The 55,542-nt window shown below is 73.0% G+C and carries 55 protein-coding genes and 2 pseudogenes (2 of these 57 running past the window's edge); 41 read left to right on the top strand and 16 right to left on the bottom strand.

The features are described from left to right. On the top strand, nt 1-126 hold the final stretch of the coding sequence (locus ACZ4D5_RS16115) for an FUSC family protein (protein WP_467772984.1). The gene continues 1,590 nt to the left of window position 1, outside the view; the window shows 126 of its 1,716 coding nt (coding positions 1,591-1,716); its start codon lies off the left edge, out of view; the stop codon is at nt 124-126. Continuing rightward, complete coding sequence (locus tag ACZ4D5_RS16110; protein WP_467772983.1) at nt 123-659, top strand: MarR family winged helix-turn-helix transcriptional regulator; 537 nt, start codon at nt 123-125, stop codon at nt 657-659. Before ACZ4D5_RS16115 ends, ACZ4D5_RS16110 begins: the two co-directional genes overlap by 4 nt. A gap of 45 nt (nt 660-704) precedes the next feature. On the opposite strand, the gene ACZ4D5_RS16105 is transcribed toward ACZ4D5_RS16110, so the two are convergent. Next, a complete protein-coding gene (locus ACZ4D5_RS16105) occupies nt 705-1,463 on the bottom strand; it encodes a FadR/GntR family transcriptional regulator (RefSeq protein ID WP_467772982.1) in 759 nt (252 codons plus the stop codon). Between the two features lie 185 nt (nt 1,464-1,648). Between ACZ4D5_RS16105 and ACZ4D5_RS16100 the strand changes: the two genes are divergently transcribed. From ACZ4D5_RS16100 to ACZ4D5_RS16085, 4 genes are all read left to right on the top strand, one after another. Beyond that, nucleotides 1,649-2,863, top strand: a complete 1,215-nt coding sequence (locus ACZ4D5_RS16100) for a M20 family metallopeptidase (RefSeq protein WP_467772981.1) — start codon at nt 1,649-1,651, stop codon at nt 2,861-2,863. Next, nucleotides 2,860-4,296, top strand: coding sequence for an aldehyde dehydrogenase family protein (locus tag ACZ4D5_RS16095; RefSeq protein ID WP_467772980.1), 1,437 nt, complete (start codon nt 2,860-2,862; stop codon nt 4,294-4,296). The genes ACZ4D5_RS16100 and ACZ4D5_RS16095 overlap by 4 nt, the downstream gene beginning before the upstream one ends. Nucleotides 4,297-4,363: 67 nt before the next feature. Further along, nucleotides 4,364-5,380, top strand: coding sequence for an SDR family NAD(P)-dependent oxidoreductase (locus ACZ4D5_RS16090; RefSeq protein WP_467772979.1), 1,017 nt, complete (start codon nt 4,364-4,366; stop codon nt 5,378-5,380). Nucleotides 5,381-5,459: 79 nt separating this feature from the next. Continuing rightward, nucleotides 5,460-7,781 (top strand): penicillin acylase family protein, encoded by a 2,322-nt coding sequence (locus tag ACZ4D5_RS16085; RefSeq protein WP_467772978.1) that lies wholly within the window; start codon nt 5,460-5,462, stop codon nt 7,779-7,781. On the opposite strand, the gene ACZ4D5_RS16080 is transcribed toward ACZ4D5_RS16085, so the two are convergent. Continuing rightward, nucleotides 7,756-9,102 carry an NAD(P)/FAD-dependent oxidoreductase gene (locus tag ACZ4D5_RS16080; protein ID WP_467772977.1) on the bottom strand — a complete coding sequence of 449 codons (1,347 nt, stop codon included), beginning with the start codon at nt 9,100-9,102 and terminating at the stop codon, nt 7,756-7,758. The two genes, ACZ4D5_RS16085 and ACZ4D5_RS16080, sit on opposite strands and share 26 nt — an antisense overlap. Nucleotides 9,103-9,295: 193 nt before the next feature. Here ACZ4D5_RS16080 and ACZ4D5_RS16075 point away from each other — a divergent pair, with 193 nt between their 5' ends. Further along, nucleotides 9,296-9,517 (top strand): hypothetical protein, encoded by a 222-nt coding sequence (locus tag ACZ4D5_RS16075; RefSeq protein ID WP_467772976.1) that lies wholly within the window; start codon nt 9,296-9,298, stop codon nt 9,515-9,517. Here ACZ4D5_RS16075 and ACZ4D5_RS16070 read toward each other — a convergent pair. Continuing rightward, entirely contained in the window at nt 9,501-9,881 is a 381-nt protein-coding gene (locus ACZ4D5_RS16070; protein WP_467772975.1) for a response regulator transcription factor, read from the bottom strand. The two genes, ACZ4D5_RS16075 and ACZ4D5_RS16070, sit on opposite strands and share 17 nt — an antisense overlap. 95 nt (nt 9,882-9,976) lie before the next feature. Beyond that, nucleotides 9,977-10,369, bottom strand: coding sequence for a VOC family protein (locus tag ACZ4D5_RS16065; protein ID WP_467772974.1), 393 nt, complete (start codon nt 10,367-10,369; stop codon nt 9,977-9,979). Nucleotides 10,370-10,450: 81 nt separating this feature from the next. On the opposite strand from ACZ4D5_RS16065, the gene ACZ4D5_RS16060 reads away from it, so the two are divergent. Beyond that, entirely contained in the window at nt 10,451-11,002 is a 552-nt protein-coding gene (locus tag ACZ4D5_RS16060) for a GNAT family N-acetyltransferase (RefSeq protein ID WP_467772973.1), read from the top strand. Between the two features lie 46 nt (nt 11,003-11,048). On the opposite strand, the gene ACZ4D5_RS16055 is transcribed toward ACZ4D5_RS16060, so the two are convergent. From ACZ4D5_RS16055 to ACZ4D5_RS16035, 5 genes and pseudogenes are all read right to left on the bottom strand, one after another. After that, nucleotides 11,049-11,732, bottom strand: coding sequence for a glycerophosphodiester phosphodiesterase (locus ACZ4D5_RS16055; protein WP_467772972.1), 684 nt, complete (start codon nt 11,730-11,732; stop codon nt 11,049-11,051). Between the two features lie 76 nt (nt 11,733-11,808). Then, complete coding sequence (locus tag ACZ4D5_RS16050) at nt 11,809-11,934, bottom strand: hypothetical protein (protein WP_467772971.1); 126 nt, start codon at nt 11,932-11,934, stop codon at nt 11,809-11,811. Between the two features lie 77 nt (nt 11,935-12,011). Further along, nucleotides 12,012-12,656 carry a helix-turn-helix transcriptional regulator gene (locus ACZ4D5_RS16045; RefSeq protein WP_467772970.1) on the bottom strand — a complete coding sequence of 215 codons (645 nt, stop codon included), beginning with the start codon at nt 12,654-12,656 and terminating at the stop codon, nt 12,012-12,014. Nucleotides 12,657-12,741: 85 nt separating this feature from the next. Then, nucleotides 12,742-14,006 (bottom strand): annotated as a pseudogene (locus ACZ4D5_RS16040) (hypothetical protein); the annotation flags it as partial. A gap of 32 nt (nt 14,007-14,038) precedes the next feature. Then, nucleotides 14,039-15,571 carry a phosphatase PAP2 family protein gene (locus tag ACZ4D5_RS16035; RefSeq protein ID WP_467772969.1) on the bottom strand — a complete coding sequence of 511 codons (1,533 nt, stop codon included), beginning with the start codon at nt 15,569-15,571 and terminating at the stop codon, nt 14,039-14,041. 105 nt (nt 15,572-15,676) lie between these two features. Between ACZ4D5_RS16035 and ACZ4D5_RS16030 the strand changes: the two genes are divergently transcribed. Continuing rightward, nucleotides 15,677-16,048 (top strand): DUF488 domain-containing protein, encoded by a 372-nt coding sequence (locus tag ACZ4D5_RS16030; RefSeq protein WP_467772968.1) that lies wholly within the window; start codon nt 15,677-15,679, stop codon nt 16,046-16,048. Nucleotides 16,049-16,157: 109 nt separating this feature from the next. Next, the gene (locus tag ACZ4D5_RS16025) at nt 16,158-17,171 is read left to right on the top strand and encodes an alpha/beta fold hydrolase (protein WP_467772967.1); all 1,014 of its coding nucleotides are present in this window, start codon (nt 16,158-16,160) and stop codon (nt 17,169-17,171) included. A 24-nt stretch (nt 17,172-17,195) separates the two neighbouring features. Here ACZ4D5_RS16025 and ACZ4D5_RS16020 read toward each other — a convergent pair whose 3' ends face one another. Beyond that, nucleotides 17,196-18,671: a DHA2 family efflux MFS transporter permease subunit gene (locus tag ACZ4D5_RS16020; RefSeq protein ID WP_467772966.1), complete on the bottom strand. Its 1,476-nt coding sequence runs from the start codon at nt 18,669-18,671 to the stop codon at nt 17,196-17,198. A gap of 139 nt (nt 18,672-18,810) precedes the next feature. Between ACZ4D5_RS16020 and ACZ4D5_RS16015 the strand changes: the two genes are divergently transcribed. Together ACZ4D5_RS16015 and ACZ4D5_RS16010 are read left to right on the top strand one after the other, a co-directional pair. Continuing rightward, nucleotides 18,811-19,482 carry a TetR/AcrR family transcriptional regulator gene (locus ACZ4D5_RS16015; RefSeq protein WP_467772965.1) on the top strand — a complete coding sequence of 224 codons (672 nt, stop codon included), beginning with the start codon at nt 18,811-18,813 and terminating at the stop codon, nt 19,480-19,482. Continuing rightward, a complete protein-coding gene (locus ACZ4D5_RS16010; protein ID WP_467772964.1) occupies nt 19,479-19,952 on the top strand; it encodes a hypothetical protein in 474 nt (157 codons plus the stop codon). Before ACZ4D5_RS16015 ends, ACZ4D5_RS16010 begins: the two co-directional genes overlap by 4 nt. Here the strand turns inward: ACZ4D5_RS16010 and ACZ4D5_RS16005 are convergent. Continuing rightward, nucleotides 19,939-20,739 carry a helix-turn-helix domain-containing protein gene (locus ACZ4D5_RS16005; RefSeq protein ID WP_467772963.1) on the bottom strand — a complete coding sequence of 267 codons (801 nt, stop codon included), beginning with the start codon at nt 20,737-20,739 and terminating at the stop codon, nt 19,939-19,941. The two genes, ACZ4D5_RS16010 and ACZ4D5_RS16005, sit on opposite strands and share 14 nt — an antisense overlap. Nucleotides 20,740-21,202: 463 nt before the next feature. Between ACZ4D5_RS16005 and ACZ4D5_RS16000 the strand changes: the two are divergent. From ACZ4D5_RS16000 to ACZ4D5_RS15935, 14 genes and pseudogenes are all read left to right on the top strand, one after another. After that, nucleotides 21,203-22,177: pseudogene (locus ACZ4D5_RS16000) on the top strand (dihydroxyacetone kinase subunit DhaK); the annotation flags it as partial. Nucleotides 22,178-22,180: 3 nt separating this feature from the next. Further along, on the top strand, nt 22,181-22,918 hold the full coding sequence (locus ACZ4D5_RS15995) for a DAK2 domain-containing protein (protein WP_467773039.1): 738 nt from the start codon (nt 22,181-22,183) through the stop codon (nt 22,916-22,918). A gap of 100 nt (nt 22,919-23,018) precedes the next feature. Next, complete coding sequence (locus tag ACZ4D5_RS15990) at nt 23,019-23,915, top strand: bifunctional helix-turn-helix transcriptional regulator/GNAT family N-acetyltransferase (RefSeq protein WP_467772962.1); 897 nt, start codon at nt 23,019-23,021, stop codon at nt 23,913-23,915. A gap of 146 nt (nt 23,916-24,061) precedes the next feature. Continuing rightward, entirely contained in the window at nt 24,062-26,566 is a 2,505-nt protein-coding gene (locus tag ACZ4D5_RS15985) for an ATP-dependent Clp protease ATP-binding subunit (RefSeq protein ID WP_467772961.1), read from the top strand. Between the two features lie 92 nt (nt 26,567-26,658). Next, a complete protein-coding gene (locus tag ACZ4D5_RS15980; RefSeq protein ID WP_467772960.1) occupies nt 26,659-27,225 on the top strand; it encodes a TetR/AcrR family transcriptional regulator in 567 nt (188 codons plus the stop codon). A gap of 109 nt (nt 27,226-27,334) precedes the next feature. Beyond that, on the top strand, nt 27,335-28,507 hold the full coding sequence (locus ACZ4D5_RS15975; RefSeq protein WP_467772959.1) for a GDSL-type esterase/lipase family protein: 1,173 nt from the start codon (nt 27,335-27,337) through the stop codon (nt 28,505-28,507). 53 nt (nt 28,508-28,560) lie between these two features. Continuing rightward, complete coding sequence (locus ACZ4D5_RS15970) at nt 28,561-29,721, top strand: NAD(P)/FAD-dependent oxidoreductase (protein WP_467772958.1); 1,161 nt, start codon at nt 28,561-28,563, stop codon at nt 29,719-29,721. A 148-nt stretch (nt 29,722-29,869) separates the two neighbouring features. Beyond that, complete coding sequence (locus ACZ4D5_RS15965) at nt 29,870-30,184, top strand: (2Fe-2S)-binding protein (RefSeq protein ID WP_467772957.1); 315 nt, start codon at nt 29,870-29,872, stop codon at nt 30,182-30,184. Further along, nucleotides 30,165-31,727 carry an FAD-dependent oxidoreductase gene (locus ACZ4D5_RS15960; RefSeq protein WP_467772956.1) on the top strand — a complete coding sequence of 521 codons (1,563 nt, stop codon included), beginning with the start codon at nt 30,165-30,167 and terminating at the stop codon, nt 31,725-31,727. The genes ACZ4D5_RS15965 and ACZ4D5_RS15960 overlap by 20 nt, the downstream gene beginning before the upstream one ends. Before the next feature lie 38 nt (nt 31,728-31,765). Then, nucleotides 31,766-32,701, top strand: coding sequence for a dihydrodipicolinate synthase family protein (locus ACZ4D5_RS15955; protein ID WP_467772955.1), 936 nt, complete (start codon nt 31,766-31,768; stop codon nt 32,699-32,701). A gap of 55 nt (nt 32,702-32,756) precedes the next feature. Next, the gene (locus tag ACZ4D5_RS15950; RefSeq protein WP_467772954.1) at nt 32,757-33,761 is read left to right on the top strand and encodes a proline racemase family protein; all 1,005 of its coding nucleotides are present in this window, start codon (nt 32,757-32,759) and stop codon (nt 33,759-33,761) included. Beyond that, complete coding sequence (locus ACZ4D5_RS15945; RefSeq protein WP_467772953.1) at nt 33,758-35,131, top strand: aldehyde dehydrogenase family protein; 1,374 nt, start codon at nt 33,758-33,760, stop codon at nt 35,129-35,131. Before ACZ4D5_RS15950 ends, ACZ4D5_RS15945 begins: the two co-directional genes overlap by 4 nt. A 62-nt stretch (nt 35,132-35,193) precedes the next feature. After that, nucleotides 35,194-35,871 carry a GntR family transcriptional regulator gene (locus ACZ4D5_RS15940; protein WP_467772952.1) on the top strand — a complete coding sequence of 226 codons (678 nt, stop codon included), beginning with the start codon at nt 35,194-35,196 and terminating at the stop codon, nt 35,869-35,871. Nucleotides 35,872-36,054: 183 nt separating this feature from the next. Next, on the top strand, nt 36,055-36,594 hold the full coding sequence (locus tag ACZ4D5_RS15935) for a putative immunity protein (RefSeq protein ID WP_467772951.1): 540 nt from the start codon (nt 36,055-36,057) through the stop codon (nt 36,592-36,594). Between the two features lie 12 nt (nt 36,595-36,606). Here ACZ4D5_RS15935 and ACZ4D5_RS15930 read toward each other — a convergent pair whose 3' ends face one another. After that, on the bottom strand, nt 36,607-36,996 hold the full coding sequence (locus tag ACZ4D5_RS15930) for a VOC family protein (protein WP_467772950.1): 390 nt from the start codon (nt 36,994-36,996) through the stop codon (nt 36,607-36,609). Nucleotides 36,997-37,148: 152 nt separating this feature from the next. Between ACZ4D5_RS15930 and ACZ4D5_RS15925 the strand changes: the two genes are divergently transcribed. Continuing rightward, nucleotides 37,149-38,042 (top strand): LysR substrate-binding domain-containing protein, encoded by an 894-nt coding sequence (locus ACZ4D5_RS15925; RefSeq protein ID WP_467772949.1) that lies wholly within the window; start codon nt 37,149-37,151, stop codon nt 38,040-38,042. A gap of 155 nt (nt 38,043-38,197) precedes the next feature. On the opposite strand, the gene ACZ4D5_RS15920 is transcribed toward ACZ4D5_RS15925, so the two are convergent. Continuing rightward, nucleotides 38,198-38,758 carry a tellurite resistance TerB family protein gene (locus tag ACZ4D5_RS15920; protein ID WP_467772948.1) on the bottom strand — a complete coding sequence of 187 codons (561 nt, stop codon included), beginning with the start codon at nt 38,756-38,758 and terminating at the stop codon, nt 38,198-38,200. 219 nt (nt 38,759-38,977) lie between these two features. Here ACZ4D5_RS15920 and ACZ4D5_RS15915 point away from each other — a divergent pair, with 219 nt between their 5' ends. From ACZ4D5_RS15915 to ACZ4D5_RS15885, 7 genes are all read left to right on the top strand, one after another. Then, nucleotides 38,978-40,114, top strand: coding sequence for an LLM class flavin-dependent oxidoreductase (locus ACZ4D5_RS15915; protein WP_467772947.1), 1,137 nt, complete (start codon nt 38,978-38,980; stop codon nt 40,112-40,114). A 116-nt stretch (nt 40,115-40,230) separates the two neighbouring features. After that, nucleotides 40,231-41,295 (top strand): alpha/beta hydrolase, encoded by a 1,065-nt coding sequence (locus ACZ4D5_RS15910; RefSeq protein ID WP_467772946.1) that lies wholly within the window; start codon nt 40,231-40,233, stop codon nt 41,293-41,295. An 81-nt stretch (nt 41,296-41,376) separates the two neighbouring features. Then, nucleotides 41,377-42,780, top strand: coding sequence for a DUF6421 family protein (locus ACZ4D5_RS15905; RefSeq protein ID WP_467772945.1), 1,404 nt, complete (start codon nt 41,377-41,379; stop codon nt 42,778-42,780). Nucleotides 42,781-42,806: 26 nt separating this feature from the next. Further along, nucleotides 42,807-43,547, top strand: coding sequence for an SDR family NAD(P)-dependent oxidoreductase (locus tag ACZ4D5_RS15900; protein ID WP_467772944.1), 741 nt, complete (start codon nt 42,807-42,809; stop codon nt 43,545-43,547). Next, nucleotides 43,544-44,614, top strand: coding sequence for a threonine aldolase family protein (locus ACZ4D5_RS15895; protein ID WP_467772943.1), 1,071 nt, complete (start codon nt 43,544-43,546; stop codon nt 44,612-44,614). Before ACZ4D5_RS15900 ends, ACZ4D5_RS15895 begins: the two co-directional genes overlap by 4 nt. 98 nt (nt 44,615-44,712) lie before the next feature. Then, nucleotides 44,713-45,306: a transglutaminase domain-containing protein gene (locus ACZ4D5_RS15890; protein WP_467772942.1), complete on the top strand. Its 594-nt coding sequence runs from the start codon at nt 44,713-44,715 to the stop codon at nt 45,304-45,306. Between the two features lie 46 nt (nt 45,307-45,352). Next, nucleotides 45,353-46,057, top strand: a complete 705-nt coding sequence (locus tag ACZ4D5_RS15885) for a B3/B4 domain-containing protein (RefSeq protein WP_467772941.1) — start codon at nt 45,353-45,355, stop codon at nt 46,055-46,057. Nucleotides 46,058-46,066: 9 nt separating this feature from the next. Here ACZ4D5_RS15885 and ACZ4D5_RS15880 read toward each other — a convergent pair whose 3' ends face one another. Continuing rightward, nucleotides 46,067-46,795 carry a lysophospholipid acyltransferase family protein gene (locus tag ACZ4D5_RS15880; protein WP_362336361.1) on the bottom strand — a complete coding sequence of 243 codons (729 nt, stop codon included), beginning with the start codon at nt 46,793-46,795 and terminating at the stop codon, nt 46,067-46,069. A 169-nt stretch (nt 46,796-46,964) separates the two neighbouring features. Between ACZ4D5_RS15880 and ACZ4D5_RS15875 the strand changes: the two genes are divergently transcribed. From ACZ4D5_RS15875 to ACZ4D5_RS15860, 4 genes are all read left to right on the top strand, one after another. Next, nucleotides 46,965-47,360 carry a TlpA family protein disulfide reductase gene (locus ACZ4D5_RS15875; protein WP_467772940.1) on the top strand — a complete coding sequence of 132 codons (396 nt, stop codon included), beginning with the start codon at nt 46,965-46,967 and terminating at the stop codon, nt 47,358-47,360. Nucleotides 47,361-47,594: 234 nt separating this feature from the next. Next, a complete protein-coding gene (locus ACZ4D5_RS15870; protein ID WP_467772939.1) occupies nt 47,595-48,104 on the top strand; it encodes a flavin reductase family protein in 510 nt (169 codons plus the stop codon). Between the two features lie 232 nt (nt 48,105-48,336). Continuing rightward, a complete protein-coding gene (locus tag ACZ4D5_RS15865) occupies nt 48,337-49,122 on the top strand; it encodes an electron transfer flavoprotein subunit beta/FixA family protein (RefSeq protein WP_467772938.1) in 786 nt (261 codons plus the stop codon). Nucleotides 49,123-49,213: 91 nt separating this feature from the next. Next, nucleotides 49,214-50,176, top strand: a complete 963-nt coding sequence (locus tag ACZ4D5_RS15860) for an electron transfer flavoprotein subunit alpha/FixB family protein (RefSeq protein WP_467772937.1) — start codon at nt 49,214-49,216, stop codon at nt 50,174-50,176. A gap of 60 nt (nt 50,177-50,236) precedes the next feature. On the opposite strand, the gene ACZ4D5_RS15855 is transcribed toward ACZ4D5_RS15860, so the two are convergent. Further along, nucleotides 50,237-51,136, bottom strand: coding sequence for an endonuclease/exonuclease/phosphatase family protein (locus ACZ4D5_RS15855; RefSeq protein ID WP_467772936.1), 900 nt, complete (start codon nt 51,134-51,136; stop codon nt 50,237-50,239). A 263-nt stretch (nt 51,137-51,399) separates the two neighbouring features. Between ACZ4D5_RS15855 and ACZ4D5_RS15850 the strand changes: the two genes are divergently transcribed. From ACZ4D5_RS15850 to ACZ4D5_RS15840, 3 genes are all read left to right on the top strand, one after another. Next, nucleotides 51,400-52,692, top strand: a complete 1,293-nt coding sequence (locus ACZ4D5_RS15850) for a DUF6986 family protein (RefSeq protein ID WP_467772935.1) — start codon at nt 51,400-51,402, stop codon at nt 52,690-52,692. Between the two features lie 75 nt (nt 52,693-52,767). Then, the gene (locus ACZ4D5_RS15845) at nt 52,768-54,573 is read left to right on the top strand and encodes a serine/threonine-protein kinase (RefSeq protein WP_467772934.1); all 1,806 of its coding nucleotides are present in this window, start codon (nt 52,768-52,770) and stop codon (nt 54,571-54,573) included. A gap of 29 nt (nt 54,574-54,602) precedes the next feature. Beyond that, complete coding sequence (locus ACZ4D5_RS15840) at nt 54,603-55,100, top strand: hypothetical protein (protein ID WP_467772933.1); 498 nt, start codon at nt 54,603-54,605, stop codon at nt 55,098-55,100. Nucleotides 55,101-55,140: 40 nt separating this feature from the next. Here ACZ4D5_RS15840 and ACZ4D5_RS15835 read toward each other — a convergent pair whose 3' ends face one another. Next, a protein-coding gene (locus tag ACZ4D5_RS15835) for a LacI family DNA-binding transcriptional regulator (RefSeq protein WP_467773038.1) crosses the window boundary here: on the bottom strand, nt 55,141-55,542 show its final stretch. The gene runs 639 nt beyond the window's last position; 402 of the gene's 1,041 nt are visible here — the last part of the coding sequence; its start codon lies beyond the right edge, outside the window; it ends in the stop codon at nt 55,141-55,143.

The following is a 55,542-nucleotide window of genomic DNA, read 5'->3' as shown; positions in this document are numbered from 1 at the left end:
GTCGACGCCGAGCGCGCCGGACACCGTACGCTCGCGGCGACGGTCCGACGACGGAGCGGTGAGAACGGACAGGGGACGCGGGCCCGCGCGGGAGCCGCCGACGCCTGGGAGGGCGCACGAGCATGACACGAGAGAACGGTCCGGTGGCGGGCCGCGGTGGGGACACCGTGGCCGCGGTGGTGCGGCAGTGGCAGACGGTGCGCCCCGACATCGACACCGGGCCGATGGAGGTGATCGGCCGCATCAACCGCTGCGCGGCCCTCCTCCAGCAGGCCGAGGACGCCCCGCTGCGCCGGGTGGGCCTGACCCGCGCGGAGTTCGACCTGCTCGGCGCGTTGCGCCGCACCGGGCACGAGCTGACGCCGGGGGAGCTGGCCCGCGAGACGTTCTCCTCCGGGGCCGCGGTCACCAAGCGGCTCAAACAGCTCCAGGAGCGGGAGCTGGTCGACCGCCGGGCCGACGCCCGGGACCGCCGCGTCGCGCACGTCCGGCTCACGGACGCCGGGCGCGACCTGGTCGACACGGTCCTGCCGGAGCAGCTCGCGTACGAGACGGTCGTCCTGTCCGTGCTCGACGGCGACGGACAGGGGCAACTGAGCGGCCTTCTGGGGGAGTTGCTGGCCCAGTTGGAGGGCCGGCTCGGGGTGCGCAGGGGCTGAGGGGGCCCAGCGGGGACGTCGGCGAGGGGTGGCCGGGGAGCGGTGTCAGTCGTCCGCCGCCGTCGCTGCCGGCAACTCCCGCGCCTCCGGCTCCACATGCTCCGCGTAGTACGCGTGCGGCGCCGTCCGGCCGAGGCGGGCCGCCTCCGTGGCGTCGCCCGCCTCGACGGCGGCGAGCAGCTCGCGGTGGTGGGCGATCGAACGCTTCATCCAGGGGGTCGGGTCCGTCGCCCCCGCGATCTTCTTCTCGATGACCTCGACGACCGCCTCGTGCACGGCGCGGGCGCACAGGCACAGGAGGGAGTTGCGGCTCGCCTCCGCCACGGCGCGGTGGAACAGCGCGTCGGCCTCGCCGAAGGCGTGCGACCCCGCGGGCGAGGCGGCGAGCTCCTCCATGCGGGCGATCCGCTCCCGCATCCGTGCCAGGTCCTCCCGCGTGCGCAGCCGCGCCGCCAGGCGGTTGCTCTCCGCGTCCAACACCATCCGGAACCGCACCAGTTCACCGAGCGAGGCGACATGGGAGCGGGTGAGGCGGCCCAGCGCCTGGCTGAGCTGGTCCGGTGAGACGCCGAGCACCTCGGCGCCGAGCGGGTCGCCGGGGCGCGACCTGATCAGGCCCGCCGACTGGAGCACGCGCAGCGCCTCGCGGACCGTGGAGCGTCCGACACCGAACCGCCCGACGAGGTCGCGCTCGGCGGGAAGCCGTGCCCCCGGCGGGAGTTCACCGCTGAGGATCCGCTCCTCGATCTGCTCCGCCACCCGCTGGTAGGCGCGCACGGGCCGGAAGAGGTCGTCGGTGGCCATCGCCCCTCCACGGTGCGCGGTCGACACGGGCCGACCAAGATCTGATGGTTGACCCGGGCTGAACGTGGCGGCAGAGTACGGGAATTCAACTGGTCTGACCAGCTGACCGGTCGACCTGCCCAGGGGGCGTCCCGGCGGCGTCGGCGGTCGACGCGCCGACCAGCCGGACGACTTGGAGGTTCTCCATGGCCACCGCACCCCCGACCGCCCCCGTCGTCGACACCGAAGCCGCCATCGCCCTCACCCGGGCCCTGGTGCGGCTGCGCACCGTCAATGCCGAGGGCGCCACCGAGGTCGAGCAGCCCGCGGCCCTCCTCGTCCAGCGCCTCTTCGACGACTTCGGCTGGGCGTACGAGGTCGTGGAGGTCGCCCCGGGGCGGCCCAACACCGTCGCCGTCGTCGAGGGCGGCGGAGGCGACGGACCCACCCTGATGTTCGAGGGGCACATCGACGTCGTCACCGAGGGCGATGCCGCCGACTGGAGCGTCGACCCGTACGGCGCCGAGATCCGCGACGGAAAGCTGTGGGGGCGCGGCGCCGCCGACATGAAGTCCGGTGTGGCGGCCATGATCTACGCGGTGCGGGCCCTGCAGCTCGCGGGCCCCTTCCCCGGCCGGATCGTCGTCGGCGTGCTGTGCGACGAGGAAGGGCTGATGCTCGGCGCGAAGGCGTTCGCCGCGTCGCCGCTCGCGCGCGCCGTGGACGGTGTCATCGTGTGCGAGCCCGAGGGGTACGAGGTGTGTGCCTGCGCCCGCGGCGGCATCCGGCTCCGGATCGACCTGCACGGCGTGATGGCGCACGGCGCGATGCCGCAGGAGGCCAGGAGCCCCATCGCGGCGGGCGCGCGCGTCGTCGAGGCGCTCGGCGGCGTCCAGGAGTGGGCCGAGGGGCACTACGGCACGCATCCGTACGCGGGCCACGTCACCGTCACGCCGACCGTGCTGCTCGGCGGCGACCCCGACCAGCTCAACGTCATCCCGGCGCACGCCGTCGTCGGCGTCGACGTCCGCACCGTCCCCGGTGTCGACCACGCCGAACTCATCGACCGCGTAAGGAAGTCGGCCGAGGGAGCCGCCGCCGCGTTCGGCGTGGACGTCGACCTGACCGTGGTCGACGACCGGCCCGCCGTCGAGCTCGCCGAGAACCACCCCGTGGTGACCGCCCTGGTCGAAGGGCACCGCCAAGTACACGGCGAAGCACCGGCGTTCGGTGCCGTGCCGGGCACCACGGACGGCACGATCCTCACCCGCGACGCGGGTCTCGCCACCGTCGTCTACGGCCCCGGCGGCAAGTGGATCGCCCATCAGAAGGACGAGTACGTCGAGGTGCGCGAGATCGGCGAGTACACCCGTGTGTACGCGGCCGCGGCCCGCGCGTTCCTCGCCGGGGGCGCCAAGTGACGTACCCCGAAGGGCTCCCGGTCGGCGACGCCTGGGTTCCGGCGCCCGCCCGACGGGCCGTCACCTTCCCCTACGACGGTAGCGAGATCGGCTCCGCCCCCGTCGGCGACGAGAGGCTCGCGCGGCGCGCCGTCGAGCACGCGGCGGGCGTCCGCAAGGAGGTGGGCGCGCTGCCCGCCCACGCGCGGCGGCGCGTGCTCGCCGAGGTCGCCCAGGCGCTCGCGGACGCGCTGCCCGGCCTGGTCGACCTCCTGGTCCTGGAGACCGGCAAGCCGCGCGTCGACTGCGAGGTCGAGATGCGGCGGGCCGTGGCCACCTGGCAGGCGGCCGCCGACGAAGTGGCCCATCTGCACGGCGAGACCGTGCCGTTGGACGTCCAGCCCGCCGGCGAGGGGCTGTTCGGGTTCTGGACCCGGCGGCCGGTCGGCGTCGTCGTCGGCATCGCGGGGTTCAACTACCCCGTCCTGCTGGCCTCCCACAAGATCGCGCCCGCACTCGCCGCGGGCTGCCCGGTGATCGTCAAGCCGGCGCCCGCGACACCGCTCGCCACGCTGCGCCTCGTCCACCTCGTCAGGGAACGTCTGGCCGCCGCGGGCGCACCGGTCGGGGCGGTCCAACTGGTCACCGGGGACGCGGAGGTGGGCCGCGCGCTCACCACGCACCCCGACGTCGCCGCGGTCTCCTTCACCGGCTCGGCGGCCGTCGGCCACCGCATCGCGCGCGACGCCGCGCCCCGCAAGGTCGTTCTGGAGCTCGGCTCCAACGCCGCGCTCGTGGTCGCGGCGGACGCGGACCTCGACGCGGCGGCGGACGCGGTGCTGCGGGGCGGGTACTACGCGTCCGGGCAGGCGTGCATCTCCGTGCAGCGGGTCGTCGCCGTCGAGGCGGTCGCCGATGCCCTGGAGAAGAAGATCGCCGAGCGGCTGCCGGAGGTGACGGTGGGCGACCCGAGGGACGCGGGCACACGGGTCTCCGCACTCATCGACGAGGCGGCCACCGAGCGGGTCGCCGACTGGGTGGAGCGGGCGTGCGCGGCGGGCGCCCGCGTGATCGCCGGGGGCACGCGCGAGGGGCGCTGCCTCGCCCCGACGCTCCTCGCGGACGTGCCGGACGGGGAACCCGCCTGGGACGAGGAGATCTTCGGCCCGGTCGTCTGCCTGCGGGCCGTGCCGGACCTGGACACGGCGTACGACGTCGTCAACGCGAGCCGCTACGGCCTGCACGCGGCGGTCTTCACCCGTGACCTGGGCGCCGCCTTCCGCGCGGTGCGGGAGCTGGAAGCGGGCGGCGTCGTGGTCAACGAGGTCCCCGGCTACCGCAGCGACATCGCCCCCTACGGCGGCGTCAAGGACTCGGGCATCGGCCGCGAGGGCCCGCGCTTCGCGATCGAGGAACTGACGGTGACGCGGATGACGGTCGTCCGCGCCGGCTGAGGCGGCGGCGCGGGCCCGTGGGACGAGGGAAAGGCAGAGGGCCGTGGAGGACGCCAGGGAGCACGCCATGAACTACGCCGACCTGTTCCGTCTGGACGGCCGCCGCGTCGCGGTGGTCGGCGGAGCGAGCGGCATCGGCCACGAAACCGTCCGGGCGCTGGTGGCCCAGGGCGCGGAGGTCGTCGTGGCGGACCGCGACGAGGAGGGCACGGCGGAGACGGTGCGGTTGGCCCGCGGCGGCGGGGCAGGGCCGACTGCCGCACGCGGACAGGGAGCCGAGGGCCCGGCACACAGCGCCCCGGACAACCCCGCGCGGCCCAGGCGGGTGTCGGGCGGCGGTGCGGTCGCGGCCCGATCCGGGGCCGGTGTTCGATCCGGGGCCGCCACCCGAGGCGAATCCGACGCGGAGGGCGGTGCCGAAGCCCTCCGTTCCTCCGAGGCCCTCTCTCCCTCCGGAGCCGCGGCGCCGGCCCGTCCCCACGGCACCGCCGTCCCCTACCTCCTCGACGTCCTCGACCCCGACGCCGTGCGGGAGGCGGCCCTTGCCTGGGGAGCGCTCGACGGGCTTGTCGTCACCGTGGGGGTCAACGTGCGCAAGCGCATCGTCGATTACGGCCTCGCCGACTTCGACCGCGTCGTCGCGCTCAATCTGCGCGCCCATCTCACGCTCCTGCAGGCCGTCGCCCCCGGCATGGCCGCGCGCGGCCGTGGCAGTGTCGTCGGGTTCGCGTCCATGCGGGCCTTCCAGGTCGAGCCGGGGCAGAGCGTGTACGCCGCGTCGAAGGCCGGGCTCATCCAGCTGCTGCGGACGGCCGCCGCCGAGTGGGGCCCGCACGGGGTGCGGTTCAACGCCGTCGCGCCCGGCGTCGTCCGCACCCCGCTGACCGACCAGATCGCCGCCGACCCGGCCTGGTACGAGGCGTACGCCCAGGCCTCCGCGCTGAAACGGTGGGCGCGGCCCGAGGAGATCGCCGGCGCCGTCGCCTACCTCGTCTCCGACGCGGCCACCTACGTCACCGGCAGTGTGCTCACCGTCGACGGCGGCTGGACCGCGGTCGACGGGCGGTACGACCCGACCGTGTGATGCCCCGCCCCGGCGCCATCGGCGACCGTCAACACGCGTATGTACAAGGCAAGTTCAACCCGTGAGCGAAGGAGACACGATGAGCGGGTCCTCTGAAGCGGTGGACTTCGACGTGCCCGGGCTCGCCGAGCCCGTGGAGATCCTGATCGACCGGTGGGGCGTCCCCCACCTGTACGCCGCCTCGCAGGACGACCTGTTCCTCGCCCAGGGCTTCAACGCCGCCCGCGACCGCCTCTTCCAGCTCGACCTGTGGCGCCGCCGCGGACTCGGCCTGCTCAGCGAGGTGTGGGGCGACGCGTACGTCGAACACGACCGTGCCGCCCGCCTGTTCCTCTACCGCGGCGACATGGCGGAGGAGTGGCAGGCCTACGGCCCCGACGCCGAGCGCGTCACGACGGCGTTCGTGAACGGCGTCAACGCCTACGTCGCCCTGTGCCGCAGGGATCCCCGCCAAAGCCCGCCGGAATTCGCCCTGTTGGGGTACGAGCCCAGCTACTGGGAGCCCTCCGACGTGGCCCGCATCCGCAGCCACGGCCTGCAGTACAACCTCCACGACGAGGTCGCCCGCGCCCTGACCCTGCGTGACCACGGCCCGGACGTCGAGGAGCTGCGCAGGCGCCGCGAACCCGCGCCCCACCGGCTGCGTGTCCCCGAAGGCCTCGACCTGTCCGTCGTCCCCGACGACGTCCTGCACGTCCACACGCTCGCGACCACCCCGCCCTGGGCGGTGGACGAGGCGCCGCGCCAGGGCCTGGACGGCTCCAACAACTGGGTGCTCGCCCCCTCCCGCACCGCCACAGGCCGCCCCCTGCTCGCCAACGACCCGCACCGCGCCGTCACCCTGCCCGCCCTGCGCTACCTCGCGCACCTCTCGGCGCCCGGCATCGACGTCATCGGGGCGGGGGAGCCCGCGCTGCCCGGCATCTCCATCGGCCACAACGGCCACATCGCGTTCGGTCTGACGATCTTCCCGATCGACCAGGAGGACCTCTACGTCTACCGCACCAACCCGGAGAATCCCTACGAGTACCGGTACCAGGACCGCTGGGAGCCGATGACCCGCGTCAGCGAGGAGATCCCGGTGCGCGGCGGTGCACCGGTCACCGCCGAGCTGTGGTTCACCCGGCACGGCCCGGTGATCCGCGAACGGCCCGAGCGGCACGCCGCGTTCGCGGTCCGCGCCGCCTGGCTCGGCCCCGGTATGGCCCCCTACCTCGGCAGCATGGACTACCTGCGGGCCCGCGACCCCGACGCCTTCGTGGCCGCGATGCGCCGCTGGGGCGCGCCCGGCGAGAACCAGGTGTACGCCGCCCCCGACGGCACCATCGGCTGGTGCCCGGCGGGCCGCGTCCCGGTGCGCCGCGGCTGGGACGGCACCCTGCCCGTGCCCGGCGACGGGCGGTACGAGTGGGACGGCTTCCTCGACGCGGGCGACCTGCCGTCGGAGCGCGACCCGGAGCGCGGCTGGCTCGCCACGGCCAACCAGATGAACCTGCCGCCCGCGTACCCGAACGACAGCAGGACGGTGACGTACGACTGGTACGCCCCCACGCGCCACGACCGCATCAGTGAGGCCCTCGCCGCGCGCGCCGACTGGACGGTCCAGGACTGTGTACGCCTCCAGACGGACCGACTCAGCCTGCCCGCACGGCACATCCAGGAGCTGCTGGCCGGCGTCGACGGCGCGGACGCCCCGGTGGACGCCGCGCTCGACCTGCTCCGCGGCTGGGACGCACGCCTGACGACGGACTCCGCGGCCGCCGCGCTCTTCGAAGTCTGGTACCGGCGGCATCTGCGCCCCGCCGTGCTGCGGCGGGCACTTGAGGGCCTGGCCCCCGAGGAGCCGCGCGCCCCAGCCCTGGCCCGTGCCCTCGCCCGCGTCCTGCCCGCCGAGGACGTCGCCGCCGACCCCCGCGTCGACCTGGCCCTGCTCGCCGAGGACCCCGACCCGGAGCTGCTGCGCGCCACGCTGGCCGCCGCCGTCGGCGAGGTCTGCGCACTTCTCGGCCCCGACCTCGAGGGCTGGGCCTGGGGCGACCTCCTGCACGCGCACCCGCACCACCCCGTCACCGCGCTGCTCGGCGACCGCCCCGCCCCGCCGTGGACGAGCGTCGGACCGGCGCCGCGCGGCGGCAGCGGGGACACGGTCGGCGCCGCCGCCTACGGTCCCGGCTTCCGGCAGACGACCGGCGCCACCTTCCGCCTGGTCGTCGACGTCGGCGCCTGGGACGGCTCCGTGGCGATGAACTCCCCCGGCCAGTCGGGGGATCCGCGCAGCCCGCACTACGCCGACCTGTTCGACGACTGGGCGGCCGACGGCGCCTTCCCGCTGCTCTACTCCCGGGAGCGGATCGAGAAGCACACCGTCCGCACCGTCACGCTGAGGCCAGCCGCTCCTTGATCTGCTCCGGCGTCAGATACGCGTCGGTCTGCTCGAAGTCCTTGAGCGTGGCCGGACGCCGTGCCTGGAACCCCGTACGCACGTAGTCGTCGCCCGCGACCGCGTTGAGCCCCCAGTTGGCGGCCGTGCGGAAGCGGGCGGTGAGCGTGCGCAGCGCCCCCAAGTGGTAGCCGCGCGCCACGACTTGGGCGGGGAGGCCGGTCAACTGCACCCCCAGCGGCTTCGACACCGCCTGGATGCCGCCGAGGTCCACGACCAGGCCCATGTCCTTGTGCCGGTAGTCGGCGAGCGGGAAGCCGCGCAGCGCCGCCACGACGTTCTTCGCGGCGGCCCAGCCCTGGCGCATGGCGTGCTGCGCGGTCGGCGGGCAGATCGCGTCGCCGCCCTTGACGACGTCCGGCACGGCCGCCGCGTCGCCGAGCGCGAAGACCCCGTCGAGCCCGGGAACCGTCAGATCGGCCCTGACCACGAGCCGCCCCCGGTTCGTCTCGGCCCCCAGCGTCGCGATGAGCGGGCTGGGCGCGACACCCGCGGTCCAGATCAGCGTGCGGCACGGCAGGACGCGGTCGTCGGTGAGCGTGACGGTGTCCTCGGTGGCCTTGGCCACGGACACGCCCAGCGAGACCTGCACGCCCCGCCGTTGCATGATCGCCATGGCCTTCTCGCCGAGCCGCTCGCCCAGCTCCGGCATCAGCTTCGGGGCGACGTCCACGAGATGCCACTTGATCAGCGAGGGGTCGAGCCCCGGATAGCGCTTGACGGCGGCACTCGTGAGCCGCTGCAGATACGCGGCCGTCTCCGTGCCCGCGTAGCCACCGCCCACCACCACGAACTGCAGCCGCTGCTCCCGCTCCTCGCGGTGCGAGCTCGCCGCGGCCAGGTCCAGCTGGGAGATGACGTGATCGCGGATCCAGGCGGCCTCGGCGAGCGTCTTGACGCCCACCGCGTACCGGTCGACGCCGGGGATGTCGAACTGCCGCGTGACACTGCCGGGCGTGAGCACCAGGTAGTCGTAACGCTCCACGACCTCCTCGCCGTTGATCTTCCGTACGATCACGGCCTTGGCCTCGGTGTCGACGCCGACGGCGCCGCCCGGCACGATCGCCGTGCGGCGCAGCATCCGGCGCAGCGGCACGGCGACCGACTGCGGCGTGAGGACCCCGGAGGCCACGTGCGGCAGCAGCGGGAGATAGAGCTGGTGGTCGGTGGGGCTGATCAGCCGTAGCTCCGCCTCGTGCGACGCGAGCTTCCTCTCCAGCTTGTGGGCGCATTCCATGCCGGCGAAACCGCCGCCGACGACGAGGATCCGGGGAGCTGCCATGGGTATCTCTCCAGGCCGTGGAAGATCTTCTGCGGACCGTACCCGGGGGCGTGTACCCCCGCATCCCGGGAGAACCACCCGTGAGCCGTATCCGCGTTGCCCTAGGGGTGTCCCCGGGGCACTTACCGGGGCGCCGTCGCGGCTTCCTCCGTAGCGTGAGGGCGGAGCGCCAGAAGGAGGACTAGGAGGACACATGAGGCTGATCCGGCGGGCGGACTGGGAACTGCTGAGCACACGGCTGGCCCGCGTCGAGACACTGGAGTCGGAGGTCAGAGCGCTGAAGGCGGCAGTGGAGCTGGTCGAACGCCGGATGGACGCGCAGCGGCGGCACCAGGAGAGCGCCCAGGACGAGGAGGCCGAGGTGTGGGTGGTGTCGGAGAGCGTCCGCCCGCAGCAGATCACGTTCCGGGTGTGAGCTTCTCGGCAAGCCGCATGCGGGAGTTGATGCCGAGCTTCGTGTACGTGTTGCCGAGGTGGTACTCGATGGTCTTGACGCTCAGCAGCAGTTCGCGCGCGATCTGACCGTTCGTCATGCCCCGCGCGGCGAGCCCGTACGGCAGCTCCGTCTCGATCTCCCCGCCACTGGCCCACAGGACGCGACAGGCGGGGTCCAGGCCGGCGCACAGGCGCCGCACGAGCGAGGTCTTGCCCATCCCGGCGGGCTCGTCGACGAGGACGACCTGCGGCTCGCTCCGCGCGGCTCTGCGCAGCCGGTCCTCCAGCCACGTCAGCTCGTCCCTCCGGCCGAAGAACAACGCCTCGGGCAGCGGCCCTGCCATACGGCCTCCCCCCACCGGGCGTCCCGCCGGGCGACGGGCCGCCACCGACACCTGGAGTCCTACCCAGCGGGCGCGCGCAGCCGACCGGGGACGGGTCAGATCCCGGGCCGGTAGCGGATCGGATGGTCCTGCGGGACCTCGACGAGGACGATCCGCACGCCGTCCGGATCCGTGATCCACATCTCGACCAGCCCCCACGGCTCCTTGACCGGCGGCCGCACCACCTCGACGCCGTGCCCGGCGAGTTCCTTGTGCGCCGCGTGGACGTCCGCCACCTGGAGCCACAGCTGGAGGCCGGGGGCGGGCGGCGTCCGGGAGCGGCCGGAGAGCTCCAGGAAGCCGCCGCCGAGGAAGTAGACCGTGCCGCGCTCGGGGCCCGTGCCGAACTCGCGGTACACCGCGAGGCCCAGCGCCTCGCCGTAGAAGGCCCGCGAGCGCTCGGGGTCGGTGGGGTGGAGAAGAGTCCTGCTGCTCAGTACATGCACCATGCGGCCGCACCCTAGCCGGGCGTTAGGCTCGACGGTGCCCCAGGCCGCGCCAGGATCCCGCACGATCGGAGAACGACGTCCATGGACACCGCCACCCGCCCCGCCCACGGCGATCTCACCTTCCGTGACGCAGTCGCCGACGACATAGACGCGCTCGTCGAGCTGATCGAATCGGCGTACCGCGGGGACTCCAGCAGGTCCGGATGGACCACCGAGGCGGACATCCTGGAAGGGCAGCGCATCGACCCGCAGGGCGTCGCCGAGGTCATCGAGTCGCCGGTGAGCCGGCTGCTCGCCGTGGAGCGGGACGGCGCGCTCGTCGCCTGCTGCCAGCTGGCGCACCGCGGTGACCACGCCTACTTCGGGATGTTCGCGGTGAGCCCGGCCCTGCAGGGCGCGGGGCTCGGCAAGGTGATCATCGCCGAGGCCGAGCGGACGGCGCGCGCCACGTGGGGCGTGCCCGCGATGCACATGACCGTGATCTCCGTACGCGAGGACCTCATCGCCTGGTACGAGCGGCGCGGCTACCGCCGTACGGGAGAGATGACCCCCTTCCCGTACGGCGACGAGCGCTTCGGCATTCCGCAGCGCGACGACCTGGAGTTCGAGCTGCTGGTCAAGCCGCTGGCCTGAGGCCGTCGGCCTGATCAGGTCACCGCCGGATCGGACAGCGACCCGATCAGGCGGTGAAGCGGCCCGTCCGCTTGATCTCCGGGTAGTCGGTGGTCGCCCCGTCCAGCTGCAGCGCCCGCACCAGGCGGAGATCGTCCTGTGTGTTCACCACCCAGCCGATGATCCGCAGGTCGGCCTTCTTGGCGTGCTCGACGATCTCCAGCGTCAGGCGCCGGATGTTGAGTACGAGGGTGGTGGCGCCGACGGCCGTGGCGCGCTCCACGACGTCGGTGCCGTAGCGGCTCGCGACCAGCGCGGTGCGCACGCCGGGGACCAGCCGCGCGATCTCCGCGATCGCCTCGTCGTGGAAGGAGATCACCTCCACCCGCGAGACCAGGTCACGGCTGTGCATGACCTCGGCGAGGGCGCGCGCGGCCGCGACGTCCTTGATCTCGGCCTGCAGCGGCGCCTTCACGGCGTCGAGGACCTCCTCGAACACCGGGATGCGCTCGCCGCGGCCGGCGTCGAGCTCCCGCAGTTCGGCGAGGGTCTTCTCGGCGATCGGTCCCTTGCCGTCGGTCGTACGGGCCACGTCGGCGTCGTGCATGACGACGAGAGCGCCGTCCTTGCTCAGATGCAGATCCAGCTCGATGAGATCGAGGCCCGCGGCTTGCGCGGCGATGAAGGAACGGAGGGTGTTCTCGGGTTCGACACCCATGACCCCGCGATGACCGATGGTGAGGAAGTTCAAGGTTCACTCGCTTCCGTCGACGGCGGCTCGGCGGCCGCGTGGTGAGGACGGAGGAACCACGCGGCAATGTCGCAGCCTAATGGCCCGCCTCGGTGAGGGAACCGCTCGGACGGGAGTGACTGGAGTCTTCCGCTCTGGCTCCCACGATGCCGAGGAGGAGTCCGGTGATCAGGGCGGCGACAAGGACGGCGCGGGTGCTCACGGGTGCGCTGCTCCGTACGGCGGGGACGGCTGACCCCGTCCGTCCTACCGGCAGGTGCGCCACCGCGGCGAGCCGCTTCACCCTGGGGTGGGCGAGTCCTCTCCGGGTTGACGGCTGGCGTCGTCACGGCCGTCGAGGTCCGCGAGGTCGTCGAGCATCGCCTCGGCCAGCTCCACCTCAGCCGCCAGGCGCCGCTCGCTCCAGCGCAGCGCGACCTGGGGGTGGGCCCAGGCCTCCGCGCCGTCCGCCCGCGCGAGCGCGTCCCGCACCTCCTTCAGCTCGCCCCTGGTCCGCGCGACGTGTTCCGCGACCAGCGCCCGCAGATGGTCCGGCGCCGTCAGGTGCCCGAGCCAGACCCGCAGCAGCAGTGGGTGCTTCAGGACGGGCGGTCCCGCGTCCTGGCCGCCGCCCGCCCAGGCGGCGAGCGCGGCGCGGCCCTCGTCGGTGATCGCGTACGACCGCTTGGTGCGGGGCTCGTCGGGCCCCGAGCGCCGCGACGTGGCGTACCCGAGGCCCTCCAGGCGGCGCAGTTCGGCGTAGATCTGGCTGATGGCGGGCGACCAGTAGAAGAAGCGCAGCGAGGCGTCGGCCCACTTCTTGAGCTCGTACCCGGTGCGCTCCCCGGGGAAGGAGAGCAGCCCGAGCACCGCCCACGCGGTCGGCGGCAGCCCTGCGCCGGAAGGGAGTTCGTGCTGCTGCGAGGGGGTGCGACGGGCTGCCATACGCCGCATTGAAGTGAACGGCGCGCGGCGGGCGCAAGGGGGCCGCCGCGCGCCGTTCCCGGAGGCTGTCGCGGTGCGCGCCCCAGAGGCCGTGGCGCGCGGCGGCCACCCGTACCGTCTCCGGCCTGATCTCGCCGCGCCGTGCCAGGGCGGCCAGGGCGGCGACCGTGACCGAGGGGGCGTCCACGCCGAAGTGGCGGCGGGCGTTCTCGCGGCTGTCGGAGAGGCCGTGGCCGTCCGTGCCGACGGACGTCCGGTCCTGCTCGACCCACGGCCGGATCTGGTCGGGCACGAGGCCCTCGCCCGTCATCGTGGTGCGCCCCGCCGGCGCGCCGACGACCAAGCCGCGGCCCAACTGGTCGCCGAGGGCCCAGAACTGATCGGCCGTCCGCTGCCGGCCGGACATCGAGTAAGAGACGGAGAAGGGGGTCATCGGCTCGGCGCGTGTCGCGTACGAGGTCGACGCCGCCGTCAGTGAGGCGAGCGAACCGGCCTCCGTGATGCCCTCGTTGAGGACCTGACCGTCCTTCGCCTCCTTGTGGCAGAGGAGTTGGGGCATCGTCCGGGGCGATCGGCACCCGGCGCCCGCCCGCCTCCTTGTCCCGCATCAGGTCCTTTTGTCCCGCATCAGGTCCTTGACCAGGCGTACGAACGCCATGGTCGTCGCGATCTCCTGGCTGCCCGAGCCCTTCGTGAGCGCGGCGCGCTGCTCGCGCAGGTGGGCGACCTCGGGGGAGTCCTCGCCGGGGTGGGCGTAGGGCACCAGGTCGTCGTTCAACGCGCTGTCGGTGATGGGGAGTTCGAGCAGGTCCCGCATGGCGCGGAACTCCTTGCCCGAGAGCTTCTTCATCTGGTGGTTGGCGTTGCGGGGCTCGAAGCCGGGGCCGAGCGTCCAGCCCTTGACCGTCTGGACGAGGACGACGGTCGGCGCGCCCTCGTGCTCCACGGCGGCGCGGTAGGCGGCGTACACCTCGCGCGGCTCGTGGCCGCCGCGCGAGGCGCAGACGATCTCTTCCAGCTGTGCGTCGGTGAGCCGGTCGGCCGGCGGCCGCGGCGCCGGGTCGGTGCCGAGGAAGCGCTCGCGGATGTACGCGCCGTCGCGCGCCGCGAACGTCTGGAACTGGCCGTCGGGGACACGCCCGAGGCGGCGGACGAGGAGCAGCTGGACAACCTCACCTTCGTCGTCCACTGCGACCTCCAGCGCCTGGACGGCCCGGTCCGCGGCAACTTCACGATCGTGCAGGAGCTGGAGCGGCAGTTCCGCGCCGCCGGTTGGAACGTGGTGAAGTCCCCGCACGCGGCAAGGGCCAGCGCGGCGGTCGCCTCGGGCTCGTCCCTCTCGCCGTCGCCGGCCATGCGGTGCACCGCGAGCTCCGCGGCGATCATTTCCGGACCCTACGGTACTCGGCCACCGCGGCCCACTGCGCGAACTCGTCCTGCGGCACGACCGGGCTGTAGACGGTCAGCGCGGCCTGCCGCTTGTCCAGGAGCAGCGTGTCCGGCGCGGGCGCGGTCTCCCCGTCGTACGCGAGATCGGCCACGTCCTCCAGGCCGCTGATCCGCAGCTGTTCGACGCGCTCGGTGTGGAAGACCCGGGAGCGCCGCAGCGTCCCGGTCAGGGCGGAGAGCGCGAGCCGGGTGCGGGCCAGCGGAGCCTGCGCGTCGACCGTGCGCACGTCGAGGAGCCCCTCGGCCAGCCGGGGCCGGTGGGAGGGGGCGAGGCCGTCCGGCAGATAGCGGCCGTTGCCCGTGAAGAGCAGCCACAGGACGCGGTCGTGGCCGTCGAGTCTGATCCGCAGCGGCGACGCGGTCCGCAGAACGGCGGCCAGCGCCACGGCGGCCGCGGGCCACTTGCCGATGCGCCCCTCCAACCGCTCGCGCCTGCGCACCAGTTCCGGATAGAGCCCGATGCTGAAGGTGTTGACGAAGCCGGTGACGTCCTCGCCCTCGCCGTCCCTGACCCGCGCCAGGTCGACCCGCACGGCCTCGCCGCGCCGCACGGCGTACGCGGTGTCCTCGAAGGTGGCCGCGCCCACGTCCAGGGCGAAGTGGTTGAGGGTGCCGCCCGGGAACACCGCGAGGGGCAGCCCGGCCGCGGCGGCGCGCCGGGCGGCGGCGTTCACCGTGCCGTCGCCGCCGCAGACCCCGAGCACCCCGCCCGCCTCGGCGGCCCGCGCCACCGCCTCGTCCAGGAGCTCGCCGAGGTCGTCGCCGGGGCCGTGCAGGACGATCTCGGCCTTGGGCAGGAGCTGCGCCAGGTACTCCCGGGGCGGCAGGAGCTCCGGGACGCCCTTGCCCGAGCCGGAGTTGACGACCACGAACAGGCCCTCGCCGTCGGGCAGCGCGGGCGCCTTCGCCCAGGTCCTCTCGTCCCGGGCGGGCGCGGGGCGCGGCGGCCACCAGTAGCAGGTGAGCGCGGCGGCGGCCGCCCCGAGCGCGCACCCCGCGAGGATGTCGCCGGGATAGTGCACGCCCACGTACACCCGCGAGAAGGCCACGGCCGCGGCCACCGGCGCGACCAGGGCGCCGTAGCGGGGCGCCTCCAGGGCCACCCCGGTGGCGAACGCCGCGGCCGACGCCGCGTGCCCGGACGGGAACGACGGCGTCCACGGCGGCTCGCCCAGGCGCCGCACCAGGGGCACCGCGTCGAGCACGGGCCGCCGGCGCCGTACGGCGTACTTCGCGAACGCGTTGGTGGTCAGCGAGGCCAGCGCGAGGGCACCGGCACCGCGGAGCGCCGCACGCCGCGCCGCGGGCCCGCCGGCCACCGCGAGCAGCGCGGCCGAGGCGAACCACAGGCGGCCGTGGTTCGCCGCGGAGCTCAGCGGCGGCAGCACCTGTTCCGCGCCGGGCAGCCGCGCGGCCGCCACCCGTTCGAACCACCGCCGGTCGATCCTGCCGATCCGTCCCGTCATGGCCTCACTGCAACAGGGCGCGCGGGCCGCGGCCCGCGCTGCTCGTCCGAACGGGTCACACGGGCCCGCCGGACGGGGCGTGCGGATCCGGCGGAGAATACGGGCATGACGACAAGTCGTTCCCTCGACATTCAGGTCAAGCGCGTCTACGACGCCGCCGCACCGGACGACGGCGCCCGCGTCCTGGTCGACCGGCTGTGGCCGCGCGGCGTCTCCAAGGAACGGGCCGGGCTCGACGCGTGGGACAAGGACGTGGCCCCCTCGAACGAACTGCGCCGCTGGTACGACCACGATCCCGCCCGCTTCGACGAGTTCGCCGAGCGCTACCGCCAGGAGCTCGCGGACGACGGCCGCGCCGCGGAACTGGACCGCCTCAGGGACCTGGCCCGCGCGGGCCGCCTCACGCTCCTGACGGCCACCAAGGACCTTCCGCACGGACATGTGCGGGTCCTGGTGGATGTCCTGACCTCGGGGTGACGACCGGGCCCCGATTTGCCGAAGTGGCAACAGAGATCGACCCGTTCGGCAGCCTGGCCGCACGCTCGGGACCCAAGAAGAGTGCCGCCCCGGTGCACGAGGAGGGTCCATGTCCCCGATCCCATCCACCCCCACCACCCCCGAAGACCGCACACACCGTCTGATCCCCTCGCCCGCGGGCCGTATCCACCTCGTGGAACAGGGCGAGGGGCGGCTGGTCCTGCTGGTGCACGGCTTCCCCGAGTCCTGGTACTCCTGGCGCCACCAGCTGCCCGCCCTGGCCGCGGCCGGGTACCGGGCGGTCGCCGTCGACGTACGCGGCTACGGACGCTCCTCCCGGCCCGGCGACGTGGCGGCCTACCGGATGCTCGACCTCGTCGAGGACAACGTCGCCGTGGTGCGGGCGCTCGGCGAGGAGACCGCGGTGATCGTGGGCCACGACTGGGGCGCGACCATCGCCGCGCACTCCGCGCTCGTCAGACCGGACGTGTTCGGCGCCACCGCCCTGCTGAGCGTCCCCTACACGCCGCCCGGCGGGCCGCGTCCGAGCGAGGTGTTCGCGGGGATGGCCCAGGGCGCGGGCGGGGCAGGGGAGTTCTACGTGTCCTACTTCCAGGAGCCCGGCAGGGCCGAGGCCGAGATCGAGCCCGACGTGCGCGGCTGGCTCGCCGGTTTCTACGCCGCCCTGTCCGCCGACACCATGCCGGGGCCCGACGCCCCCGACCCGCACTTCACCGGACCGGGCGGGACGCTGCGGGACCGCTTCCCCGAGGGCCGCCTGCCCTCCTGGCTCGACGCGGCCGATCTCGACGTCTACGCGGGGGAGTTCGAGCGGACCGGCCTGACCGGCGCGCTCAACCGCTACCGGAACATGGACCGGGACTGGGAGGACCTCACCCCCCGCTACGCGGGCGCCCCGATCACCCAGCCCTCCCTGTTCGTCGGCGGCGCCCTGGACGCCTCCACCACCTGGCTCGCCGACGCGATCGAGGCCTTCCCCGCCACCCTGCCGGGCCTGCGCTCCTCGCACCTCCTCGACGGCTGCGGCCACTGGATCCAGCAGGAGCGCCCTGCCGAGGTCAACCGGCTCCTGACCGACTGGCTCGCCGGTCTGTCGGCCTGAACCGTCCCTGTCCACCCGCCCGGTTCAGTCGGCCACCATGTCGCGTGGTCGCTCCTGGGCGGGGACTTCGCCCGGCAGGTCCCGCCGCCCGGCACCGGTTCCGGCGCCCTCGGGCCTGCCCGGCAGGAACCAACCGGCGATCAGTACGGCGAGGGCCGCCCCGAACACCCACCAGGAGGCGCCCTGGAAGGACTCCACCGGGCCGTGGCCGCTGTCGGCCCGGCGCTGCAGCAGCAGGGCGACGACGGCGATGCCGAGCGAGGCGCCGAGCTGGTTGATGATGTAGAGCGCCGACGTGCCCTGCGCGACGGACTCGCCCGGCAGCGTCCGGTACAGCGAGCCCATGGTGGGAGCGCCGATGAAGCCGAGGCCCACACCGGTGGTGAACGCGCAGACGCCCAGCAGGACTTCACTGGTGTCGGCCCCCGCCCGGGTGTACGCCAGCGAGCTCAGGGTGATGACGAGGGCGCCGAACGGGACGAGCCGCTTGGCCCCGACCCTGTCGCCGAGGCGGCCGGCCACCGGCATGGCGAGGAAGGAGCCGACACCGAGCGGGGCGAGCAGCAGCCCGGCCGCGAGGACGCCGTGGCCGCGGACCTCCTGCTGGTAGAGGGGGACGAGGAACAGCATCGAGAAGAGCATGACGCCGGTGAGCCCCATGACCGTGACGCTGGCGGAGAAGCCGCGGCTGCGGAACAGGCCGAGGCTGATCAGGGCCTTGGCGCCGACCCGCACGGCGTGCGCGCCGTAGCCGACGAGCAGGACGGCGCCCAGGGCGAGCGCCACGATCACCGGGGCGCTGCCGAACCCCGCGTCCTCGCCGGCCCGGGAGAGCGCGAAGGTGAGGACGGCGAAGGCCGGGCCGAGCAGCGCGAGTCCGACGACGTCGAGCGGGGTGCTCGACCGCTCGCTCCTGGGCGGGTCGGCCGGCACGGTGCGCAGGGAGAGCGCGAAGGCCAGCACGCCGATCGGGATGTTCACCAGGAACATCCAGCGCCAGTCGAGGCCCTCGATGATGAGGCCGCCCAGGACGGGGCCGAGGACGGGGCCGAGCGGGATCACGATGCCCATCAGGCCCATGACCCGGCCCACGCGCTCCGGTCCCGCGACGCGGGCGAGCAGGGTGAGCATGATCGGGTCGAGCATGCCGCCGCCGAACCCCTGGACCACCCGGAAGGCGATGAGGCTCTCGATGTTCCAGGCGAGGCCGGAGGCGAGCGAGCCGAGGGTGAAGAGGGCGAGGCCGATCAGCCACATCTTCCTGCCGCCGAGGCGGTCGACGGCCCACGCGGTGAAGGGGATGGCGAGCGTGACCGCGAGGAGGTAGCCGGTCGCGACCCAGCCGACCGTGCTGAGGGAACGGTCGAAGCGGTCGCCCAGGGTGCCGATTCCCACGTTCACGATCGTGCCGTCGAGCAGGCCCATGAGGCCGCCCATCAGGAGCACGACGATCAGCTGTAACAGGCCCCGGTCGAGGCGATCACTGCGTGTCTGCGTCATAGGTCTCTCCAGTCGCACGCGAGCAGGAATTGAACTAGGCGGTTCAACCTAGTGACCTAATCAGTAAGACACAACCAGCGAGGTAGATGAAGTGAACTGATTGGTTCAATCGGTTGGTTGGCCGAGGTAGGGTGCTCGTGTGACCGAAGCGCAGCTCACCACCACCGGCGGCCGCAGGGCGTCGCGCGGACGCATCGACAAGCGGCAGGCGATCCTCGACGCGGCGTTCGTCGTGTTCGCCAGAGAGGGGTACGGCAAGGCGTGCGTGGAGTCCATCGCCGGTGAGGCCGGTGTCGCCAAGCCGACGGTGTACAACCACTTCGACGGCAAGGAAGGCCTGTTCAAGGACGCCATGCGCGTCGCCGCCGAGCGGGCCGGCGCGAAGAGCCTCGCCGTGGTCGCGAGCCTCGGTAGCGGCACGGAAGATCTGGCACGGGCGCTGGAGGACGTCGGATACCGCCTCCTGCTCTGCTACGCCGGCGACGACGCCTGGGCGCTGCGGCGCCTGCTGCACGCGGAGATCTCGCGGTTCCCCGACCTCGTCGAGGAGATCTGGGGCAGTGGCCCGGACCGCCTCTCGCAGGCCCTCGCCGACCGTCTCGCCCGGCTCGCGCTCGCGGGCCGGCTGCGCCTGGCCGACCCGGTGCGCGCCGCCGAGCAGTTCGTGGCCCTGCTCACCGGACCGATCGAGGGCCGCTCCGTCCTCGGTACCCGTACGGTCCCCGACGAGGAGCTCCGGGCCGTCGTCGCCGCCGCCGTGGAGACCTTCACCCGGGCCTTCGCCGTGCGGCAGGGACCGGAGGACCGGTGAAGGACGTGCGGCGCGCGAGCAGGTCCGCCACGGTGACGGCGGTCCTGCTGTGGACGGCGGCCCTGGTCGCCTTCGCCGTCCCGCTGCGCCATGCGCTCGTCGCCACGCACGCCTACCGGGCCGGTTACTGGGCGACGGTCACCGACGGACGTGAGCTCGACGACTTCGCCTGGAAGGATCCGGCGGGCCGGACCGTGCGCGGCGCCATCGAGGGCGTACCCGAGGACGGGGTGTGGGACGAGGAGGGCGAGGGGACGAGCGACGTCACCGGTGACCGTGTCTGGGTGTCGCGGGAGGGTGTCGCCCACATCAGCGAGTCGCCCGTCGAGACGGACATGGTCATCGGGTACGCCGGGGCGGGCGCCGTCGTCGGCGTCGTCCTGCTGGTCCTGCGTGCCCGGCGCGGGAAGCGGAGCCAGGGGGAGGAGCGCGACGACGCCCTCACCCCGCGGGCGCTCACGGGAAGGTGACGGCCGGGTCCACCGGCGTGAGGACGAACCAGCGCAGCGCCGTGTCCCCGAAGCGGCTGTACGTCGCCACGCGCACGTCCACGGGGTCGGGCGCGACCAGCGGGAAGAACATCGGGCGTGCGGCGTCGTCGCCCGGGGCGCCCCCGACGTCGGCGGTGGCGTCCCACAGCTCGGCGACCCCCGGCTCGCGCCGCACGGTCCGCACCACCTCGTCGAGGCGCTCGTTGTCCGGCCAGCGCTGCCAGGCCAGACGCAGCCGGCCGAGCAGCGGGGCGGCCCACTTCGTGTCCCACTCGCGCAGCTGATACCGGGCGTCGGCCGAGAACGCCCAGGTCATGGCGTTCGCCTCCGGACGGACGAGCCAGGGGCAGTGGCGCGCCGCCACGGCGTTGGCCTCCACCACGTCCCAGGCCTGGTCGCAGATCCAGCTCACCCTGCGCTGCTGGTGCAGCAGATCCAGCATCGCGGCGTCGGGGCGGACGCCGTCCGCGCGGTGCCGGGGCGGCTGGTGGCCCGTGCCGCGGTAGAGGGCGGTCGCCTGCCCCGGGGAGAGGTCCAGGATCCGCGCCACCCCGGCGATCATGTCGCGCGCGTACTTGCGGTCCTCGCCCCGCTCCAGCGCGCGGTACCAGCGTTCGGAGACGCCGAGCAGCAGCGCCATGTCGAGCTGGGTGAGGTAGCTCCGGTGGCCGCGGAAGGGGACGGGGTCGTCCAGCAGGCGGGGGTCCCTGGCCATGCGCCAGGCGCGCAGCATCCGTCCGAGGTCCTCGCGTCGCGCGTCCAGCAACTGTAAAGACCTCGCAAAGTCGGGATCGTCGTACGAAGAGCGCCGCGTGCCCTTCGCGGATCCCCGCCCGGGCCGGGGCAGGGTGTCAGCCTCGCACACGCCGCCCGGGACCGGAACGGGAGAGTGCCGGTAGCGGGTGGTGCCGACCTTGTGGGCGGGTGGGCGGCCATGGTGGGCGCCTCGCCACCCGGCGCGATCGGCACTCGGCGGTGCCGGTCGGTGAGCGGGATGGACGGCCCGCGCCTTCACGCGGGCCGGACATGGGCGGCCGCCATGAGACACCGGCGGTTGCCGCCGGGCACAGGTGGCCGCCACGGGACACGGGCGGTCGCCACGGGACACGGGCGGTCGCCACGGGACACGGGCGGTCGCCACCGGGCGGCGCCGGACGCCCAGGCCAGTCGCGGTACCTGCCCACTCGTCGTACACATCCATGAGTCGCACAGCTACGGAGAATCGCCCGATGAGCCACTTCCTGCCGGAGACCGACCCCGTTCTGAACGCAGCCCGAGGGCTCGCCCTGGCGCACTCCGGCATGATCGAGGTGAACAGCAGCCCCCTGTACCTGCGGGCGCGCGACGCGGACCCGGCCCGCACGGTCGCCCTGGTCTCGGGCGGCGGCTCCGGCCACGAGCCCCTGCACACCGGGCTCCTCGGCCGCGGCGGCCTGGACGCCGTCTGCCCCGGCGAGGTCTTCGCCTCCCCGCACAACCGCCAGATCTACGAGGCGAGCGCGGCGGCGGCCAAGAGCGGCGGCGTCCTGCTCATCGTCAAGAACTACACGGGCGACGTGATCAACTTCCAGATCGCGGCGGAGCGGCTGCGCCACGACGGGATCGACGTCGCCACGGTCCTGGTCGACGACGACCTCGCCACGGACAGCGCGGACAGCGCGACGGGACGCAGGGGGACCGCCGCCACGGTGGTCCTCGAAAAGCTCCTGGGCGCGGCCGCCGACCGGGGCGCGACGCTGGCGGAACTCGCCGACCTGGGGCGGCGGATCGTGGCCCGCTCGCGCAGCATCGCGGTCGCCGCCCGCGCCCAGACCTCGCCGACGACGCTGGCCCCGGCGTTCGCGCTGGACGAGGGCACGCTGGACTACGGCGTCGGCATCCACGGCGAGCGCGGCACCCGCACCATCGCGCGGCCCGCCGTCGGCGACCTGGTCCGGCGCATGACCGACGACCTGCTCGACGCCCTGCCCGACGGGCCCGACGAGGTGCTCGCCCTCGTCAACGGCCTCGGCGCCACCACCGAGTTGGAGCTCCACGCCATCGGCACCCTGCTGAACGACGAGCTCACCGCCCGCGGCATCCGGCCGGTGTTCGTCGTCCCCGGCACCTTCACCGCGGCCCTGGACATGGCGGGCTTCTCGCTCACCCTCACCCGGCTCGAGGACGGCTGGGCCGACCTGTGGACCGCCCCCAGCCGGACCCCGCTCGTGCTGCCCCGCCCCACCCACGCCCCCGACCTGCCCGCGCCGGCCGCGCGGGAGACCGTGAACTCCCCGGCCGGAGCGCCGCGTTCGGGCGGGGACCGCGCCCTCCTCGACCGGTACGCGCTCACCGTCACGCAGGTCCGCGACAACCTCACCAAGCTCGACCAGCTCGTCGGCGACGGCGACTTCGGCGACAACCTCGCCGGCGGCGTACGGCGCGCGGTGAAGCTGGCCGACGAGAGCGGCATGGACGGCACGGCCGCGCTCGCCTCGGCGTTCCTCAACGATGTCGGCGGTACCAGCGGCCCGCTGTTCGGCCTCCTCTTCCAGCACCTGGCCGCCGCGTCGCCCGCGGACGGCTCGGCCCCGTCGGTCGCCGCGCTCGCCGAGGCGGCGGCGGCCGGGCACGCCGCCATCCACCGCGTGGGCGGGGCCGAGCCCGGGGACTGCACGCTGGTCGACGCGCTCGCGCCCGCCGCCGAATCGCTCGCCGCGGCCACCGGGGAAGCCGACTCCGATGCGCCGCTCACCGAAGCCGCACAGGCCGCCATCCGCGGCGCCCTCGCCACCGCTTCCCTGCGGCCCCGGCGAGGCCGCGCCAGCTACGTCGGGGACCACGCCCTCGGCGTCCCGGACCCCGGCGCCCTCGCCGTGGCCCTGCTCTTCATGGCCCTCGCCGACATCCACGAGCCCGCCACGGCGCCGCGCCTGCCCGCCCCCGGGTACATCACGCTGCCCTGACCCGAGCCGCCCCGTGCGGTTCGGCCCGCTCGATCCGCCGGCCCGGCATCCCTCCCTCGACTAGAATTCTCTGACTGGAGTCAGAGGAACGGGTCAGGGAATGGATGCCGGGCAGATCGACCAGGTACGAAGGTTCAACCGCACCGTCACCGAACGCGTGGGCGTGCTCCACGACCGCTACCTCGGCGGCGACCGCCCCGTCGGCGAGGCCCGGCTGCTGTGGGAGATCGGCGAGCGGGGGCAGGACGTGCGCCGCCTGCGCGAGCGCCTCGGTCTCGACTCCGGCTACGTCAGCCGCCTCCTGCGCGCCCTGGAGTCCGACGGCCTGGTGACGGTCGAACCGCTGCCCGAGGACCGGCGGGTCCGCACGGTCCGCCTCACCGAGGCGGGGCGCGCGGAGCGCGCCCTGCTCGACGACCGCAGCGACGAACTCGCGAGCTCCCTCCTGCACCCCCTCGACACCGCCCGGCGCGCCCGCCTCGTCGCCGCCATGGCCGAGGTCGAGCGGCTGCTCACGGCGGCGATGGTCACCCTGGAGGCCGTCGACCCCGACCACCCCGACGCGCTGCACTGCCTGCGGTCCTACTTCACCGAACTCCAGGGCGCCTTCGACACCGGCTTCGACCCCGCCCGGAGTCTGCTGCCCGACGCGGGCGGACTGCGCCCGCCGCACGGCCTGTTCCTGGTCGCGAGGGTCCACGGCGAGCCCGTCGGCTGCGCCGGGCTCAAGCTGCCGCCCGACGCCCCGGCCGAGATCAAGCGCATGTGGGTCGCGCCCGACGCGCGGGGCCTGGGCCTCGGCCGCCGGTTCCTGGCCGAGCTGGAGGCACGCGCCCTGGAGCACGGGCGCGACGTCCTGCGCCTGGACACCAACAAGGCGCTGAGCGCGGCGCGCGGCCTGTACCACTCCTGCGGCTTCCAGGAGGTCGCCGCCTTCAACGACGAGCCGTACGCCCACCACTGGTTCGAGAAGCGGCTCACCGCGAAGCCGAGGTGACGGAAAGGGCGCCGCGTCACCCGTTCGGCGGGGGTGCCGCCCGGGGCCGCATTGCGGGCCCAGGGGGCTGTTGGTCCACTGAGGGCCAGGGGAACGGGGCCGTCGGGACCCGTCCCCACCCCTTCCCCCACCTCAGGACGGCTTCGATGACCATGCCCTCCTTCGGGTCCTTCGGCGGCCCGGACCCGTTCTCCGAGATGCTGGACCGGTTCTTCGGCATGTCCCCCGCGTCCTCCCCGCCGCAGGTCCAGCGGGTGCCGATCGGGCGGCTGCTGACCGACTCGGCGCGCGAGCTCATCGAGGCGGCCACGGCGCGCGCCGTGGACGACGGCAGCAGGGACCTGGACACCGAGCACCTGCTGTGGGCGGCCACCCAGGTCGATCCCGCGCGCACGCTGCTCGTGAAGGCGGGCGCCGACCCCGACCGGCTGGCCAAGGAGCTCGCGGGGGCGCTGCCCGGCGAGAGCGCCACCCCGTCCGCCGATCCGCGGATGACGCCTGCCGCCAAGCGCGTCCTGCTCAAGGCGTTCGAACGCGCGCAGGCCGCCGGGGTGTCCTACGTCGGCCAGGAGCACATCCTCGCCGCCCTCCTCGACACCCCCGACTCCGGCGCGGCGAAGACCCTGGGCGCGTACGGCACCGACGTCGGCGAGCTGCGGGGCGCCGCCGACCACGCGGCCCGCGCCGACGGCGCGCAGCCGGAGCGCGAGAGCACCACACCCACCCTCGACGAGTACGGGCGCGACCTGACCGAGGAGGCGCGGGCGGGCAGGCTGGACCCGGTCGTCGGGCGCGCGGAGGAGATCGAGCAGACCGTCGAGATCCTCTCCCGGCGCTCGAAGAACAACCCGGTCCTCATCGGCGAGCCCGGCGTCGGCAAGACGGCGATCGTCGAAGGGCTCGCCCAGCGGATCGTGGCCGGTGAGGTGCCGCGCTCCCTCCAGGGCAAGCGCGTGATCGGCCTCGACCTGTCGGGACTCGTCGCGGGCGCCCAGTACCGGGGCCAGTTCGAGGAGCGTCTGAAGAAGGTCATCGACGAGGTGGGGCAGGCCGGGGACTCCACGATCCTGTTCATCGACGAACTGCACACGGTCGTGGGCGCCGGGGCCTCGGGCGAGGGCGCGATGGACGCGGGCAACATGCTCAAACCGGCGCTCGCGCGGGGCGAGTTGCACGTGGTCGGGGCGACCACCATCGACGAGTACCGCAGGTACATCGAGAAGGACGCCGCCCTGGAGCGCCGTTTCCAGCCGGTCATGGTGCCCGAGCCGAGCGTCGAGGAGACCGTCCTGATCCTGGAGGGCCTCAGGGACGCGTACGAGGCCCACCACCAGGTCCGCTTCGCCGACGACGCACTGGTCGCCGCCGCCGAACTGTCGGACCGCTACATCGGCGACCGCTTCCTGCCCGACAAGGCCATCGACCTGGTGGACCAGGCGGGCGCCCGGGTCCGCCTCAGGTCCCTGGGCAGATCCACGGAGGTCGTCTCCCGTGAGGACCGGATCGCCAAGCTGAACCGCGAGAAGGAACAGGCCGTCGCCGCCGAGGACTTCGAGCGGGCCTCCGAGGTGAAGAGGCAGATCGCCGAGACCGAGGCCGAGCTCGCCGGGGTCACCGAACGCCGCGAGGGCGTCATGGACGTCACCGCCGGCGACATCGCCGAGATCGTCGCCCGGCGCACCGGCATCCCGGTGGCCCAGCTCACCGAGAGCGAGAAGGGCAAGCTCCTCAAGCTGGAGGAGGCGCTGCACTCCAGAGTGGTCGGGCAGGACGAGGCGGTCGTCGCCATCGCCGAGGCGGTGCGCCGCAGCCGGGCCGGCATGGGCGACCCGAACCGGCCCGTCGGCTCCTTCCTCTTCCTGGGTCCGACGGGCGTGGGCAAGACCGAACTGGCCAAGGCGCTGGCCGAGTTGCTCTTCGGCGACGAAGGGCGGATGGTCCGCTTCGACATGAGCGAGTTCCAGGAGAAGCACACGGTCTCACGTCTCGTCGGCGCTCCGCCCGGATACGTCGGTCACGAGGAGGCCGGGCAGCTGACCGAGAAGGTGCGCAGGCAGCCCTACAGCGTGCTGCTCTTCGACGAGGTGGAAAAGGCCCACCCGGACGTCTTCAACACCCTGCTCCAGGTCCTGGACGACGGGCGCCTGACGGACTCGCAGGGCCGCACCGTCGACTTCCGCAACACCGTCATCATCATGACGTCCAACATCGGCGCCCAGCGCATCCTCGCCCACCACGGAGACGTCTCAGAGATCAAGGGCGACCTCATGGGCGACCTGCAGGGCCGCTTCCCGCCCGAGTTCCTCAACCGCATCGACGAGACCGTCATCTTCCACGGCCTGACTCAGGACGACCTGGGCGAGATCGTCGACCTCCTCCTGGAGGGCAGCAAGCGGCGCGTCCACGCCCAGGGGATGACGCTGGAAGTGACGGAGGCGGCGAAGAAGCTGCTCGTCGCCCACGGCCACCAGCCCGAGTTCGGGGCGCGGCCGCTGCGCCGCACCATCCAGTCGGAGCTGGACAACCGGATCGCGAGCCTGCTGCTGAGCGGCGAGGCGAACCCGGGCGACACGATCGTCGCGGACGTACGGGACGACGCGCTGGTGTGCGCCGTGACCGCGCCGGAGGCGGCGGCGCCCGCGGAGGCCTGACCCACGCGCACTGTGGCCCCTTAAAGGCATGCCGATTTGCCTAAAGCATTTAGGTAACTGCATCATCGGTGATGCCGAGGAAGGGGAACGTCATGGTGCGTGTAGGGCTGACCAGGGAACGACTGGTCAGGGCGGGAGCGGAGCTGGCCGACGAGGTCGGCTTCGACCAGGTGACCGTCTCGGCGCTCGCCCGGCAGTTCGACGTGAAGGTCGCGAGCCTGTACTCGCACGTCAAGAACTCCCAGGACCTCAAGACCGGGATCGCCCTGCTGGCCCTCGCGGAACTCGCCGACCGGGGTGCCGACGCGCTCGCGGGGCGGGCAGGCAAGGACGCCCTCGCCGCCCTGGCGAACGTCTACCGGGACTACGCCCAAGAGCACCCCGGCCGTTATGCCGCGACCCAGATGCGGCTCACTCCGGAGGCGGCCGCCGCCAGCGCGGGCGGCAGGCACGCGGAGATGACGCGGGCGATCCTGCGCGGCTACGACCTGACCGAGCCGGACCAGACGCACGCGGTCCGCCTCCTCGGCAGCGTCTTCCACGGCTACGTCAGCCTGGAACTGGGCGGCAGTTTCAGCCACAGCGCCCCGGACACGCAGGAGACCTGGACGCGCGTCATCGACGCGTTGGACGCGGTGCTGAGGAACTGGCCTGCCTGAACGCGGTGTTGGCGGCGCCGTTCGTCTGCGGGTCGGTCGTGGCCGGTCGCGTAATTCCCGCGCCCCTTTCAGGGCGCCCACTCCACTCTTGGATCAACAGGTTGAGGCAATGCATACCGAGCACCACTGGATCAATACACCGATAACCGTCGACCTGCTGCGCGGCGCCCTGGACGTGGAGCACACCGAACACGGCGTGCTGCCGCACCGGCTGCCCGCGTGGGCCCGCGCCCAGAACACCGACCCGCAGCTGGCCATGGCCGAGGCCCAACCGTCCGGCGTACGACTGGCCTTCCGCACCGGCGCCACCGCCGTCGAGCTGGACACGCTGCCCACCAAGCGCTCCTACGTGGGTGCTCCGCCCCGCCCCGACGGCGTGTACGAACTGCTCGTCGACGGCCGCGTGGCCGGCCGGGCGAGCGCGACGGGCGGCCACACCTTGGTCATCGACATGACCAAGGGGACCTTCGAGCACACCGCGGGGCAGCCCGGCACGCTGCGCTTCACCGATCTGCCCGACGGCGTCAAGGACGTCGAGATCTGGCTGCCGCACAACGAGCGGACCGAACTCGTCGCCCTGCGGACCGACGCCCCCGTCGAGCCGGCGCCGGACCCGGGCCGCAAGGTGTGGCTGCACCACGGCAGTTCGATCAGCCACGGTTCCGACGCCGCGAGCCCCACCACGACGTGGCCCGCGCTCGCCGCCTCGCTCGGCGGCGTGGAGCTGATCAACCTCGGCTTCGGCGGCAGCGCTCTGCTCGACCCGTTCACCGCGCGCGCGTTGCGGGACACCCCCGCGGACTTGATCAGCGTCAAGATCGGCATCAATCTGGTCAATGCCGACCTGATGCGGCTGCGCGCCCTCGGTCCGGCGGTGCACGGATTTCTCGACACCGTCCGCGAGGGGCACCCCACCGCCCCGCTCGTCGTCGTCTCGCCGATCCTGTGCCCGATCCACGAGGACACCCCCGGGCCCAGCGCCCCGGACTTCAGCAACCTCGGCGAGGGGCGGGTGCTGTTCAAGGCCATGGGCGACCCCGCCGAACTCGCGGGCGGAAAGCTCACGTTGAACGTCGTCCGGGAGGAGCTGGCGCGGGTCGTGAAGCAGCGGTCGGCCGATGACCCGAACCTGCACCACCTCGACGGCCGCGACCTCTACGGCGCCGCGGACTCCGCCGAACTCCCGCTGCCCGACGGGATCCACCCGGACGCGGCGACCCACCGCCGCATCGGCGAACGCTTCGCCGAGCGGGTCTTCGCCACCGGCGGCGCCTTCGAATAGGCCGTTGATCGCGGGCTCTTGGCAGCACGAGTGCCATGTGAAATATTACTGACGTGCTGACAGCGAACTCCGCGGACGTCATCGTCATCGGGGCGGGCGTGACGGGCGCGGCCTGCGCCCACTACGCCGCCCGGTCCGGCCTCCGCGTCACCGTGCTCGACCGCGGCCCCGTGGCGGGCGGCACGACGGGAGCGGGCGAGGGCAACCTCCTGCTCTCCGACAAGGAGCCGGGCCCCGAGCTCGAACTGGCCCTGATATCCGCCCGGTTGTGGCAGGACCTCGCCGGCGAACTCCCGCCGGACATCGAGTACGAACCCAAAGGGGGCCTGGTCGTCGCCTCCGACGAGGCCGGGTTCGGCGCCCTGCGGGAGTTCGCGGCCGGGCAGCGCAAGGCGGGCGTCACGGCGGACGAGATCCCGGCCGACCGCCTGCACGACCTGGAGCCCCACCTCGCCCACGGCCTCGCGGGCGGCTTCCACTACCCCCAGGACGCCCAGGTCATGCCCGCGCTCGCCGCGGCGCACCTGCTGCGCGCGGGCGGCGACCGCGTCCGCCTCCGCGTCGGCGAGGAGGTCACCGGCCTGCTGACCGGGGCGTCCGGCGAGATCCGCGGAGTGCGGACGGCCACCGGGGAACACCGCGCCCCGTACGTCGTGAACGCGGCGGGCACCTGGGGCGGCGAGGTCGCCCGCCTCGCCGGGGTGGAACTTCCCGTGCGGCCGCGGCGGGGCTTCGTCCTGGTCACCGAACCGCTGCCGCGCGTGGTGCGCCGCAAGGTGTACGCGGCCGACTACGTCGCCGACGTGGCCAGCGGGTCCGCCGCGCTGCAGAGTTCGGCCGTGGTGGAGGGCACCCCCGCGGGGCCGGTCCTCATCGGCGCCAGCAGGGAGCGGGTCGGCTTCGACCGCACGCTCTCGACCGAGGTGCTGAGGCGCCTCGCGGCCCAGGCCGCAGCGCTGTTCCCGGTGCTCGCCGGGGTGCGGGTCATACGTACGTACGCCGGTTTCCGGCCCTATCTCCCCGACCACCTGCCCGCCATCGGCCCCGACCCGCGCGTCCCCGGTTTGCTGCACGCCTGCGGACACGAGGGCGCGGGCGTCGGGCTCGCTCCCGTCACCGGTCTCGCCGTCGCCCGCACCCTGACCGGCGGTGAACCGCCCCTCGACATCGGCCCGTTCAGACCGGAACGCTTCCCCGCGGCCGGGACCGCCTGAGTCCGCCCTCCCCTCGGGCGCACCAGCCCGAGTCCGCCCCGCGAGTCCGCCCCACCGAGTCCGCCCCCACCGAGCCTGCACGCCTGAGTCCGCCCGCCCGAGCGCACGCGCCCGAGTCCATCCGTCACGACAGGAGAGGGGCCCGTCCATGGCCCGTACCCCAGCCGACCTGGTCGGCGCTCAGCCCGGTCCGCCGTTCTCCCTCACCTTCGACGGCCGCACCGTGACCGCACTGCCCGGCCAGACCGTCGCCGCCGCGCTGTGGGCGGCCGGAATCCTGGCCTGGCGCACCACGCGCGACGGCGGGCGCCCGCGCGGCGCGTTCTGCGGGATCGGGCACTGCTTCGACTGCCTCGCCACGATCAACGGCGAGCCCAACCGCAGGGCCTGTCTCGTCCCGGCCGGGCCGGGGGACACCGTCACCACGCAGGAAGGACACGGCCGTGCCGGACTCGCCGTCTGAACCGCACGGTCGCGGCGCGGCCGAGCCGTACGACCTCGCGGTGATCGGCGCGGGCCCCGCCGGACTCGCCGGATCCGTCACGGCCGCCGAACTCGGCCTGTCCGTCGCCCTGTTGGACACCGCGAGCCACACCGGCGGTCAGTTCTACCGGCACCCCGCACCCGCGGCGGGCGCGACCCGGCCCGAAGCCCTGCACCACGACTGGTCCGCGTACGCCACCCTGCGCCGGCGCCTCGAACAGAGCGAGGTGAGACACCTCCCCGCGCACCACGTGTGGAGCGTGACAAAGGGCGGGGCGGGCGGGGGAGGTGAGGCGGGGGACGGGCTCTGGGCGGTGCACGCCCTCACCGGCCCCGACGGCGGCGGCGAACGCCCCGTCCTCGTGCGCGCCCGCGCCGTCCTTCTCGCGACCGGCGCGTACGAACGTCAACTCCCCTTCCCCGGCTGGACGTTGCCCGGCGTCGTGGGCGCCGGAGGCGTTCAGGCCATGCTCAAGTCGGGCCTGGTCCTGCCCGGACGTCGCATCGTCGTGGCAGGGAGCGGTCCCCTCCTCCTGGCGGTCGCCTCCTCGCTGGCCGCCGCGGGTGCCCAGGTGCCGGCCGTCGTCGAGGCGTCCGGCTATCTGCGCTACGGGCGGCACCCGCGGACCCTCGTCGCCAACCCGCACAAGGCGGTCGAGGCCCTCACCCACGGTGCCGCGCTGCTGCGCCACCGGGTGCCCCTGCGGCAGCGCAGCGCGGTCACCGAGGTGCACGGCACCGACCGCGTGGAGGCCGTCACGGTCACGCGCCTCGACCGCGACTGGCGCCCCGTACGGGGGTCGGGGCGCCGCGTCGAGTGCGACGCGCTCGCCGTCGGGCACGGCCTCGTCCCGCAGATCGACCTGGCGACCGCGCTGGGCTGCGCCACGCGCTCCCTGTCGGACGGCACGAGGGCCCTGGCCCTGAGCGGCCTGCAGGAGACCTCGGTGCGCGGGATGTGGGCCGCGGGCGAGACCGGGGGGGTGGGTGGCGTCGAACTCGCCCGAACCGAGGGTGAGTTGGCGGGGCTCGCGGTGGCCTCCCGGATCCTGGGCCGGACCGTACGGCGCGGCCGGATGCGTGATCTCGCGGGCCGCAGACGGCGGATGCGCGCCTTCGCCGACGCCATGACCGCCGCCCACGCGCCCGGCCCCGGGTGGACGCGCTGGCTCACGGACGACACCGACGTGTGCCGCTGCGAGGAGGTCACCGCCGGGCGGGTCAGGGAGGCCGTCGAGGACCTCGGCGCGCGCGACGCCCGCAGCGTCAAGCTGCTCACCCGGGCCGGGATGGGCTGGTGCCAGGGCCGGATGTGCGGCGCGGCCGTGCACTGCCTGGCGTCGGGCGGCGATGGCGGTCGCCCTTCGCCGGAGCGGCGTCCGCTCGCCACCCCCGTCCCCCTCGCCGCGCTGGCGGCGCTCGACGACCCCGGTGCCTCCAGCGGTCCCGGTGCCTCCAGTGGTCCCGGTGCCTTCAGTGGCCCCGATGTCTCTGATGGCTCCGACGGCACCCTCGCCACGTAAGTGAGATGTCACATACTCAAGAGAGAGGTCGCTCCGACATGACCGCCAATACCACCAACACCACCAACACCGCCAACACCTGGAACAGCGCCCGCCCTTGGCGCGGCATCATGGTCGCCACCGTCCTGCCCCTGCGCGACGACCTGTCCGTCGACCACGACGCCTACGCCGAGCATGTCCGCTGGCTGCTCGACAACGGCTGCGACGGTGTCGTGCCCAACGGCTCGCTCGGCGAGTACCAGACCCTCACCGACGAGGAGCGGACCCGCGTCGTGCGGACCGCCGTCGAGGCCGCGGGCGACGGCGCGCGGGTCATGCCCGGCGTCTCCGCCTACGGCAGCGGCGAGGCCCGGCGCTGGGCCGAGCAGGCCGCCGAAGCGGGCTGCGGCTCGGTGCTCCTGCTGCCCCCGAACGCCTACCGCGCCGACGCGTCGGCCGTCCGCGCCCACTATGCCGAGGTGGCCCGCGTCGGCGTGCCGGTCGTCGCGTACAACAACCCCATCGACACCAAGGTCGACCTCACGCCCGAGCTGCTCGCCGCGCTGCACGGCGACGGCGGCGTCGTCGCCGTGAAGGAGTTCTCCGGCGACGTCCGCAGGGCCTACGAGATCGCCGAACTCGCCCCGGAGCTCGACCTGTTGATCGGCGCCGACGACGTCCTGCTCGAACTCGCCCTGGCCGGTGCCGTCGGCTGGATCGCCGGCTACTCCAACGCGTTCCCCGCCAGCTGCGCGCAGCTGTACCACGCGGCCGTCTCCGGCGACATGGCGACGGCGCTGCCGCTCTACAAGTCCCTTCACCCGCTGCTGCGTTGGGACTCCAAGACGGAGTTCGTCCAGTCCATCAAGCTCTCCATGGACCTCGTCGGACGCCGGGGCGGCCCCACCCGCCCGCCGCGCTTCCCGCTCGTCGGCGAGATCGACGCGGGCGTGCGCGCCGCCACCGAGAAGGCCGTCGCCGACGGCCACCGCTGACCGCCCGCCCACACCGGCCACCAGGACCGCACAACCACCGACCGAGAGGAAGCGCGTGCGTACGCGACATGTCTTCCACGCCGTCGACTCCCACACCGAGGGCATGCCCACACGTGTGATCACCGGTGGCGTGGGGGTCGTCCCCGGCGCCACCATGGCCGAGCGGCGGCTGCACTTCATCGAGCACATGGACCATCTCCGGACGCTCCTGATGTACGAGCCCCGCGGCCACGCCGCGATGAGCGGCGCGATCCTCCAGCCGCCCACGCGCCCGGACGCCGACTGCGGGGTCCTGTTCATCGAGGTCTCCGGGCTGCTCCCGATGTGCGGGCACGGCACCATCGGGGTCGCCACGGTCCTGGTCGAGACGGGCATGGTGCCCGTGACGGAGCCGGTCACCACGGTCCGGCTCGACACCCCCGCGGGGCTCGTGAGCGTCGAGGTCCAGGTGTCGGACGGCGCGGCCACGGCGGTCACGCTGACCAACGTGCCGGCGTTCCGCGTCGCCCTCGACAGCAAGGTGTCCGTGCCCGGACACGGCACGGTCACCTACGACCTCACCTTCGGCGGCAACTTCTACGCCTTCGTCGAACTCGACGCGCTGGGGCTGCCGTTCGACCGCGCGCACAAGGACGAACTCCTCGCCGCGGGGCTCTCGATCATGGACGCCATCAACGCCTCGCCCGAGCGGCCCGTGCACCCGGAGCGCCCGGAGGTCGCCGGCGTCAAACACGTCTACCTGGCCGCTCCCGGCTCCGACGCCGCCCACTCGCGGCACGCGATGGCCATCCACCCCGGCTGGTTCGACCGCTCCCCGTGCGGCACCGGCACCTCGGCCCGCATGGCTCAGCTGCACGCGCGCGGACAGTTGCCCCTCGGCAGCGACTTCGTCAACGAGTCCTTCATCGGCACCCGGTTCACGGGCCGCCTGGTCGAGGAGACCACCGTGGCAGGCCTGCCCGCCGTCGTGCCGACCGTCACCGGACGCGCCTGGATCACCGGCACCGCCCAGTACTTCCTCGACCCGGACGACCCCTTCCCCGGAGGCTTCCTCCTGTGACCGCCGTCGGACCCCTCATCACCTCGCACAACCCGGCCGACCCCGCCGACGTGCTCCTGCGGATTCCGTCCCCCGGCGCCTTCGAGACGGTCGGCGCCGTGGAGCGGGCCCACACCGCCCAGCCGGACTGGCTGTCCTGCGGGGCCGCGGCCCGCTCGGCCGCCCTCGGGACGGTGGCCGACGAACTCCACGCCGTACGCGAGGAGTTGGCCGCGATCGCCGTGCGCGAAGTAGGCAAGCCGCTCGCCGAAGCGCGGGCCGAGGTGGCGCGCGCCGTCGCGATCTGGCGCTACTACGCCCAGGCTCCCTACGAGCCCGTCGGCGCCGTCCACGAGGCCGCGTCGGGCCCCGGCCTCCTGCTCTCCCGGCGCCGTCCGCACGGCGTGGCAGGGCTGATCACCCCGTGGAACTTCCCCTTCGCCATTCCGAGTTGGAAGGCGGCTCCGGCGCTCGCGGCGGGCAACGCGGTCGTCCTCAAGCCCGCGCCCGAGGCCACGGCGTGCGGTCTGCGCCTGGCCGAGATCGTCCAACGGGCCCTGCCCGAAGGCGTGTTCACGGTCGTGCCGGGCGGCGCCACGGAGGGGAACGCGCTCGTCTCCGCCGCCGACGTGGTCTCCTTCACCGGTTCGACCGTCGTCGGCAGGGCCGTCGCCCGCAGCGCGACGGCCCGCGGCGTCCCGGTCCAGGCGGAGATGGGCGGCCTGAACGCGGCGATCGTCCTGCCGGACGCGGACATCGTGCGGGCCGCCGCGCACATCGCCGCGGCCGTCGCGGGATACGCGGGCCAGAAGTGCACGGCCACGAGCCGCGTCATCGCCGTGGGCGCGGCACTCGACCCCCTGCGCACGGCCCTGGCCGACGCGCTGAGGGCCGTGCCGGTGGGCGATCCGGCCGACCCGGCGACCGTGTGCGGTCCGCTCATCGACGAGCGCGCCCGGGACCGGGCAGTCGACACCCGGCACGGCCTGTCCGTGCTCGCCGGGGGAACCGTGCCCGACCGGCCCGGCTGGTACGCGGCCCCGACCCTGGTGGAGAAGGTCCCGCCGGGCCACCCGCTGCTGCGGGAAGAGGTCTTCGGCCCCCTCGCCGTCCTGCTGCCCGCGGACGACCTCGCCCACGCGGTACGGATCACCAACTCCGTGCCGTACGGCCTGGTCACCTCCGTCCACACCACCGACCTGAACGCGGCCCTGGACGGCCTTGACCGGCTCGACACCGGAATGGTGCGGCTCAACGCCCCGTCCACCGGAGTCGACTTCCACCTGCCGTTCGGCGGAACGAAGGAGTCCAGCATCGGGCCGCGCGAACAGGGCCGGGCGGCACTGGAGTTCTACACCTCCAGCAGGACGTACACGCTGTCGCCCGCCTGACCATGGGGCAACGTGACATTGTACGGTGGCGGTCCAGACCAGATCGAAGGGACCACCACCGCATGGGGCACCTGAAGCACCGCGACCTCAACGCCACCCGGGAGCGGCTGCGCGACCAGGTGTCCCATGCCCTGCGCGCGGCCCTGATCTCCGGCGAACTGCGCCCCGGCGGCGTGTACTCGGCACCCGCCCTGGCGGAGGACTTCGGGATCTCGGCGACGCCGGTGCGCGAGGCGATGCTCGACCTGGCCCGCGAGGGTCTGGTCGAACCCGTACGCAACAAGGGATTTCGGGTCACGGAGGTCAACGAGCGCGACCTCGACCAGTACACCGAGATCCGCGCCCTGATCGAGGTCCCCATGATCGGCCGCATCACGCGCAGCGCCGCCCGTGCGGACCTGGAGGCGTTGCGCCCGGTCGCGCAGGAGATCGTCCGTGCCGCCCGTGACCACGACCTGATCGCGTACCTGGAGGCGGACCGGCGGTTCCACCTCTCCCTGCTCGCCCTCTCCGGCAACGACCGCCTGGTCGAGACGGTCGGCGACCTCCGCAAGCGCTCCCGCCTCTACGGCCTCACCGCCCTCGACGAGCGCGACCAGCTGACCCCGTCGGCCGAGGAGCACGTCGAACTCCTCGACCTGATGCTCGCGGGCGACGCGAAGGCCGCGGAGAAGTGCATGGCACGGCACCTGGGCCACGTCCGCTCACTGTGGGCGAGCAGCGGGGACTGGAGACGATGACGAAGGGAAGTGCTCGGCAAGCTTCGCGAGGGGGCCGGGCACATCGGGGTGCGGTCCCCACCCCGGGATCGCTCCGGTGACACATGGGGCCAACAGGCCTGCCCGAAGGGCTTGTTCCGCGGTTGCCCGCGCTGAGGCGCCGGAAAAGTCTCAACCGGTGTTTCAAAGATACGATCGAGGCACATGAGCGAAGACCTGAAGCCCGCCGACGAACTGCTGAGTGAAGAAGACCGCCGCCATGTGACCCTCTACGCCGTCGACTGCGCCGAGCGCGTGCTGCCGCTGTTCGAGGCGAAGGCCCTCCTGGACACCCGCCCCTGCGAAGCGATCGAGGCCGCCCGCGCCTTCGGCCGCGGAGGGCCGCGGACGAAGCAACTGCGCACTCTGGCCTGGGCTGCCTACGCCGCCGCGCGCGAGGTGGGCGATCCGGCAGCCGCGGCCGCCGCACGCGCCGCGGGAGCCGCGGCGGGAGCCCCCTATATGCACGCCCTGGCCACCCCGCACCAGACGAAGCACGTCTTCGGACCCGCGATGTACCTGGCGCAGGCCCGCGAACTCGCGGCGGACGGCGACCCGGCCGTCGGGGACGAGGAGATCCGGTGGGCCATCGCGCAGGCGCCGCCGACCGTCAGGGCGGTGGTGCGGAGGTTCCCGCCCGGTCCTTCGTCCCGCACGCGCCTGGGCACCTTCGCGGGCCGGCTGCAAGCGGGCCTTCGCCGCTGAGCACGGGGCCCGTCAGGCGTCCTGCGGGTACCAGCGCAGCTCCACGGTGTTCTCGTCCGGGTCCTGTACGTAGACGGAGATCGCGGTGCCCCGGGCGCCGAAGCGCTCGCCCGGGCCGTCCACCACCGTGAAGACGCCGGAGTCGATGACCTGTTGCCAGTCGAGCGGCTCGACCACCAGGCAGATGTGGTCGACGTTCGACCCCTTCGGCTCTCCGCCGGTCGGCGAGACGAGGTCGATGATGGTGGTGGGGCTCACGCGGACGGACGGGAAGGGCACCTTGCCGGCCCTCCACTCCTCCACCCGCACCGGTTCGAGGCCCAGCGGGCCGGTGTAGAAGTCCAGCGAACGCTCGATGTCGGCGACGTTCAGGACGAGGTGGTCGAAGGCGATGACACGCATGACTGTCTCCTCGGGGTCGGGGTCGGGATTGGCATCGGGGCCGGAGCCGGGGCTGCGGCACCGGAGCGCCGTGGACCTCAGCATCGCGCGGCCGCCATCCATCGGTCCAACGCATCTTTGTCATCTCATTGATCGTGATTCACGATGCATCGATGGATCTCCAGCAGATGCGCTACGTCCTCGCGGTGGCGGACACCGCGAGCTTCACCCGCGCCGCCGAGCGATGCCATGTCGTCCAGTCCGCGCTCAGTCATCAGGTGGCCCGCCTGGAGAAGGAGTTGGGTGCCCGGCTGTTCGAGCGGACCAGCCGCCGGGTGCGGTTGACCGCCGCGGGGGAGGCGTTCCTGCCGGCCGCCCGCCAGGCCCTGGAGGCGGCCGAACGGGCCCGCGCGGAGGTGGCGGCGGCCACCGGTGAGATACGGGGCAAGCTGGTCGTCGGCGCGATCCCCACCGTGACGGCGGCCGACCTCCCCGCGGTGCTGCGGGACTACCGTCTGCGCTATCCCCAGGTGCGGATCAGCCTGCGGGCCGGTTCGAGCGAGCGGCTCGTCGAGCAGGTGCGCGACGGTGAGCTCGACGCGGCCTTCATCGGCGTGCCGCCAGGGTTCCGGGCGCAGGGCGTCCGCGACCAGGAACTCGCCCACGGGCGGCACGTCGCCGTGGTCGCCCCGGACCACCCGCTGGCCGCGGAGCGGGAGGTGGACATCCGTCTTCTCGCCGACGAGGTCTTCGTGGACTTCGCCGACGGCAGTGCCGCCCGCGCCCAGTCGGACGAGGCGTTCACGGCGGCGGGCCTGCGGCGCGAGGTCGCCTTCGAGGTCTCCGGCGTCGAGCTCATGTCCCGTCTGGTCCGCCACGGACTGGGCGTCGCCCTGCTGCCCGCGGCGTTCGCCGCCGAACTGCACGGCCTGCGGACCGTGCCGGTCACCGACGGGCCGGTACGGGAGGAGCGCCTCGTCTGGAGCCGGTTCGCCCCGTCACCCGCGGCCGCCGCCTTCCTCGGCCTGCTGGGTGTCGGCGCCGCACCCGCCGTCGCGGACGCCTGATCACGGGTCCGGCCCCCGCCACTCGTGCGGAGGCCGGACTCGACGCTGCGGTCAGCCACGACCGGCTACGGTCAGCGGCGACCGGCTGCGGTCAGCGGCGACCGGCTGCGATCAGCCGTGACCAGCCGTGAAGATCAGCCGTGATCGGCCGTGAATCAGAGGCCGAACTCCTGCGGGGAGACGCCGAGCGCCTGGCACGCCTCGCGCAGGACCTGCTCCTCGGCCGGGGCGATGTACCCGTCCGCGCCCGCGACGACGAAGCCGGTCTGCACGACCGCCTTGGCCTCCACCTGCTTCTTCGCCGCCTTGGCGATCTCCTGCATGGCCTCGGTCTTGCCCTGCTGGAAGTTGAACGTCAGCTGGTCGACGTGCTTGTTGAACCGCTGGCGCAGCTGGTCCGGCGGGAAGTTCTGCAGGACGTCGTTCTGCAGGATGAGCGACTCGACGTGCTGGCGCTCGGCCGGGTCGACCGACCCGTCGGCGGCCGCGACCAAGGCGCACATGGCCATGGTGGCGTCACGGTAGGCACCGCTCTTGAGCTCCGTCTTGAGGGAGGTGAGCTGGGTCTTGAGCAGACCCACGAGCTGAGCCTTCGAGCCCCCGCCGGAACCCGACCCCGACCTCGACCCCGGGAGGCCGTGCCCGCCGGAGCCGCGCGCCCCCTGCGACTGCTGCAGACCCTTGGCCTGGTCCTTGATCCGGTCCCACATCGCCATCCGTGCCACCTCGGCTACCCGTTACCTGTGCCGCGCGTGGTCCGCGCGTCCTCCTGCCAACGCCTTCCCCCGTCGCGAAGTTCCCCCCGCATACGAAACCCATCCGGGCGCCCGCGAAGTTCCCTCGCGGTATCCCTTGCGGCTTCACAACCTGACGACTAGTCATATGACTAATCGAAACAAGGGCCATGCCGTACGGCACAACTCCCTGGAGGGCACGTGAAGTTCTCCGTCATCTTCGAGGCGCAGCTCGCCGACCCGACCGTCGAGCGCGAGCACCAGGTCATTCGCGACAGTGTCGAACAGGCGGTTTTCGCCGAAGAGATGGGTTTCGACCGCGTTTGGGCGGTCGAGCACCACTCTCTCAAGTGGTACGCGCACATGAGCGCACCGGAAATCTTCCTGACCTGGGTGGCCGCGCGCACCAGCACCATCAGGGTCGGACACGGCGTCGTCTGCATGCCGTTCAACTTCAACCACCCCGCGCGGGTCGCCGAGCGCGCCGCCATGCTGGACCTGCTCTCCGGCGGCCGGCTCGACCTGGGCGCGGGCCGCGGCGGCACGGCGCAGGAGACATCGCTGTGCGGCGTGGACAAGGAACGTACGACCCAGGAGGTCGAGGAGGCGCTCCGGATCATCGGAAAGGCATGGGAGAAGGAGGAGTTGGAGCACCACGGCGAGCTCCTCGACATCGACCCGCACCCGATCCTGCCGCGCCCGAAGCAGACCCCGCACCCGCCGCTGTTCCTCGCGTGCAGCAGGACCGAGACGCTGACCCAGGCGGCCGAACTCGGCATCGGCGCCCTGGTGATGGGCTTCGCGGGGCCCGAGTCGATCGCCGCGATGCGCACGGCGTACGACGCGGCGATCGCGGCCCGCACCGACGCGCGCTTCGTGTCGAGTGTCGTCAACGACCACTTCTCCGTGCTCTGCCCGACGATCGTGCTCGACGACCGCGAGACGGCACGGCGCGTCGGCATCCGCGGGCAGCGGTTCTTCGCGCAGTCCATCGGCCACTGGTACGGCGGTGCCGGAATCCCCGACGAGGCGGTCGTCGAGGGCGGTGACGAGGCCGCCGAGATGCGCAAGGCCGCCGAGCAGGTCGTCGCGCGCCTGCACGAGCACAACATTCCGGTACGCCCCACGTCGACCGCCACGTTCAACGCCGACCACGCGTACGGCACCGCCGACGACGCCATCGCGTACGTGGAGCGCCTGCGCGACGCGGGGGCCGACGAGATCATGTGCCTCATCCAGATGGGCACGGTCCCGCAGGAGGCATGCATGGAGACCCTGCGGCAGTGGGGCGAGAAGGTCATCCCGCACTTCCGCCCCCAGGAGGCGGGAGCCGCGTGATGCCCCCGCCTCGGCGCTCGCGAGGCGAGCCCCGCCCGGTGCCTCCCCTTTTGTGCCCGGAAGGCGAGCCCCGCCCGAAACCCCCGCTTCCGCCCCCGGATGGCGGGAGCCGTCCCGTGCCTCCACTCCCGCGCCCAGGAAGTGAGCGCCCTCCCCTGTCTCCGGACCGTCTCGCCCTGTCTCCGGACCGCCTCGCCCCTGCCGCCCGCCCCCTCGTCGACGCCCTGGCCGCGGCCTTCCCGGACGTCGGCGGTGCCGTCACCGACGCCGTCGAGGCCCGGCGGATGCTGGACGCCGGGCCTCGCGCGAAGCCGCCGCCCAAGCGGTCCCGCGCCGTCGGCTCCGTCGTGGACCGCGTCATACCGGGTCCCGTCGACGCGCCCGACCTCCCCGTACGCGTCTACCTGCCGGACCCGGACGGCTTCCCGGCCCCGCGCCCGACCGTCGTCTTCTTCCACGGCGGCGGCTACACCCTGTGCGGTCTCGACTCCCACGACGCCACGGCCCGCGGCCTGTGCGCGCGGGCGGGGGCCGCCGTGGTCTCCGTCGCGTACCGCCTGGCCCCCGAGCACCGCTTCCCCGCGGCCGTCGACGACGCGTACGCGGCGCTGTGCTGGGCGGCCGCCGAGTGCGCGGCACTCGGCGGCGCCCCGGGGGCGCTCGTCACCGCGGGGGACAGCAGCGGCGGCGGGCTCGCCACCGCCGCGGCCCTCAGGGCGCGGGACCTGCGAGGGCCCGCCGTCGCGCTGCAGGTGCTGATCTATCCCGTGCTCGACGCCGCCCAGGACACGGCCTCCTACCGGGAGAACGCCGAGGGCTACTTCCTGACCGCCGCGCACATGCGCTGGTTCTGGCAGCAGTACCTTGGCCCCGACGGCGACGGAACGCACCCCCTCGCCTCGCCGCTGCGGGCCGCCGACCTCGCCGGACTGCCGCCCGCGCACGTCGTCACCGCGGGCTGCGATCCGCTGTGTGACGAGGGGGTCGCCTACGCACAGCGCCTGCGGGCCGCCGGCGTGGAGGTCGCCCTGGCCCACTACCCGGAGATGTTCCACGGCTTCCTCGGCTTCCCCGACCTGCTGCCCGAGGCGGGGCGGGCGGTGGCAAATGTGACAGAAGCCATCGCTTCCGTGGCAGGGGGCAGGAAAAACAGCGGTGGAGCAGGGGGTGGCACAGGATAATTTCCCGAGGTCCCTCTTGTCGCGGAGAACCTCGCATGCATACGGTGTCCTTACGCGAGGTTCTCCCGTGGAGGATGGGTCATGACGGAAATTCTTGTGCAGGCGGGTACGGAGGGTGCGGTTCCTTCCGCTGGTGGGCGGGTGGTGGACCACCCGGCGTGGCCGGTGCTCAAGGATGCCGTGGAAGAGATCAGGCCCTGGCAGTCCGCGGACGGCTCCATCGACTTCACGGCCGACGGCGCTCCCGCGAAGTCCGTCGCCGAGCTGGCCGTGGACCGCGTGATCTCCGCGGTCGAGCAGCTCGCCCCGCTCCTGCCGCACGACGCCGCGTACCACCAGGCGCTCGTCGCGGACCTGCGCCGCTGGGCCGCGGGCGGTTTCGAGGTGCCGGACTTCCTGGACTCGCTGCTGGCCTTCCAGCCCGCGGCGCACCGCGAGGACGGCCTGCAGCACCTGGTCGTCTTCCCGATGTACACGCAGAACGGCAACCCCGACCGCAACCTCGAGGCGGTCGTGCTGCGCATGGTCTGGCCCGACTGGCTGGCCGAGCTGGAGCGCACGCGCTACGACAACCCGCTGTTCTGCGGCATCACCTTCGAGGACTTCACCGCCGGGTACGACACGAACTCGGCCGTCCTCTTCCCCGAGACGATCGCCGTGCGCGAGGCCCCCGAGCGCTTCTCCTGGGGCGGCATCTTCTGCGACCGCGAGGCGGCCCGCTTCCGCCGCGTCACCGAGGCCGCCGTGGACCTCCTCGGGCTCGAACTGCCCGACGACATCCGGGCGATGGTCGGCGACCAGGACCGCTGCCAGCAGGCGTTCGTCCTGTGGGACATGGTCCACGACCGCACCCACAGCCACGGCGACCTGCCCTTCGACCCCTTCATGATCAAGCAGCGCCAGCCGTTCTGGATGTACGGCCTGGAGGAGCTGCGCTGCGACCTCACCGCCTTCAAGGAGGCCGTGAAGCTGGAGGCCGAGGGCGTCCCTCAGGCGCGTGACGTGCAGTACGCCGTCCTCTTCGACCGGATGTTCCGCTTCCCGGTCACCGGCGACCGCGTCAAGAACTACGACGGGCTCGGCGGCCAGCTGCTCTTCGCCTACCTCCACAAGCACGACGTGGTCCGCTGGACCGACAACCAGCTCAGGATCGACTGGGAGCGCGCGCCGCAGATCACCAACCAGCTGTGCGGCGAGATCGAGGACCTCTACCGGGCCGGCATCGACCGCCCGAAGCTGGTCCACTGGTTCGCCGCGTACGACCTGGTCTCCCGCTATCTCGCCCCGCACCCCGGGTCGCGCTGGGCCAAGGGCCCCGACGCCCTGGACACCTCGCTGCCGCCGCGCAAACTCGTCGACGAGGTGCTTCCCGACGAGTTTCCGCTCAGCATGTTCTATGAGGCGCTCTCCAAGAAGCTGAAGAACGTGATCGCCTCCACCAAGGGGATCACCGCTTCCACGAACGCCGAGAAGGTCGCCGCGTGAGCGGCCGCCAGGAGGAGGCGAGGACCATGTCCGCACTCGATGGAGCCGTGATCGCGGTGGCAGGGGCGGCCGGACCGGCCGGGCGGGCCACCCTGCTGAGGCTGGCCGAGGCAGGAGCCACCGTCGTGGCGTCGGACGCCGACGCGGCGCGCCTCGCGGAAGCGGTGGACGCCGCGCGGTACGCGCACGGCGGGGCCACCGTCGTCGGTGACACGGTCGACCTCCTCGACCTGGACGCCGCCCGTGAGTGGGCGACGCGCACGGAGAAGGAGTTCGGGCGGATCGACGGCCTGGTCCACCTCGTCGGCGGCTGGCGCGGCAGTGCCAGCTTCGCCGAGACCGACCTCGCCGACTGGGACCTGCTCGAAAAGCTCCTGATCCGCACCGTGCAGCACACCTCCCTCGCCTTCGAGGACGGTCTGCGGCGCAGCGACCGCGGCCGCTATCTGCTCATCAGCGCGGCGGGCGCGTCCAAGCCGACCGCGGGCAACGCGGCGTACGCGGCCTCCAAGGCGGCGGCCGAGGCCTGGACGCTCGCCCTCGCGGACGCCTTCCGCAAGGCGGGGGGCGAGGACGGGCCGCGCGCGGCGGCTGCCATCCTGGTGGTCAAGGCGTTGGTGCACGACGCGATGCGCGCGGAGCGGCCCAACGCGAAGTTCGCGGGCTTCACGGACGTCAAGGAACTGGCCGAGGCCATCGCGGGCGTCTGGGAGCGGCCCGCCGGGGAAGTGAACGGAAACCGCCTGTGGCTGACCGAGAAGCCGTGAACCCTCCGAAGACCGATGCCCGGCGTCATCACGACCCCGACGTCCGCGGCTTCGCGAGCGACAACTACGCGGGCGCGCACCCGGAGGTGATGGCCGCCCTGGCGCTCGCCAACGGCGGCCACCAGATCGCGTACGGAGAAGACGACTACACCGATCACCTCCAGCAGGTGATCCGGGGTCACTTCGGCGCCACCGCCGAGGCGTTCCCGGTGTTCAACGGCACGGGCGCCAACGTCGTCGCGCTCCAGGCGGTCACCGACCGCTGGGGCGCGGTGATCTGCGCCGAGTCCGCGCACATCAATGTGGACGAGGGCGGCGCCCCCGAGCGCATGGCCGGCATCAAGCTGCTCACGGTGCCCACGCCCGACGGCAAGCTCACCCCCGAGCTGATCGACAGGCAGGCGTTCGGCTGGGACGACGAGCACCGTGCGATGCCGCAGGTCGTCTCGATCGCGCAGAACACCGAACTGGGCACGCTGTACACGCCCGAGGAGATCCGCGCGATCTGCGACCACGCGCACCAGCTCGGCATGAAGGTGCACCTGGACGGCTCGCGGATAGCCAACGCGGCGGCCGCTCTCGACGTCCCGATGCGGACGTTCACCAACGCGGTCGGCGTGGACATCCTCTCGCTGGGCGGCACCAAGAACGGCGCGCTGTTCGGCGAGGCCGTCGTGGTCATCAACCAGGACGCGGTGCGCCACATGAAGCACCTGCGCAAGATGTCCATGCAGCTCGCCTCCAAGATGCGTTTCGTGTCCGTGCAGTTGGAGGCCCTGCTCGCCAAGGACCTGTGGCTGCGCAACGCCCGGCACGCCAACGAGATGGCGCAGCGCCTGGCCGAGGGCGTCCGCTCCGTGCACGGCGTGGAGATCCTCTACCCCGTCCAGGCCAACGCCGTCTTCGCGCGCCTGCCGCACGACGTGAGCGAGCGCCTGCAGAAGCGGTACCGCTTCTACTTCTGGGACGAGGCGGCGGGCGACGTCCGCTGGATGTGCGCGTTCGACACGCGCGAGGAGGACGTCGACGGGTTCCTCGCGGCGCTCAAGGAGGAGATGGCGCGCTGACCGCCGCCGCGGTGGCGCCCTCCGCATAGCTGCATAGGTATACGGCTGATCGTAAAGTCATTGACTTGCGGTCGGTCGTATTCCTATGCTCCCGTGGCATGCAGCTGATCCAGGAGAGCTCTGACCTGTCCGCCTACTTGGCCGCCGACGAGGTCGTCGATCATCACCACCCGCTCGTACGCGAGACCGCCGCACGCCTCGCCGACAAGGCGGCGGATTCATACGTATACGCGCAGGCCGCCTATGAGTTCGTGCGCGACACCATCCCGCACTCCGCCGACAGCGGCGACATGCGCGTCACCTGGCGCGCCTCCGACGTCCTCGCGCAGGGCACCGGCATCTGCCACGCCAAGGCCCACGCGCTGGCCGCGCTGCTGCGGGCCGAGGACATCCCGACCGCGCTCGCCTACCAGCGGCTGACCCATGACGCGGGGAGCGGGCACTGCGTGCACGGGCTCATCGCCGTGCGTTTCCACGGGAGTTGGCACCGGCAGGACTGCCGGGGGAACAAGCCGGGCGTCGACGCCCAGTTCTCGCTGGCCGGGGAGCGGCTGGCCTGGGTGCCCGACGCCGAGTACAACGAGATGGACTATCCAGTACTCTATGCTGCACCGCATCCGGCGGTCCTGCGCGTCATGAAGGAGGCCCCGGACAGGCCGTACCTGTGGGAGCACCTTCCCGACGCGCTCTGACCAGCCCCGCCCGACGAGGCCCGCCCCGACGCAGCAAGGCATCCCGATGACACATGCGCCTCACGCGCCACTCACGCTCACCGTCTCCGACGAGGTGCGCACCCTCGCGCCCGGCTTCACCCACGTCGCCGTCGAGGCGTACGGACTCCTCAACGGGCCCAGCACCGACGCCACTTCGGCCCTCCTCGACGAGGCGGCGCGGCGACTGGCCGTACGCCTGGACGGGCGCGCGCCGCACGAGGACCCGCACATGGCCGCCTGGCGCGCCGCGTACACGGCGTTCGGCGCGAAGCCCTCGCGCACCCGAAACTCCGCCGAGGCGCTCGCCAAGCGGGCCCTCGCGGACGGCGGTCTGCCCCGCATCAACACCCTCGTCGACCTCTACAACGCGATCAGCGTGGCCCATCTGATCCCGGTCGGCGGCGAGGACCTGGACCTGATCAAGGGAGGCATGCGCCTGGTGCGGGCCACGGGCGACGAGGACTTCGTCACCGCGGCCGCGGGGGAGGCGGTCGTCGAGCACCCGGACGCCGGCGAGGTCGTGTGGTGCGACGACCAGGGCGTCACCTGCCGCCGCTGGAACTGGCGCCAGGGCCCGCGCACCCGCCTCACCGAGGAGTCGGTGAACGCGATCTTCCTGCTCGAGGGCATGGGCCCGCAGGCCGGTCTCGAGGCGGCGGGCGCCGAACTCGCCGAGCTCCTGGAGAAGTTCAGCCCCGGTGCGCGGATCGCGCTCCGCGCACCGGAGTAAGGGGCTGGTTCAGCCCGCCTCGGCGGCCTTCACCTCGGCGGGGGTCGGCGCCGTGCCGCCGAGGTGCGCCGGCATCCACCACGTGTCGTCCGGGCCCTTGGGGCGCACCGGATAGGCGCGCTGCGCGGCCTCCAGGAGCTCCTGGCAGCGCTCGCGCAGGCGCCGGGTGATCGCGCCCGCGTACTGGTCCTTGGGGGCCTCCACCGGCTCGCCGACGCGGATCGTGATCGGCAGGTGGCTGCGCTTGAAGTTGCGCGGGTGCCCCTTGGTCCACAGCCGCTGCGTGCCCCACAGGGCCATCGGGATGAGCGGCACCCCGGCCTCCTGGGCCAGGCGGGCGGCGCCCGACTTGAAGGTCTTCAGCGTGAAGGACTGCGAGATCGTCGCCTCGGGGAAGACGCCGACGATTTCCCCGGAGCGCAGCGAGTCCAGGGCGTGGGCGTAGGCCGCCTCGCCCTGCTTGCGGTCGACGGGGATGTGCTTCATCCCGCGCATCAGCGGCCCGGAGATCTTGTGGCGGAACACCGACTCCTTCGCCATGAAGCGCACCAGGCGCTTCTGCGGCAGGGCGGCGAGGCCGTCGAAGATGAAGTCGAGGTAACTGATGTGGTTGCTGACCAGGACCGCACCGCCGGAGCGTGGGATGTTCTCCGACCCCTTGCAGTCGATCTTCAGGTCCCATGCCTTGAACAGGGTTTTGGCGGCACCGATGACCGGACGGTAGACAAGCTCTGCCATGGGTGGGGAGGGCCCTTCGTTTCTGCCTGGGGAGGGGGCTCCCGGCGGGAAAGTTACGCAGCCGTAGGTTTTCGGCGTTTTGCAGATCGTGCCCCATCAACGGACGGCTGGCCACCCTTGGTGCCGCGGATCCGGGAGATTCTCGTCACGTCGGAATCTTTGCGGACGTGTGAGCGCTGTACGGAGGAGCGAATGGGTACGGCGTACGGGATCAGGGCGTCGGGGCGGGAGGCAAGTGGTGCGAGGACGCGACACCGGGCAACGGCTCGGCGCGGCGGACATCGGCGGAGCGCTGGGGGAGCGGGCCACGCTCGTGCAGTTCTCCAGCGCCTTCTGTCAGCCCTGCCGCGCCACCCGCAGAGTTCTCGCGGACGTCGCCGCGATGGTCCCGGGCGTCTCCCACGTGGAGATCGACGCCGAGGATCGCCTGGAACTCGTACGCGAGCTGCGCGTCCTGAAGACCCCGACCGTGCTCGTCCTGGACGGGGACGGCCGCGTGGTGCGGCGCGCCGTCGGGCAGCCCCGCAAGGCCGATGTCATCGCCGCTCTGGGCGAGGCAGTGTGAGCGGCTGCCGCGCAGGTCACGGCGCACGACCCGGCGGTGCGGCAGTGATCCTTCTTTCATCTCACGGAATGCACTTGACTGCATGTGCCATCTGTCGCGAGCCTGCATCCATGCCTCGGGACCTCCTTCTGTACGAGCGCGTCCACGTCGACCTCGCCCGCCATGCCAGCGCGCGCTGTCGGCACTGCTGAGCACCGACGACCTGGTTCGCACCTCCGGCAGAAGGACAATTCCATGACGGCATCGACCGCCCTCGGCACCTCCCGGCCCACCGCCCCCGATCTGCTGCGCTCGGTCTTCCGGCGACACGCCGCGGGGGTCGCGGTGATCACTGCCGCGCAGGGCTCGCGCCCCGTCGGCTTCACCGCCACCTCGCTCACCTCCGTCTCGGCCGAGCCGCCGATGATCTCGTTCGGCATCGGCACCGGCGCCTCCAGCTGGCCCACGGTCTCCGAGGCCGCGCACGTCGGCGTCCACATACTCGGCGAGCACCAGCAGGAGCTGGCCGCCACCTTCGCCCGCAGCGGCGCCGACCGCTTCGGCGCGCCCACGAGCTGGCGCGAGGGGCCCGAAGGGGTGCCCGTGCTCGACGGCGCGCTGGCGTGGCTGGTCTGCCGGATCGTGGCGCGCGTGCCCGCGGGCGACCACCGTCTGGTGCTCGCGGAGGTCGTCGACGGCGACCCCGCGGGCGAGGGCCGCCCGCTCCTGTACCACCAGGGGCGCTTCAACGCTCTGCGCGACTGAGAGTTCCCGGCGGACCGGCGCTCCGGTCGATTACGGAGCGTTGGGAAGGTCACAGTTCAAAGCGCTTGCTTAGTGGGAATGAACTGGGTGTACTCATGAGTAATATTTCGATCGGAGCGCGGGCCGCCCCGACCGGGATCCGCCGCTTCAGGCGCCTATGCTGCCTGCAAGAAGGCAGTGGCCATGAACCAAGGCAGCAGCCCAGTTAAGACGATGCAGTAGGAGAGCCGGCGTGAGCTTGAGGATCGTTGTCTGTGTGAAGTACGTGCCCGACGCCACCGGCGACCGGCACTTCGCCGATGACCTGACCGTCGACCGCGACGACGTCGACGGCCTCCTTTCGGAACTCGACGAGTACGCGGTCGAGCAGGCACTGCAGATCGCCGACGAGGCGGACGACGCGGAGATCACCGTGCTGACCGTCGGCCCCGAGGACGCCAAGGACGCGCTCCGCAAGGCGCTCTCCATGGGTGCCGACAAGGCCGTCCACGTCGAGGACGACGACCTGCACGGCACCGACGTGATGGGCACCTCGCTGGTGCTCGCCAAGGCCATCGAGAAGACCGGTTACGACCTGGTCATCGCCGGTATGGCCTCGACCGACGGCACCATGGGCGTGCTGCCGGCGATCCTCGCGGAGCGCCTGGGCGTCCCGCAGGTCACGCTGCTGTCCGAGGTCTCGGTCGAGGACGGTGTCGTCAAGGGCCGCCGTGACGGCGACACCGCCAGCGAGCAGCTGGAGGCCTCCCTGCCGGCCGTCGTGTCGGTGACGGACCAGTCGGGCGAGGCCCGTTACCCGTCCTTCAAGGGCATCATGGCCGCCAAGAAGAAGCCGGTGGAGTCGCTCGACCTGGACGACCTGGACATCGACGCCGAAGAGGTCGGCCTCGAGGGTGCCTGGACCAAGGTCGACTCCGCCGCCGAGCGTCCGGCCCGCACGGCCGGCACGATCGTCAAGGACGAGGGCGAGGGCGGCAAGCAGCTCGCCGCCTTCCTTGCGGAGCAGAAGTTCATTTAGACACAGCCTCGCGGGCCAGAAGTTCATCTGAGCTCCAGTCGCCCCGTTGCCGCTCCCAAGACCTTCGCATCAAGCAGGAGATTGAAGTCCCATGGCTGAAGTTCTCGTCTACGTCGACCACGTGGACGGCGCCGTCCGCAAGCCCACCCTGGAGCTGCTGACCCTGGCCCGCCGCATCGGCGAGCCCGTCGCCGTCGCGCTGGGCAACGGCGCCGCCGACACCGCCGCCGCGCTCGCCGAGCACGGCGCCGTCAAGGTCCTCACCGCGGACGCCCCCGAGTTCGCCGACTACCTCGTCGTACCGAAGGTGGACGCGCTCCAGGCCGCGTACGAGGCCGTCTCCCCGGCCGCCGTGCTCGTCCCGTCGTCCGCCGAGGGCAAGGAGATCGCGGCCCGCCTCGCGGTCCGCATCAAGTCCGGCATCATCACGGACGCCGTCGACCTCGAGGCCGGCGACGAGGGCCCGGTGGCCACGCAGTCCGCGTTCGCCGCCTCCTTCACCACCAAGTCCCGTGTCTCCAACGGCACCCCGGTCATCACGGTCAAGCCGAACTCGGCCGCCGTGGAGCCCGCCCCGGCCGCCGGCGCCGTCGAGGCGCTCTCGGTCTCCTTCTCCGAGAAGGCCACCGGCACCAAGGTCGTCTCGCGCACCCCGCGCGAGTCGACGGGCCGCCCCGAGCTGACCGAGGCCGCGATCGTGGTCTCCGGCGGCCGTGGCGTGAACGGCGCCGAGAACTTCTCGATCATCGAGAACCTCGCCGACTCGCTCGGTGCCGCCGTCGGCGCCTCGCGTGCCGCGGTCGACGCCGGCTGGTACCCGCACTCCAACCAGGTGGGCCAGACCGGTAAGTCGGTCTCCCCGCAGCTGTACATCGCCTCCGGCATCTCCGGCGCGATCCAGCACCGCGCCGGCATGCAGACCTCGAAGACCATCGTGGCCATCAACAAGGACGCCGAGGCCCCGATCTTCGACCTGGTCGACTACGGCGTGGTCGGCGACCTCTTCGAGGTCGTCCCGCAGCTCACCGAAGAGGTCAAGTCCCGCAAGGGCTGAGCTCGTCGATCGCCCGAGGCCCCCGTTCCCGCACGCCGCGGGGCCGGGGGCCTTCGCGCGTCACAGCGTCAGGCTCGCCTGTACGGGCAGGTGGTCGCTCGGGAACTGCCCGTCCAGGGAGAAGGTGTTGATCGACGCCTCGTGGACGCGGGTCCCGCGCGTCGCGAGGATCCAGTCGATGCGGTCGCCGTCCGGGGTGAGCGGCTTGTAGCCGTGGAAGGTGGCGTACGCCTTGCTGCGCCGGTCCGCGGCGTCCCAGGTGTCGATGAGCCCGGCGCCCAGGAGCGTCTCGTAGACCGGGTTCTTGTGCGCGGCCACGTTGAAGTCGCCCGTCACGACGAGCGGCAGGGACGGGTCGAGGTGCCCCGCGCGTTCGACGATCAGGGACGCGGCACGCGCGCGTGCGTACTGGGAGGCGTTGTCCAGATGGGTGTTGAGGACGTACAGCTCCTGGTCCGTGCGCAGGTCGTGGAAGCGGACCCGGGTGACCATGCGTATGGAGCCGCCGCCCCAGGTGTTGGACCCGATGACGTCCGGGGTGTCCGAGAGCCAGAAGTGGTCGTACTCGACCGGGGCCAGCCTGCGGGTGTCGTAGTAGACGGTCATGAACTCGTCGCGGCTGCCGCCCGCGCGGCCGGTGCCGATCCAGTCGTAGTGCGGGCCGAGGTCGGCCGCGATGTCCCGCACCTGCTGGTAGAGGCCTTCCTGGGTGCCGATGACGTGCGGCCTCGCGCGGCGCAGCAGCTCCCGGGTGACCGGGCGGCGGTCGGCCCAGGTGTGGGGCGGAGTGGCGCTCGCGTAGCGGAGGTTGAACGACATGACCTCAAGGCGGCGGCCCGGTCGCTCCACGGCGCTCGCAGGTCCGGCCGACAGCGCCGTGCTGAACAGGGGAAGCGCGGCGGCGGCCGCGAAGACGGTCCGCAGTCCAAAGCGGCGCGTGACACGGGAGTCGGTGGGCACACGGTCTCCTTCGGTTCGGGGCGCGCGGTCAGGATGGGGTGCGCGCGTGCGCGTGCGGAAGCAGGATCTGAGACAGCCGGACAGGATCCGGGACGGCTGGAGAAGGATCCGGGACGCGCGTGAACTCCCGTGGTCGGGGACGGGTCCAGGACGCGAGAGGGTGTTGACCAGCACGAAGGTCACGGATAACTTCGCCATACGGATTGTTGATTCCGTGGAGCGGAAATGCCGGGCGCGGCACCGAGCGTGTGGAGGATGCGGGAATGGGTCAGCAAGAGAAGGTGGCAACGAGCCTCGCCGGCGCGGTCAGCGAGGGCATCAGCGCTTCCCTCGCCCCGGTGGACGCGGAGCTGGAGCGCCGTTACCCCGGAGACCCGGGCACGCGCCAGCCCGTCCACACCGTGTACGTCCCCGGCGAGCAGTTCGCCGCCGACTCCATCCGGACCTGGGGCGACAAGGCCCTGGCGATGCTCGACGAGCACGCCCCGGACGCCGCCTCCTTCGCCTCGGTCCTCGGCCTGGGCGACGACCTCGCCGAGGCCGTCTACACGCGCGTGCGCGCCAAGCTGGAGCGCGAGCCCGTTGAAGACCTGCGCATCGACTTCGAGGACGGCTACAAGGGCGCCGACGAGGACCAGGACGCCGCCCGCGCGGCCCGCCTGGTCGCCGAGGCCTACAAGAACGGCACCGCGGCCCCGTACATGGGCATCCGCATGAAGTGCATGGAGGAGGCGGTCCGCGACCGCGGCATCCGCACCCTCGACGTCTTCCTGTCCGGCCTCATGGAGGCGGGCGGCCTGCCCGACGGCCTCGTCCTGACGCTGCCCAAGGTGACCTACCCCGAGCAGGTCACCGCGATGGTGCGGCTCCTGGAGGAGTTCGAGAAGGCGCGCGGTCTGGAGCGCGGCCGGATCGGCTTCGAGATCCAGATCGAGACCAGCCAGTCCATCCTCGCCACCGACGGCACCGCCGCCGTCGCCCGGATGGTCCAGGCCGCCGAGGGCCGCGCCACCGGCCTGCATTACGGCACCTTCGACTACAGCGCCTGCCTCGGCGTCAGCGCCGCCTACCAGGCCAGCGACCACCCGGCCGCCGACCACGCCAAGGCCGTCATGCAGGTCGCCGCCGCGGGCACCGGAGTGCGCGTCTGCGACGGCTCCACCAACGTCCTGCCGGTCGGCTCCACCGCGAAGGTCCACGACGCCTGGCGGCTGCACTACGGCCTCACCCGGCGCGCCCTGGCCCGCGCCTACTACCAGGGCTGGGACATGCACCCCGGCCACATCCCCACGCGCTACGCCGCCGTGTTCGCTTTCTACCGCGAGGGCTTCGAGGCGGCCGCCGCGCGCCTGGCCGCCTACGCGGGGCACCACGAGGGCGGCGACGTGGCCGACGAGCCCGCCACCGCCAAGGCGCTCGCCGGGTATCTGCTGCGCGGCCTGGACTGCGGCGCCCTCGACGCCGGCGAGGTGACCCGGCTCACCGGCCTGACGCTGGCCCGGCTGCAGGGCTTCGCGGGACCGCGCCGCGGCGACCTCACGGTGTCGGGCAAGTAACACCGGCCACTGATTGTCACCGCTGCCCCGTAGTCTGTACGCCACAGAACGTGGTGTCGCAGGAACGGGGCAGCGGTGTCTTCGGGGGATCAGGAACAGACGGGCGGGGTCGGCAGGCTCCTCGCCGGGCGCTATCGCGTCGTGGCGCAGCTGGGGCGCGGCGGCATGGGCGTCGTGTGGCGCGCCATGGACGAGGTGCTGCACCGCGAGGTCGCGGTCAAGGAACTGCGCACGTACACGGACGCGGGCGGGCTCGAACTGGCCGATCTGCGCCTGCGGATGCAGCGCGAGGCCCGCGCGGCCGCCCGGGTGCGTCACCCCGGAGTGGTCGCCGTGCACGACGTGGCGGAGGTCGAGGGCCGCCCGCTGATCGTGATGGAGCTCGTCGACGGCCCCTCCCTGGACGACGTGCTGCGCGACCGCGGCACCCTCGACCCCCGCGAGGCCGCGGGGATCGGCGCCAAGGTCATGGAGGCCCTGGCCGCGGCGCACGCCGTGGGCGTCCTGCACCGCGACGTGAAGCCCGGCAACATCCTCCTGGGTACCGGCGGCCGCGTCGTCCTCACCGACTTCGGCATCGCCACGATGGACGACCCGGGCGACGGCTCGTCCACCCACCTCACCCGCAGCGGCGAACTGGTCGGCTCGCTGGACTACTTGGCGCCCGAGCGAGCCCAGGGCAACGACCCGGGCCCCGCCTCCGACGTCTGGGCGCTCGGCGCGACCCTGTACGCCGCGGTGGAGGGCTCCTCGCCCTTCCGGCGTACGTCGACGTGGTCCACGCTCACCGCGATCGTCGCCGACCCGCTGCCCGAGCCGCGGCGCTCGGGGTTCCTCACGCCCGTCCTGCAGCAGCTCATGCACAAGGACCCGAAGGCGCGCCCCGACGCGGACGCCGCGCGGCGGCTGCTGGCCGGGGTGGCGGCGGGCGGGGCGGCACCCGGGGACTTCGGTGGCCCCGGGGTGTACGGGGGCACGGAGCGCAGCATCCCGAGCGGACCCCCGCCGGGCTTCGGCCCGCCCTCCGCGATGGCGCAGGCGCCGGCTCCCGTCCCGGACCCCGCTCCGGCCCCACCGCCCGGGCCCTTCCTGGGGCAGCAGGTGGAGCACCAGGTGGGACAGCAGGGCGCCGCGCCCGCGGGCCTCGCCGAGACCCGTTCCGCCCCGCGCCCGCGCCGGGGCCGCGTGGTGCTCGCCGCCGCTGCCGTGGCCGTGGTCCTCGCGGTGACCGGAGGCGCGGTGGCCTTCCTCAACTCCAGGGGCGACAGCGGCACGCAGGCGCGCGAGGACGTGAACCCGGGGCGTGCGGGCTCGACCGCGGACGACGGCAGCAACGGCCCGCTCGGCGGCGAGTCGAAGCGCCCCAAGCCCTCGGAGCAGGGCGACAAGAAGACCCGCGAGCCGGACGCGAAGCCCTCCGGTGACGCCGAGGGCACCGGCAAGGACGGCGCGGGCGCCGAGGACCGCGACAAGGGCGGCAAGGGCGGGGGCGACGACACGTCCTCCTCGCGCCCCGACCCCACCACCAAGCCGACCGACGGCGGTGCGGACGGCTCAGGAGGCTCGGGGGACGGCGGCGGTGGCGGCACCGCGCCGGATCCCGTCTGCCACCCGGCGGGCGGCGGCAAGTACAACTGCGACGTGTGGCGCACCGCGAAGTCGTACACGGCGGGCGGCGCCGAGGCAGGCACGCTGAACGCGGGCACGAACTATTTCTACTGCCAGCAGAACCTGGGCCGCCGCGAGACGTACGGCCGGTGGACGAACGTCTGGTGGGCCAAGACGGACGACGACAGCGGCAACACGAACGTGTTCGTCAGCGACGTCTACATCAAGGGCGGCGACAACGACAAGCCGCTGCCGGGCCTGCCCACCTGCTGACCCCCGGCAGGGAGAGGGGGCTCGTGCCCATGAGTGAAACCCACGACACCGGCAGGACGGACGAGCTGTACGACCGTGTCCGCGCGGCCGTCGAGGAGACGGACACGGGGACGGAGTACCGGCTGCGACGGACGGGCCGGGGCTTCGACCTGGCCGCGGACGTCCCGACGACGAGCCGTCACACCACCCAGGTGCACACCTACCGGGTCGAGTTGAGACCGCAGGACGGGACGTTCGTCATGACGGACGTCGTCGTCACCGAGCAGCACGGCCCGGGTCCCGCACGCGGGCGGACCGTGACGACCGGCCGGAGCAGGTACCGCACCTGGAGCCGCTCCCTGGACGGAACCGAGCGCCACAGCTTCGCCTCCGCCGACGGCCACCGGCTGATCCGGGGTGCGGCGGGGGAGTTGGGCTGGCAGGAGATCCGCCCCGCGGGCCAGCGGGCCGCGCGCGTCCTCGGGATCATCGGCGGGCTCGTGGCCTTGGGCACGCTGATGGCGCTGGCGGTCGTCTTCTGGCCCTGAGCGCGGCCGGGCTCCCGCCCGGTCGCCCCGGGTGGCGGGGTCAGTCCGCGGGCGGCAGTTCGCCCGAGCCGCGTGTGATCAGACGCGTGGGCAGTTCGATCCGCTCCGGGGGCCCGGACGCGCCGTCGAGCTGGCGGAAGAGCCGATCCGCCGCCGTCCTGCCCAGCTGCGCCGCGTCCTGCGCGATGACGGTCACCCCGGGGTCGAGCAGATCCGCGAGCTCGATGTCGTCGAAGCCGACCAGAGCCACCGGGCGGTCGAGCGCGGCCAGGACGCGGACGACGGTCACCGTCACGCGGTTGTTGCCCGCGAAGATCGCCGTGACCGGCTCGGGCCCGGCGAGCATCGACTCGGTGGCGGTGCGGACCCGCTCCGGATCGGTGACGCCCAGTGACATCCACGCCTCGTCGACCGGGATGTCCGCGTCCTCCATGGCGGCGCG

It is taken from the genome of Streptomyces sp. NPDC025651 (genome assembly GCF_055558735.1).
Note: the sequence above shows the minus strand (reverse complement) of the source record. Positions and strands in the feature narration are given on the sequence as shown.

Excerpts from the sequence above, each read along its gene's own strand:
- ACZ4D5_RS16110 (WP_467772983.1), top strand. The coding sequence starts at position 123 with ATGACACGAGAGAACGGTCCGGTGGCGGGCCGCGGTGGGGACACCGTG.
- ACZ4D5_RS16105 (WP_467772982.1), bottom strand. The coding sequence starts at position 1,463 with ATGGCCACCGACGACCTCTTCCGGCCCGTGCGCGCCTACCAGCGGGTG.
- ACZ4D5_RS16100 (WP_467772981.1), top strand. The coding sequence starts at position 1,649 with ATGGCCACCGCACCCCCGACCGCCCCCGTCGTCGACACCGAAGCCGCC.
- ACZ4D5_RS16090 (WP_467772979.1), top strand. The coding sequence starts at position 4,364 with ATGAACTACGCCGACCTGTTCCGTCTGGACGGCCGCCGCGTCGCGGTG.
- ACZ4D5_RS16085 (WP_467772978.1), top strand. The coding sequence starts at position 5,460 with ATGAGCGGGTCCTCTGAAGCGGTGGACTTCGACGTGCCCGGGCTCGCC.
- ACZ4D5_RS16080 (WP_467772977.1), bottom strand. The coding sequence starts at position 9,102 with ATGGCAGCTCCCCGGATCCTCGTCGTCGGCGGCGGTTTCGCCGGCATG.
- ACZ4D5_RS16075 (WP_467772976.1), top strand. The coding sequence starts at position 9,296 with ATGAGGCTGATCCGGCGGGCGGACTGGGAACTGCTGAGCACACGGCTG.
- ACZ4D5_RS16070 (WP_467772975.1), bottom strand. The coding sequence starts at position 9,881 with ATGGCAGGGCCGCTGCCCGAGGCGTTGTTCTTCGGCCGGAGGGACGAG.
- ACZ4D5_RS16065 (WP_467772974.1), bottom strand. The coding sequence starts at position 10,369 with ATGGTGCATGTACTGAGCAGCAGGACTCTTCTCCACCCCACCGACCCC.
- ACZ4D5_RS16060 (WP_467772973.1), top strand. The coding sequence starts at position 10,451 with ATGGACACCGCCACCCGCCCCGCCCACGGCGATCTCACCTTCCGTGAC.
- ACZ4D5_RS16045 (WP_467772970.1), bottom strand. The coding sequence starts at position 12,656 with ATGGCAGCCCGTCGCACCCCCTCGCAGCAGCACGAACTCCCTTCCGGC.
- ACZ4D5_RS16035 (WP_467772969.1), bottom strand. The coding sequence starts at position 15,571 with ATGACGGGACGGATCGGCAGGATCGACCGGCGGTGGTTCGAACGGGTG.
- ACZ4D5_RS16030 (WP_467772968.1), top strand. The coding sequence starts at position 15,677 with ATGACGACAAGTCGTTCCCTCGACATTCAGGTCAAGCGCGTCTACGAC.
- ACZ4D5_RS16025 (WP_467772967.1), top strand. The coding sequence starts at position 16,158 with ATGTCCCCGATCCCATCCACCCCCACCACCCCCGAAGACCGCACACAC.
- ACZ4D5_RS16020 (WP_467772966.1), bottom strand. The coding sequence starts at position 18,671 with ATGACGCAGACACGCAGTGATCGCCTCGACCGGGGCCTGTTACAGCTG.
- ACZ4D5_RS15990 (WP_467772962.1), top strand. The coding sequence starts at position 23,019 with ATGGATGCCGGGCAGATCGACCAGGTACGAAGGTTCAACCGCACCGTC.
- ACZ4D5_RS15985 (WP_467772961.1), top strand. The coding sequence starts at position 24,062 with ATGACCATGCCCTCCTTCGGGTCCTTCGGCGGCCCGGACCCGTTCTCC.
- ACZ4D5_RS15980 (WP_467772960.1), top strand. The coding sequence starts at position 26,659 with ATGGTGCGTGTAGGGCTGACCAGGGAACGACTGGTCAGGGCGGGAGCG.
- ACZ4D5_RS15975 (WP_467772959.1), top strand. The coding sequence starts at position 27,335 with ATGCATACCGAGCACCACTGGATCAATACACCGATAACCGTCGACCTG.
- ACZ4D5_RS15965 (WP_467772957.1), top strand. The coding sequence starts at position 29,870 with ATGGCCCGTACCCCAGCCGACCTGGTCGGCGCTCAGCCCGGTCCGCCG.
- ACZ4D5_RS15955 (WP_467772955.1), top strand. The coding sequence starts at position 31,766 with ATGACCGCCAATACCACCAACACCACCAACACCGCCAACACCTGGAAC.
- ACZ4D5_RS15940 (WP_467772952.1), top strand. The coding sequence starts at position 35,194 with ATGGGGCACCTGAAGCACCGCGACCTCAACGCCACCCGGGAGCGGCTG.
- ACZ4D5_RS15935 (WP_467772951.1), top strand. The coding sequence starts at position 36,055 with ATGAGCGAAGACCTGAAGCCCGCCGACGAACTGCTGAGTGAAGAAGAC.
- ACZ4D5_RS15930 (WP_467772950.1), bottom strand. The coding sequence starts at position 36,996 with ATGCGTGTCATCGCCTTCGACCACCTCGTCCTGAACGTCGCCGACATC.
- ACZ4D5_RS15925 (WP_467772949.1), top strand. The coding sequence starts at position 37,149 with ATGGATCTCCAGCAGATGCGCTACGTCCTCGCGGTGGCGGACACCGCG.
- ACZ4D5_RS15920 (WP_467772948.1), bottom strand. The coding sequence starts at position 38,758 with ATGGCGATGTGGGACCGGATCAAGGACCAGGCCAAGGGTCTGCAGCAG.
- ACZ4D5_RS15905 (WP_467772945.1), top strand. The coding sequence starts at position 41,377 with ATGACGGAAATTCTTGTGCAGGCGGGTACGGAGGGTGCGGTTCCTTCC.
- ACZ4D5_RS15900 (WP_467772944.1), top strand. The coding sequence starts at position 42,807 with ATGTCCGCACTCGATGGAGCCGTGATCGCGGTGGCAGGGGCGGCCGGA.
- ACZ4D5_RS15890 (WP_467772942.1), top strand. The coding sequence starts at position 44,713 with ATGCAGCTGATCCAGGAGAGCTCTGACCTGTCCGCCTACTTGGCCGCC.
- ACZ4D5_RS15885 (WP_467772941.1), top strand. The coding sequence starts at position 45,353 with ATGACACATGCGCCTCACGCGCCACTCACGCTCACCGTCTCCGACGAG.
- ACZ4D5_RS15880 (WP_362336361.1), bottom strand. The coding sequence starts at position 46,795 with ATGGCAGAGCTTGTCTACCGTCCGGTCATCGGTGCCGCCAAAACCCTG.
- ACZ4D5_RS15870 (WP_467772939.1), top strand. The coding sequence starts at position 47,595 with ATGACGGCATCGACCGCCCTCGGCACCTCCCGGCCCACCGCCCCCGAT.
- ACZ4D5_RS15860 (WP_467772937.1), top strand. The coding sequence starts at position 49,214 with ATGGCTGAAGTTCTCGTCTACGTCGACCACGTGGACGGCGCCGTCCGC.
- ACZ4D5_RS15850 (WP_467772935.1), top strand. The coding sequence starts at position 51,400 with ATGGGTCAGCAAGAGAAGGTGGCAACGAGCCTCGCCGGCGCGGTCAGC.
- ACZ4D5_RS15840 (WP_467772933.1), top strand. The coding sequence starts at position 54,603 with ATGAGTGAAACCCACGACACCGGCAGGACGGACGAGCTGTACGACCGT.